Source organism: Amycolatopsis sp. NPDC089917 (genome assembly GCF_040684635.1).
Classification (GTDB): Bacteria; Actinomycetota; Actinomycetes; order Mycobacteriales; family Pseudonocardiaceae; genus Amycolatopsis.
In genome coordinates, this window is record NZ_JBFBGL010000031.1 from 1 (window position 1) to 56,019 (window position 56,019).

Below are 56,019 nucleotides of genomic sequence, written 5' to 3' on the forward strand. Positions count from 1 at the left end.
CCCATCCGCGGGGCGCATACCGGGGGCGCTGAGGGCTGTTTGGGTTAGAACGACACTCACCACTCACGAGGACGAGGTGGGCGCGGCCAGGAGGCCCCGGTCGTAGGCGATCGCGACCGCCTCGGCCCGGCGGCTCGCACCGAGTTTCGCCATCACGCGCGAAAGATGGACGCTCACCGTCTTCTCGCTGATATACAGCTCTTCGCCGACCTGCCGGTTGGTCCGGCCCAGCGCGACGCGCTCCAGCACGTCCCGTTCGCGGTCGGTGAGCGGGTCGACGACGTCACGGCGCGGCGCCGCGGGCTCCCCGGGAAGCTCTACGCGCGCCCGGTGACCGAGTTCCCGGACGGCCTCGCGCAACGGGCACGCGTTCAGCCGATCGGCCACCGCGTGCGCGGCCAGCAGTTCCGACGCGGCCAGCTCCGTGTCGCCATCGGAAGCCAGCAGAGCCTTCGCGTGCTGCAAGCGGCACATGGCCTGCTCGTACACCGCGCCGTACCCGAACGCCTCGACCGCCTTGGCCCACAACGCCGGATCGCCCGCGCCGTGCAGGCAGCTGCCGAGCGCCTCCAGCCGGGCGAGCCACGCCACCGCCTCCGGCCCCAGCGACACCGAACGCGGGATGCCGTGTTCGGCGCAATGGCGTCCGTGGGCGAGCAGCTTCTCGCCCGACGCCACGGCGGCCTCGACGGTCGCCAGATCCCCGCGAACCCGGGCCGCGGCGGCCTGCGCGACGGCGGCCGCGAGTCCGAGCACGCTGATCCGGATGCCGCCGAGCACCGCGGGTTCGATTTCTTCGAGCCAGTCGATCAGCTCGATCGCCTGGCGCACCGCGCCCGCGTGGTCCCCTCGCCACGAGGCGAGCTGGATGGCGGCGTCCGCCGACGCGAGCGCGATCGAGTAGTCGGCCTTCCAATGCTGACGCAGGCTGGGCAGGATCTTGTCCGCGTCCGCGAACCGGCCCCAGCCGACGACGAACTGCGCCCAGATCCCCAGGAACCGCCCGGCCACGACGCTGGAGACACCACGGGCCGCCCGGCCCGCGTCGTCGTCTTCCGGCCAGTCCCCGCTGACGTACCGCAGCATGAGGTGCTTGGTCCGCAGCTCGATCCCGAACGAACTCCAGGTCAGCCCGGTCTCCTTGGCCCGGCTGATGCCCTTGGCGTAGTACTTCAGCGCGGAGTGGATCTCGGCCCTGTCGTCGTAGCTCAGCCCGAGGAAGTGCAACGCCCGCAGCTCACCGTTGAGGGCGCCGGAATCCCTGGCCTTCCGCTCGGCCTGGCGCAGCCTCTCCCGCGCCTCCTCGACGTCGCCCGCCGAATCGGCCAGCGTCCCGAGCGAGACCAGCGCGGCCGCTTCCGCCCCGCCCGCGCCGACGGCCCTGGCGTCGGCGACCGCGGCCAGCGCGCACTGCAGCGCCTCTTCGTGCCTGTCGATCAGGCGCAGGATCCCCGCCCGGGTGGCCAGCACCCAGGCCCGCGCGGAACTCGCCTCGGTGTGTTCGACCAGCTCCCAGGCCTTGTCGATCGCCTCGACGACCTCGTCCAGCGTGCCATCGACCGAAAGCAGTGCCTCCGCGTGCCGCCGCCAGACCTTGGCGGACCGCTCGTTGCCCGTGTCCTGGCCGAGGGCCTCGGTCGCGGATCGCGAATAGGCGACCGCCCGCTCCGGCTCCCCCGACGTGCTCGCGAAGTACGAAGCCTCGTGCAGCAGCCGGAGTTCGTCGACGTCCGACGGCCGGTCGGCCGCGGGTACGGCGTCCCAGATGGACAGTGCCTGCTCGACGTGCCGCAGCGCGGCGCCGGGCGCGCCCAGCTTCTCCGCCTCGTCCATCGCGCGCAGCAACGCGGCCAGCGCGGTGACGAAGTCCTTGCTCTCCAGGCTGTGGTGCGCGAGCCGCGCGTCCTGGCCCCGGCCCTGCGTCCGGGTGCGGATCCGCGTCGCGTAGGCGGCGTGCATGCGCACGCGCTCCCCCGGCAGCAGATCCCCGTAGACCGCTTCCTGCAGCAGCGCGTGGCGGAAGGTGTAGAAACCGTTCTCGATCACCAGGACGTGATGCTGCACCGCCTCGCGCAGCGCCTCGTCGAGTTCGAGCTCGTCCAGCCCGGAGATCTCGGCGAGCGCGGCGTGCGCGACCGAGTCCTTGGCGACCGAGACCACGCGCAGGATCCGGCGGGTGATCGGCGAAAGCTGCTCGACGCGGGCGAGAAGCACCTCGGCCAGCCCGGCGGGAAGCTCGCGGCAGTCCTTCGCGGACGCGAGCAGCTCCTCGACGAAGAACGGATTGCCCTCGGACCGGGCGACGATGTCGGCGATCATGTCCTGGCCGATCGGTTCGTCGGCCAAGGCCTCGACGAACGCGCGCGCGTCCTCGGCGCCGAACGGCTTGACCTCGACGCGTTCGACCGCGCCCAGCCGCACCACCTCGGACAGCAGCGCCCGCAGCGGATGCCGCCGGTGGACGTCCTCCTCGCGATAGCTCGCCACCACCAGCAGCCGCTGGGTGCGCAGCCTCGTCAGCAGGAAGGACAGCAGGTTCCGGGTGGAGCCGTCGGCCCAGTGCAGGTCCTCCAGCAGGATGACCACCGGCCGGCGCTGAGCGATGACGGTCAGCACCCCCAGTACCGCGTCGAACAGCTGGAGCTGGCCGAGGTCCTGTTCGGGCCCGAGCCGTTGCGTCGACACCTGTTCGCTCGCGGTGAGCTGACCGTCTTCGATGGCGGGGTATTCCTCCGCCTGCTGCATCTGCGGGAGCAGCCTGCCCAGCGCCGGCCGGGCCCGGACCGCGGCGGCGACCACGGGATCTGACGTCGTCGCCAGCGGCGCGAGGGCCTCGGCGAACGGAAGATAAGGAAGACCGCCCTCATGGACGTCGATACAGCGCCCTGTCAGCACCAGGGCGCCCGCGCCGGCGGTGATCTCGCCGAGCGCGGTCAGGAGGCGGGTCTTGCCGACCCCGGCGTCGCCGGAGAGCAGCACCGCGCCGGCCTCGGCCCGTTCTGCACGGGCGAAGGCGGCGCGGAGCTGCCGCATCTCCTGAGTGCGGGCGACGATCGGGATACCGGAGCCAAGACGGGGCACGAGGTGCATTCTTGCCTACCGGACCGACAACTTCGCCTGGGTTTTCGCCGAGAGCTTCATCGCACTCGACCTCTACCGGGTGATCTCGCCGCTGCGGGCGGGCACCTGTCCGGCCTCGCGGCGCTGCTGGGCGGGCACCTGGACGGCGGTGCGCTGGGCGCGGATCCGCCTGCCCGCGCGGCGGGCCTTGTCGACCCAGACGCTGCGTCCGGCTCGCTGCAGCTCCTCGCGGCGGTACTCGACCTCGGCCAGTACACCGGTGAGCAGAGCGTCGTTCGTGTTCATCATTTCCCCTTAGGAACTCACTGCCTTGTTTGGTAGTGATCAGATTCGTCCTGAGGGGTGCCCAGAGGCATCGGGTGATCGCCTACACCCGGACGTGATTCGACCCCTTACGCCGGCCCATCCCCTGCTCGGGAGGCGTAAGGGGTCGAGTTTCAGGGTCCTTAGTCGTGAGCCGGGCCACTCGGGCGCACCGCACCGAGCAGCCCGCGCCAAGCCTGCGGCGACAGGCGGAAGGCACCTCCCTCAGGGTCCTTCGAGTCCCTCAGGGCAGCTCCGGAACCGGTGAAGGCGGCCTCGACGCAGTCGTTGCCGCCGCCGCTGTGGCTGCTCTTGAACCACCGGGCCTGGGAAAGATCATCGTTGGGCGTCATGCTCCCCACTCCTTACTAGTTTCCGGGGACTTTCTCCGGCAGGGCCGCCTGTTCGGCGAACCTGCCGGCGGCCTCGGCGATCACCTCGACCGAGTCGTCCGGTTTCAACGCGGCGGCACGGAGATGGTCGAACATCAACGCGTATCGCCGGACGTCCGGGGGTTCCTCCAGGTAGAGACCGCTGGAGGTGCTGTCGACGTAGACCACGTCGGTGTCGGCCAGTTCGGGGAAGCCCATGATGAGGAACGGACCCTCCATCCCGGGATGGGCACCCGCGCCGAACGGCACGATCTGGATGGTCACGTTCGCCCTCGCGGCCATCGTGACCATCCGGTACAGCTGTTCCGCCATCACCTCGGCGCCGTCGACCGTGCGATGCAGGACCGCCTCGTCCATGACGGCCCAGTACTCGGGCGGCGAAGGGTCGGTCAGCAGTTCCTGCCGCGCCATCCGCGCCGCGACCCGGCGCCGGACCTCGGCTTCCTCGGCGTCGGGCCGCATCGCCCTGATCACGGCCCTGGCGTAACGCTCGGTCTGCAGGAGACCCGGCACCAGCAGCGCCTGGAAGGCCCGCAGCGAACTCGCGTCCGCCTCCAGGCCGACGAACGTGCCGGTGAACACCTCGTTATACGCGTGCCACCAGCCGCGTTTGCGGGCTTCCCTGGCCAGCTGGACGAGCGCTTCCTGCTCGTCGCCCGCGATGCCGTACAGCTCCAGCATGTCGCGCGCGTCGCGCGGCGTGACCCCCACGTGCCCGGTCTCGATGCGGCTGACCTTCGACGCCGAGCATTCGAGTTTCTCGCTCACCTCGTCGATGGTGAGGTCGGCCGCCTCGCGCAACCGCCTCAGCTCGCTCGCCAGCCGTCGGCGGCGCACGGTGGGTCCTTGACCCCTCGTCATCACGGCACCTCCACAAGCTGTCCGAGCAACACCGATCACGACGCGGCGAGGAGAACAGTGTTCAGTAACCCGCCGAAGCACATCTAACCAGCCCGGGACACATTCGGTGAGATGGTCACACGACCATTTTCCGACACGTCCGATTTTCATCCTGCAATTTGCAGATTGCCGTTGTAGGTTGAGCATTGTGCAACGCGGTACGCCCGCCTTCATCGGCGGTGGCGGATCCGCTCGCGGCACGGGCGCGGGGCCGCGAGCTGCACCGATGGGCTTCCGAGAGGATACCCGTCGAGCCGGATTCACCCCCGGTGCAGGGCCGGAGCCGTCCCCCGATCGGTTCCGGCCCTCCCTTTATTCCCGATCATTCCACAATGCTCTGATCCCAGATGTTATTGCATTTTGCCATTCCCTCTAAAGGGTGGACGAGACGGTTCTCGGATGCGGAACGTCACCGTTCACACCACTCGGAGAAGGCCTTCCTGCACGACGGTGGCGATGTGCGTTCCGTCCGCGGCGAAGAACCGCCCGGTGGCCAGCCCGCGGGCGCCCGACGCCGTCGGCGATCCGCTGTCGTAGAGGAACCATTCGTCGGCCCGGAACGGGCGGTGGAACCAGAGCGCGTGGTCGAGGCTCGCGCCGATCACCTTGTCGAGGTCCCAGTAGACGCCGTGGCGCGCGAGGACCGAGTCCAGGAGCGTCATGTCGGAGGCGTAGGTCAGGACGCAGACGTGCAGCAGCTGCTGGTCCGGGAGTTTGCCGTCGGCCCGCATCCAGACCTGGTTGCGGGCGGGGAGGTCGCCGGACTTCCGGGTCACCCACGGCGGGTCGTTGACGTAGCGCAGGTCGATCGGGCGCGGCCGGTCGTGATGGCCGATGAAGTAGCCCTCGGCCCGCTCCTGCAGCGTGGGAAGCGACTCGGGGTCGGGGACGTCCGGCCTGCCCTCGGAGTGCTCGATGCCGCCCTCGTCCTTCTGGAACGACGCGGACAGCGAGAAGATCGCCTTGCCGTGCTGGATGCCGACGACGCGGCGGGTGGTGAACGAGCGGCCGTCGCGGATGCGGTCGACCTCGTAGACGATCGGGACGCTGGGGTCGCCGCCGCGGATGAAGTACGCGTGCAGCGAGTGGACCTTCCGCTCCTCGGGGACGGTGCGTCCGGCGGCGACCAGCGCCTGCCCCGCGACCTGCCCGCCGAACACCCGCACCGGCGAATGCGCCGGTGAGACACCGCGGAAGATGTTCTCCTCGATCTTCTCCAAGTCCAGCAGCGCGACCAGCTTGTCGAGCACCGGCTGACCGCCGACGCCGCCGGTATTGTCGAACCCGGCCGCGGCTTCCCTGGCCATCTCAGTCATGACCTGAACTTTAGGCCGTCAGGGTGTCTCGGGCCTCCGCGAGGCGGGACGTTTGTCGCGAAGGCCACCTTCGGGACACGTCGGTCGCCATGAACGGCCCCTTCACCCCTGGACACGGCGTCAGCGACCGGTGCGACGCCAGCAGACGTTCCCGAAGTCCGTGAAGGCCTCCTTGAGGGACTCTGGGTCCCTCAAGGAGGCCTTCACGGACTTGCGCTCAAAGACCAGGGTCAGGCGTGGTCGTCCTCGCCGAGGCGGTGCACCCGGATGAGGTTGGTCGACCCCACGGTCCCGGGCGGGGAGCCGGCGACGATGACCACCAGGTCACCCTTGGCGTACTTGCCCATTTCGAGCATCGCGTGGTCGACCTGCTGGATCATCTGGTCGGTGGAGCCCACCTTCGGCACGATCCGCGTCGTGGTGCCCCAGGTCATCGCGAGCTGGCTGCGGACGCTCTCCTCCGGGGTGAACGCCAGCAGCGGCAGCCGCGTGTGCAGCCGCGCGAGCCGCCGGACGGTGTCACCGGACTGGGTGAAGGCGACCAGGGCCTTGGCGTTCAGCCGCTCACCGATGTCGCGGGCCGCGTAGGAGATGACGCCGCGCTTGGTGCGCGGGACGTGCGACAGCGGCGGCACGACCGGCGAATCGGTCTCGACGGCCTCGATGATCCGGCCCATGGTCTTGACCACGTCGATGGCGTAGCGGCCGACGCTGGTCTCGCCCGAAAGCATGAGGGCGTCCGCGCCGTCGAGCACCGCGTTGGCGACGTCCGAGGCCTCCGCGCGGGTCGGGCGGGAGCTGTTGATCATCGACTCGAGCATCTGCGTCGCGACGATGACCGGCTTCGCGTTCTCGCGGGCGATCTGGATGGTGCGCTTCTGCACCAGCGGGACCTGCTCCAGCGGGAGCTCGACGCCCAGGTCGCCGCGGGCGATCATCACCGCGTCGAAGGCCAGCACGATCGCTTCGAGGTTGTAGACCGCTTCGGGCTTCTCGATCTTCGCGACGACCGGGAGGCGGCCCTTGCCGACGCGGTCCATCACCTGGTGGACCAGGTCGATGTCGGCGGGCGAGCGGACGAACGACAGCGCGATGAAGTCCACGCCGAGTTCGAGCGCGAACTCGAGGTCTTCGATGTCCTTTTCGGACAGCGCCGGCACGGAGACGTCCATGCCCGGCAGGGAGACGCCCTTGTTGTTGCTGACGGGGCCGCCTTCGGTGACCTCGCAGACGACGTCCGGGCCCTCGACCTGCTTGACGACGAGGCCGACCTTGCCGTCGTCCACCAGGAGACGGTCGCCGGGCTTCGCGTCGTCGGCGAGTCCCTTGTAGGTGGTCGAGACGCGGTCGTGCGTGCCCGCGACGTCCTCGACGGTGATGCGCACGATGTCGCCGTTGTGCCACTCGACCGGTCCGCCCGCGAAGGTGCCGAGACGGATCTTCGGGCCCTGGAGGTCGGCGAGGATGCCCACCGCGCGGCCGGATTCGGCGGCGGCGGTGCGGATGAGGTCGTAGACCTGCTTGTGGTCGCTGTGCGTCCCGTGGCTGAAGTTCATCCTCGCGACGTCCATCCCGGCGTCGACGAGTTGCCGCATCTTCTCCGGCGTAGCGGTCGCGGGGCCCAGGGTACAAACGATCTTCGCGCGTCGGCTCACGTTCGCACAGCGTAGTCCCTCTTCGGTGCTACGTCTTTACCGATACCGAAAGTTCAAGAAAAGTGTCAGTTGACCTGGGAGATGGACAACCGGCGAACTCGTTTCGGCGGTTATCGGCGCGGCTTCTCGCTCGCCCCGACGCGGTCCCGCGCCCATTCGTTGAACGTCCGGACCTGCCGCCACGCCTTCCGCACCCGGTCGAGCGAGCCGCGTTCGTGCAGGACGTCGTCGGGCTCCCAAGCCCGGACGGCGTACACGGAGCGATACTTCAACAGGTCGATGCGCGGGTGGTCCTCCGCGAACCCGCGCGGCTTGGACTTGAGCCGATCGCCGTTGATCTCCCAGCCGGACTTCTGAAGCTTCGCGAGGATCTTGCCCAGCTCGGCGCCGTGCACCTCGGTGTCGATGGCGCGGCGGAACCGGGCGAGTTGATCGGACTCGAAGTGGAAACAGCCGCCGCCGACGCGCAGCCCGGCCGGGCCGACCTCGACGTAGTACGCGCCGCCGCCCCGGCCTTGCTCGATCACCGCGCCACAGTGGGTCTTGTACGGCGTCTTGTCCTTGGCGAACCGGACGTCGCGGTACGGGCGGAAGACCTTCCCCTCGCCGAAGCCGTCGCCGAACTCCGGGACCAGCTCCGCGAGCAGCGCCTCCATCGGCGCGCGGACGTCGGCCTTGTAGGTGGCGAGGTTCGCGTCCCAGTAGGACTTGGAGTTGTCGGCCTCCAGACCGTCGTAGAAGTCGATGGCGTACTCGCCGAAACCCTCGAAACCCATGCGGTGACGTTAATCCTCACCGCCGACAAGTACATGAAGGCCCCCTTCCTGTACCTAGGCGCAAGGAAGGGGACCTTCATGTACTTCGGTGTTACTTGGCCAGAGCGGTGATCAGCTCACCGTCGGCCGTGTCACCGGACAGCTCCCAGAAGAAGGCGCCGCCGAGACCCTGATTCTTGGCGTAGGCGACCTTCCCGCCGATGGTCGCCGGGGTGTCGTAGCTCCACCAGTCGTTGCCGCACTTGGCGTAGGCGGTGCCCGCAACGGTGCCGGTGGCCGGGCAGGTGGTCTTCAGGACCTTGTAGTCCTGGATGCCCGGCTCGGTGCCCACCGCCGGACCGGTCGCGGTGCCGCCCGGGGCCTCCTGGGTGACGCCGGTCCAGCCGCGGCCGTAGAAGCCGATGCCCAGCAGCAGCTTGTTCGTCGGGACGCCCTTGCTCTTGAGCTTCTGGATCGCCGCGTCGGAGTGGAAACCGGCGGTCGGGATGCCCGCGTAGTCGTTCAGCGGCGAGTGCGGGGCCGTCGGGCCCTGCGCGGCCCAGGCGCCGAAGTAGTCGTAGGTCATGACGTTGTACCAGTCGAAGTACTGCGCCGCGGCGCCGTAGTCCGCGGCGTCGATCTTGCCGCCGTCGGTGCCGTCCGCGGTGATCGCGGCGGTGACCAGCTTCGAGCCGAACTTCTCCCGCAGGGCCTGCGCGAGGTTCTTGATCGCGGCCGCGCCGCTGGTGTCGCAGGAGAGACCGCAGGCGTTCGGGTACTCCCAGTCGATGTCGATGCCGTCGAAGACACCGGCCCAGCGCGGGTCGTTGACCAGGTTGTAGCAGGACTCGGCGAACTTGGCGGGGTTCTTCGCCGCCTCTCCGAAGCCGCCGGACCAGGTCCAGCCGCCGAAGGACCACAGCACCTTGAGGTTCGGGTGCTTGGCCTTGAGCTTCTTCAGCTGGTTGAAGTTCCCGCGCAGCGCGCCGTCGTCCCAGGTGTCGGCGACACCGTCGACACTGCCGGCCGCGTCGTAGAACTTGCTGGTCGCCGCTTCGGCATCACCGAGTGCGCAACCGCCGTTGGTCACGTTGCCGAAGGAGTAGTTGATATGGGTCAGCTTGTTCGCCGAACCCGACGTGTCGATGTTCTTCACATGGTAGTTCCGCTGGTAGACGCCCCATTCGGCGAAGTACCCGAGGACCTTGCCGACCGAAGCGTCCTGCGCTTCCGGTGCGGCGGTCGCCTGCTGCGCCGGCGCGGCGACGGCCAGCGCGCCGAGCGCGACGGCCGCGGCGCCCACGATCGCGGTGAGCCTGCTCAAACGGGACATGCGTTCTCCCTTCACGGTCACCGGCGGTGACGAGAGGACTGCGGCGGGACACGCACAAGCTAAGTGGACTAGACCACTCCGTCAATGGTTCAGACCAAGACTTTCGGATGGACATTTTCGAACATTCCTTGACGGAAATATGCCGTACGGGGCACATTTCCCGGATGATGCAGACTTTCGAGATCCTCGCCGAACCGCGGCGGAGGACCATCCTCGACCTCCTGCGGGACGGCGAACGGTCGGTCAACGAGCTGGTCGAGGTCCTCGAATTGAGCCAACCGGCCGTATCGAAACACCTGCGCGTCCTACGCGAGGCCGGTCTGGTCACCGTTCGCGTCGCGGCCCAGCGCCGCTGCTACCGGCTCCGCCCGGAACCGCTCGCGGAGGTCGACGCCTGGCTCGCGCCGTACCGCCGGTTCTGGGAAGGCCGGATCGACGCGCTCGAACGGCACCTGGACGACGACAGTCAGTGAATAGGTAACGACCAGCCGCCACCCGGCGGGACGGTGGTGCCGCCTTGCCCGACCGGCAACCGGCCGCCCTGGCAGCCGCCCGCGGACTGAGGCGTCATAGTGGGGCGGTCGTGAAAGGAGGCCGCCGTGATCCGGGTGGACGGCCGGACCCTGCGCTGCGCGGACGTCGTGACCGCCGCGAACACCGAGGGACCGCTGGGCATTGACGTTTCGATCGCCGCGCTGCGTGGCGCGGAAAGCGCGTGGAAACTCGCGGAGGAACTGAGCACGCGCCGGATCGTCTACGGCCGCACCACCGGCGTCGGCGCCAACAAGGAGGACCCGGTCGGCGAGGGCGAGTCGCCGGATCACGGGCTGCGGCTGCTGCGCAGTCACGCCGGCGGCAGCGGCGACGTCCTGTCCCCCGGCCAGACCAGGGCGATGATGCTGATCCGGCTCAACCAGCTGCTGGCCGGGCGCGCCGGGCTCAGTCCCGAGCTGATCGGAGCGCTGGCCACCGCGGTGAAGACCGGAGCGCTGCCGCTGGTGCACCGGCTCGGCGCGATCGGCACCGGCGACCTGGCGCCGCTCGCCGAGACCGCGCTCGCCCTCACCGGCGAACGGCCGTGGCTCTCGGGCAGTGTGCCGCCGGTGCCGGTGCGGGCGGGTGACGCGCTCGCGTTCATGAGCAGCAACGCCGCGACGCTGGCCGAGGCGACCCTCGCGGCGATGCGGCTCGACACCCTCACGCGGGCGAGTCACGTCGTCGCGGCGCTGACGTACATCGCGCTCGACGGGAACCCGGAGGCGTACGCGACCCCGGTGCACGAAGCGCGTCCGCACGCCGGGCAGGTCGCGTGCGCGGCGGAGATGCGGCGGCTGCTCGGGATGGAGGGCACGCCCAAACCGGGCAGGCGCATCCAGGACCCGTTCGGGCTCCGCGCGTTCCCGCAGGTGCAGGGTCCCGCGCTGGACGCGATCCACTACCTGCGCGACGTCCTCGCGGTGGAGATCAACGCCAGCACCGAAAATCCGATGATCTCGACGGTCCACCAGGACGCCTACCACCACGCGCACTTCCACACCGCGTACGTCTCGACCGCGCTCGACCAGGTGCGCGCGACCGTCCACCAGGTCGCCGAACTGTCGGTGGCGCGGCTGGGTGACCTGGTGGAACCGGAGTTCACCGGGTTGCGGCCGTTCCTCGCGGCCGGGCCGTCGGGCAGTTCGGGCGTGATGATCCTGGAGTACGTCGCCCACGACGCGCTCACCGAACTGCGGCAGGCCGCGCTCCCGGCGACGCTCGGCACCGCCGTCGTCTCACGCGGGATCGAGGACCACGCGAGCTTCTCCACGCAGGCCGCGCGGGCGGCGACCGCGGCCGGGGCCGCGTATCAGCAGGTGCTGGCGTGCGAACTGGTCGCGGCCGTCCGGGCGCTGCGGATGCGGAAGGCCGAGCTCGTCGCCCTGCCCGCGCGGGACGCGTACGAAACCGCCGCGGCCGTGCTCGACCCGAGCGTCGAGGACCGGCCGCTCACCGAGGACATCGCGCGGGCCGTGTCGCTCTTGGACACCCTCGCGCTCGTCTGACCCCTCGCGTTTCGCGAGAGGATGTCGAGAAAGACGAAGCGGCGACGTCCCCGAGCCGGAACCACCACAGCGAGGGAGACCACAGCATGAGCATCCAGCGGATGGACCACGTCGGCGTCATCGTCAGCGACCTCACGGCCGCCATCGCGTTCTTCGTCGAACTCGGCTTCGAATCTGAAGGCCGGATGACGATGGAGAACGAGCTGGCGGACCGCATCACCGCGGTCGACGAGGCCAAATCGGAGCTGGCGATGGTGAGCGTCCCCGGCGGTGGCGGGCGGCTCGAACTCATCCAGTACCTCACCCCCGAGGCCCACCCCGGCGACCCGCACGCACCGGCCAACACGCGCGGCCTGCGCCACCTCGCCTTCGAGGTCGACGACCTCCATGGCACCCTCGACCGCGTGCGCCCGCACGGCGCGACGCTCGTGGGCGAGGTCGTGGACTTCGAGGGCAGCTACCTGCTCTGCTACCTCCGCGGCCCCGACGGGATCATCATCGAGCTGGCCGAAAAGCTCGGCTAGCAGCAACAACCCCGGCGGGCGAGGGACCGCGCCCGGGCGCTCGCCGGTGGCGCGGGCCGGTTCGCGGCGGTCTCGACGGCGTCGAGCATCCGGCGCCGCGCCGTCTTGTCGAGGACGCGGCCGCGGGTGATCACCAGGTCGATCTTCGCCACGTTGCGGATGTCGGCGGCCGGGTTCGCGTCCAGCAGCACGAGGTCGGCCTCCTTCCCCGCCGCGATCGTGCCCGACGTCGCCTCCCTGCCGAGGAACTTCGCCGCGTCGCCGGTGACGGTCTTGAGCGCGTGCACCGGCGAGAGCCCGGCCTCGACCAGGAGCGCGAGTTCCTCGTGCAGCCCGCTGCCGGGGAAGGTGTACGGGTTGAGGCAGTCGGTGCCGCCGATGATCCCGACGCCCGCTTCGTGCGCGAGGCCGACCAGCCGCAGCGTCTCCTGGTAATACCGTTCCTGCACGACGACTTCCGCCGGTGTCTTCGGCGCGAACTGCTCGATGCCCACGACCCAGCTCTGCCGGATGTCGGCGGGCAGGTACTTCAGCCGCGGGTCGTGCTTGTGGGTCTCGGCGGGCTGGGTGACGACCCGGTTGATCGTGAGCGTCGGCGAGTGCCAGGTGCCGTTGCGCCGCAGCCTGCCGAAGTAGCTCCAGGCGGCGCCGGGGCTGTACGTGGAGACCGACTCGAACTCCAGTTGCCGCGCCAGGTTGAAGAAGGCACGCGGCGCCGCCGGGTCGTAGGGCGTCGCCTTCAACCTGGCGAGGATCTCGTCGCGCCGGGACGAGCAATGGATCGAGACGCCGAAGAAGTGCTCGAAGCTGTGCTGGCCCAGGTCGCTCGTTTCGAGGTGGGACAGCCTGTACGGCCAGTGCCCCGAGAACCGCAGGCCCTGCCCGCGGACCTCGTCCGCGATCGCGCGCACGGCGTCCGGACCGAGGTAGGAGTAGACCTTGACGAACTCGGCGCCCGCGGCCGCCTCCGCGCGGACGGCCGCGCGGGCCTCGGCCGCGTTCGACACCTGGAGCACCGGCGGGCCCAGGAGCGTGACCGGCCCGTCGACGATCCCGCTTCCCATCACGATGCGCGGGCCGAGCAGCTCACCGCGTTCGATCCTGTCCCGGGTCACGCGGTTCTCCGCGTAGCCCCACATCTCCCGGGCGCCGGTGACGCCGTGGGCGAGGTGCAGCGGCGGGATGATCTCTTCGAGGTCCGCGCCGTGGGTGTGCATGTCCCACAGCCCCGGGATGAGGTACTTGCCGCGGCCGTCGATCACCCGCGCGCCACCGGTTTCCGGGACCTGGCCGGAGTTGCCGACCCAGGCGATCCGGTCACCGACGAGCACGACCGAGACGTCGCGCCGCGGCGCCGAGCCCGTGCCGTCGATCAGCGTGACGTGGGAGATCACGAGGATCTCGCCCGTGGCCGCCGCGGCCGTGCCGGGCAGCAGCCCGGCGAGCGCCACCCCGGTGCCGCTCGCGGCCAGCCATCTCAGGAACTCACGCCTGCTGGATCCCGTTCCCGCCATGAGAACCCCGCCCTTCCACCCAAGATCCCCCGGGTGGCCGATTCAACTCGCCGCGAGGGCGCGGCCGCAAGGAACGGGAAGGCCCCTTACCCGAGCTCAGCACAAAGTAAGGGGCCTTCTCCTGAAACACCGCTCAGCCGAAGAAGACTTCGGCCTCTTCGTAGCGCTCGGCCGGGACCGTCTTCAGTTCGGCGGTCGCCTCGGAGAGCTTGACGCGGACGATGTCCGTGCCGCGCAGCGCGACCATCACGCCGAAGTCGCCGTCGGCGACGGCGTCGACGGCGTTGAGGCCGAACCGGGTGGCGAGCACGCGGTCGTACGCGGTCGGCGTGCCACCGCGCTGGACGTGCCCGAGCACGACCGCACGGGACTCCTTGCCGGTGCGGGCGGCGATCTCGTCGGCCAGCCAGGTGCCGATGCCGCCGAGCCGGACGTGCCCGAAGGCGTCCTTCTCCCCGGTCAGCAGCTTCTCCTCGCCGCCCTCGGGCAGCGCGCCCTCGGCGACCACGATGATCGGCGCGAACTCCTTCTCGAAGCGGCGCTCGACCCACGAAACGACCTGGTCGACGTTGAAGTGCCGCTCCGGCACCAGGATCACGCTCGCGCCGCCCGCGAGACCGGAGTGCAGCGCGATCCAGCCCGCGTGCCGTCCCATGACCTCGACGACCAGGGCGCGGTGGTGCGACTCGGCCGTGGTGTGCAGCCGGTCGATGGCCTCGGTGGCGATCGAGACGGCCGTGTCGAAACCGAAGGTGTAGTCGGTGGCGCCGAGGTCGTTGTCGATCGTCTTGGGCACCCCGACGACGCCGACGCCGTCGTCCGTGAGCCGCTTCGCGACGCCCAGGGTGTCTTCGCCGCCGATCGCGATCAGCGCGTCGACCTGCTGCTCGGCGAGCACGGCCTTGATCTTGTCGACGCCGCCGTCGACCTTGTACGGGTTGGTCCGCGACGACCGCAGGATCGTGCCACCGCGGGTCAGGATGTCCTCGACGTCGTTCAGGCCGAGCGGGCGGCTGTCCCCGGTGAGGGGACCGTTCCAGCCGTTGCGGAACCCGACGATGTCCCAGCCGTGCACCTCGATGCCCTTGCGCACCACACCGCGGATCACCGCGTTGAGCCCCGGGCAGTCCCCACCGCCGGTCAGCACACCGACACGCATCAGAAGCCTCCGTCTTGTGTTCCGTAGAGATGACAGTCACATGTCCCGCCGCCAGCGTAGCGGGAGTTCTCTGGATCGGTGCAGGGCGGACCACCTCGGGAATCGGTACACGTGAGGCGATGTGCTAGCTTGGCGTCGTGCAGCGCTATTTCTGGTTTACGAAGCCGGCCCCGGGTGGGCACGGCGGCGTGAACCTGCGCTGACCAACCACCCCGAGCCGGAATCACACCGGCTCGGCGAGTTCCCGCGGGTCGGTATCCCTTTCGAAAGGAACCAGACCCGCGATGTCTCCCTCCGCTGACACCCTCATCGCCCTCGACGGGCACCGCACGGCGGCCATCGACCCGCTGCTGTCGCCCGCGATGCTGCGGCACGAACATCCGATGACGGCGGAAATCGCCGATACCGTCCTAGCCGGGCGGGCCTCGGCCGTCGACATCCTCGACGGCCGGGACGACCGGCTCCTCGTCGTCGTCGGGCCCTGCTCGGTGCACGACACGGACGCCGCGCTCGACTACGCCCGCCGCCTCGCCGCCAAGGCCGAAGAACACCGCCGCGACCTGCACATCGTCATGCGGGTCTACTTCGAGAAGCCGCGGACCACGCTCGGCTGGAAGGGCCTGATCAACGACCCGGGCCTCGACGGCACCTACGAGGTCAACCACGGCCTCCGGATGGCGCGGAAACTGCTGCTCGACATCTCCGCGCTCGGCCTGCCGGTCGGCTGCGAATTCCTCGACCCGATCACCCCGCAGTTCATCTCCGACACCGTGACCTGGGGTTCCATCGGCGCGCGGACCGCGGCGAGCCAGGTGCACCGGCAGCTGTGCAGCGCGCTGTCGATGCCGGTGGGCATCAAGAACTCGACCGAGGGCGACGTCCAGGTCGCCGTCGACGCCACCCGCGCGGCCGGCGCGAGCCACGTGTTCGCCGGCATCAACCCCGACGGGCTCGCCGCGCTGATCACCACCGCCGGGAACGAGGACTGCCACGTGATCCTGCGGGGCAGTTCCGCAGGCCCGAACTACGACCCCGCGACGGTGGCCGACACGCTGGCGCGGCTGGCGAAGTCGGGGCTGCCGGAGCGCGTGATCATCGACGCGAGCCACGGCAACAGCGCGAAGGACCACGTGCGCCAGGCCGCGGTGGTGCGGGAGCTGGCCGGGCGGATCGGTGCCGGTGAGCGGGGAATCGCGGGGCTGATGCTGGAGAGTTTCCTGGTGGCGGGGCGTCAGGACCTGACGCTGGGCTCGGCCGCTTCGCTGGCCTACGGGCAGTCGATCACGGACGCCTGCCTGGACTGGGACACGACGGCCGAGCTGCTGGACACCCTCGCCGAGGCTGTCGACTCACGCCGCTGAGCTGGCCTCCGCGCGCGGCGTGCGTGTCATGAAAGGGTCGTTCAGGACGAAAAACGTCTTGAACGACCCTTTCATGACATCCGGACCGAGCGGCCTACCGGTGCCAGTAGGACTCGATGATCTGCCAACGCTGGTAGTTGTGCCGCGCGTCGGCCAGAGCGTCGTGCTGGTCGTCCGGGGCCGACGGCAGCTTCGGCTTGCCCGCGTCCTCCCACCGTTGCCGCAGGTCACGGGTGAAGCGCGGCAGCTGGCGCGGCAGCGCGGGCATCGGCCCCCACAGCTGCGCCAGCGCGACGTGGTCGTAGGCGGCGAACCAGGCCCACAGCTCGATCCCGCCGGGCGGCTTGCCGAAGAACTCGAGCAGATCCGTGCGGATCTTCTCGCGGCTGCGCCACGCCGGGTCGGCGGGCGACGGGAGTTTCGGGAGCACGTTGTCGCGGACCCAGGGGCCGGCCTTGCCGGGATCGAAATCGGTCGAGACCGCGTAGAACTCGCGGCCTCTTTCGTCCACGACACCGATCGACACCAGATCGATGGTCACGCCGTCCTCAATGAATTCGGTGTCGTAGAAAAAGCGCACCGGAGAACCCTAGTGGGGCGTCAGCCGACCTTCGTGTCCGGGATACGGGCGACGTCCTGGGCGGAGGGCTGCGCGGGCACCTTCGGGCGGAGCCCCGCCTCGTCGGCGGCGAGCAGCTCCTTCGCCTTGGCGGCGTAGATGTCGACGTACTCCTGGCCGGAGAGCTCCATGAGCGCGTACATGATCTCGTCGGTGATGGACCGCTCGATGAAGCGGTCGCCGGCGAGGCCCTCGTAGCGCGAGAAGTCGAGCGGCTTGCCGAAGCGGATCTCGAGGCGGCGCGGCCACCACATCTTCGAGCCGATGGGGTTGACCTTGTCGGTGCCGATCATGGCGACCGGGACCACGAGGCCGCCGGATTCGAGCGCGATCCGCGCGACGCCGGTCTTGCCCTTGTACAGGCGGCCGTCCGGGGAGCGGGTGCCCTCGGGGTAGATGCCGAGGAGGTGGCCTTCGCGGACCAGCCGGGTCGCCGTGTCGAGCGCGGCCTGCGCCGCGTTGCCGCCGGAGCGGTCGATCGGGATCTGGCCGACGCCGGTGAAGAACCACTTCTTCAGCCGGCCCTTGAGGCCCTTTTCGGTGAAGTACTCCGATTTGGCCGGGAAGGTCACCTTGCGCTTGACCCGCAACGGCATGAAGAAGGAGTCCGCCACAGCCAGGTGGTTGCCCGCGAGGATCACACCGCCTTCGGCGGGGATGTTCTCCGCGCCGACGACTTTGGTGGGCCACAGCGCCTTGAGCAGTGGCCCGATAAACACGTGTTTCATGAGCCAGTACAGCACTGCGAAAACTCCTCCTAGCAGCTCAACCCCTGTGCCCGATGGTCAAGACTACGAACCGCGCACCCCCGGCACAACGAAGTCCACCCGGTTACCCGCACCCAGCGACGGATCTCACACCCGATCCGGCCCGATTCGGGCAGTGGCCGGGGGGCCACAAGCCGCTCCGGTCGTGCGAACATAGTAGACCTACCCAGCTCTCACGGAAGGCGATCGCATGGCCGTCCTCGCCGGCGCGGAACCGTTCGCTCACACCGGTTCGACCGAAGCAGGGTTCCTGCTGTGCCACGGATTCACCGGCACCCCCGCGAGTATGCGGCCCTGGGGCGACCACCTGGCCGAGGCCGGTTACACCGTCCGCTGCCCGCTGCTCCCCGGGCACGGGACCCGGTGGCAGGAAATGAACCGGACAGGCTGGGAGGACTGGTACGGCGCGGTCCGCGAGGAGCTTCTGGCGCTCTTCTCGACCTGCGACTCGGTGTTCGTCGCCGGGATGTCGATGGGCGGGACGCTGACGCTGCGGCTCGCCGAGGAGTTCGGCGACCGGATCGCCGGGATCGTGCTGGTGAACCCGTCGGTCCTGACACTCCGCCGGGACGCCAAACTGCTGCCCGTGCTGTCGCGGATCCTGCCTTCGGTGCCGGGCGTGGCCAACGACATCGCGAAGCCGGGCGTGACGGAGCTGGCCTACTCGCGGACGCCCGTGCGCGCGGCGGCGAGCCTGGCGAAGCTGTGGAAGCTCACCCGCGCGGATCTGGCCAAGGTGACCCAGCCCGTGCTCCTGCTGCACTCGGCCGTCGACCACATCGTGGAACCGGTCAACTCGCAGGTGATCCTCGACGGGATCGGCAGCGAGGACGTCACCGAGGTGGTGCTGGAGAACAGTTTCCACGTCGCCACCCAAGACCACGACGCAGGCCTGATCTTCACGCGTACGGTGGACTTCGCCCGGTCCGTGCGCCGGGCGGGACAGGTGGACGCCGGATGAACAGAGGCAAGGACGGGCCGGAGGACGTCGACGCGACGTTCGCCGAGATCGTGGCCGACCTCCGTGCGGAGGGCGTCGGTCTGTTCCCCGATGAAGACCTGGAGAAACCGGCCGGGAAGACCGCGGAAAAACCTGTGGAAAAGGCACCCGGCCCCGAGGCGCCGGAAGCCGAGACCGATCCGGGCTGGCGAGGCGGCGGCACCAGCTGGGACAAGACGCTCTTCGAGGACGACCCGGCGTCGGGCGAAGACGAGGGCCACTTCGTGCCGCCCGAGCCTCCTCCCCTGCCGCGTCCGCGCAAGGGCGCGTTCGTCGTCCTGCTGTTCTTCCTGCTCGGCCTGCTGCTCCTGATCGCGCCCACCCTGATCGGGATGGGCACGCGGCTCGGCACGCCGCTCGGCATCCTCGCCCTCGCGACCGCGATAGCGCTGCTCCTGCTGCGGGTGCGCCAGGGGCCGCCGCCCGGCGCGGATCCGCACAACGGCGCCCAGGTCTGAACTGCCGGACAATTCCGACCATGAAGATCGACTTCACTCCCTCGCGCCGGTCGACGGTCGGCGCGGAATGGGAACTCGCCCTCGTCGACCGGCGGACCGGTGAGCTCTCGTCCGTCGCGGAGAAGGTGCTCGACGCCGTCCGCCCCGACGGCGAGGAGGAGCACCCGAAGATCAAGCAGGAGCTGCTGCTCAACACCATCGAGGTGATCAGCGGGATCTGCGACACGATCGCCGAGGTCAAGGCCGATCTGAACACCTCGCTCGACACCGTGCACTCGGTGCTCGACCCGCTGGGCGTGGAGCTGTTCTCGGCCGGGTCGCACCCGTTTTCGACGTGGTACCAGCAGAAGGTCACCGACAAGGAGCGCTACGCCAAGCTCATCGACCGGACCCAGTGGTGGGGACGGCAGATGCTGATCTACGGCGTCCACGTGCACGTCGGTCTCGATCACCGCGACAAGGCTCTGCCGATCCTGGACGCGCTGCTCAACTACGCGCCGCATCTGCAAGCGCTTTCGGCGTCTTCGCCGTACTGGGGCGCGGAGGACACCGGGTACGCGTCGAACCGCGCGCTGATGTTCCAGCAGCTGCCGACGGCCGGGCTGCCGTTCCAGTTCGGGAAGTGGGAGGAGCTGGAGAGCTACGTCGACGACATGTTCACCACGGGCGTGATCGACCACTTCTCCGAGATCCGCTGGGACGTCCGGCCCGCCCCGCATTTCGGGACGATCGAGATGCGCGTGTGCGACGGGCTGCCGACGCTGGAGGAGGTCGGCGCGATCTCCGCGCTGACCCAATGCCTGGTCGACGACTTCAGCGGCCGCCTCGACGACGGCGAGATCCTGCCGACGCTGCCGCCGTGGCACGTCCAGGAGAACAAGTGGCGCGCGGCGCGCTACGGCGTCGACGCGATCGTCATCCTCGACGCGGCGGGCAACGAACGGCTCGTCACCGACGACACCTACGACCTGCTGAACCGGCTCGAACCGGTGGCCCGGCGCCTGGACTGCGCCGACGAGCTGCGCTCGGTCGAGACGATCCTGCGGTACGGGCCCAGCTACCTGCGTCAGCGCGCGGTGGCGAAGGCGTACAACGGCAGTTTGCGCGCCGTCGTCGCTTCGCTCATCGCGGAGATGCGGGAAGGGACGATCCCGCGCGCCTAGCCGAGGTGCTCCAGGAGGGTGCCGGGGCCGAAGGCGGAAGCGCCCACGGCCTCGACGCGGGACCGCAGTTCGCGATCGGCCGTCACCACGACGACGTGGTCGTCCGGCCCTTCGGCACGGGCTTCCCGTGCGACGGCGACGATCTTGTCGTCGCCTTCACCGTCCGCCTCGACGACGTCGACGCCGGGCACCGTCTCGACTCCCCGCGCCTTGCCCTCCACGACCAGCACGATCTTCGGCCACCACGACCACCCGTCGCCGCCGGGGAGCGCCGGATCGGTGAACCCGGTCTCGGCCAGGGCCGCGAGCTTGTCCCGCAGCCGTTCCGCGGCGCCGCGCCGGTCCCGCCACCAGCCGTCCGGGCGCGATCCGACGACGTTCGCGCCGTCGACCACCAGTACCAGCCTGCGATCCAAGTGTTCCCTCAATCCCGGCCACGCCACCGCGAAATCCCGGTGCAACCGGAAATCCGCGACCTGTCCCGCGTGGACCCAGCGCAGTTCGGCGCTCTCCGCGTTCTTCACCCTGGCCGCGAGCGTGCCGATCGGCGCGGCCAGGATCGTGGTGTAGCGCCAGTTCCCGTGGTCGACGTGCGACGCCGACAGCGGGCGGACCCGGGCCGGCGGGATGTCGGCCTCTTCGTGCGCCTCGCGGGTGGCGGCCTCGCGCGCGCTCTCCCCAGCCTCGACGGCTCCCCCGGGCAGCGCCCAGGTGCGTCCATGATGGACCCACCACGCCCGGCGTTGCAGCAGGACACCGCGCGCGGGATCGGACAGCAGCAACCCGGCGGCGCCGTTCAAGCCCCAGTGAAGATGCCCGTGGTCGCACCTCACGAAGCCGTTGCCGTCTTCCCGGGTCACGCCCTCAGCCTGTCACACCGACCTCGGCCCCGGGAGCCTTCGCCGCGTCGACGGCGAGCGCCGCGGCGCCCACGATGGCCGAATCGTCGCCGTGGTGCGCGGCCCGGATCCGGGCCAGCGGACGGTGCCCGGCGCCGGTGATCTTGTCCGCGTAGCGTTCGCGCGCCTCGTCGAGGAACAGCGGCGCCGATTCGGAAACGCCGCCGCCGATCACGATGATCTCGGGGTCGAAGACGTCGGCGACCAGCGCCAGGCCTTCGGCCAGCCACTTCGCGAGTTCGGTCATCGCGCGCTGGGCGATCGGGTCGCCGTCGCGGGCCGCGCCCGCCACCCGGCGTCCGGTCACCGAGCCCGGGTCTCCCCTGGTCTCGCGCGCCAGCACGGTCGAGCGGCCGGGATGCCGCGCGAGCAGTTCCACCGCCGTCGCGGACAACGCCGTCCCGCTGCAGTACCGCTCCCAGCAGCCGTACTTCCCGCACGGGCAGGGCCGCCCGCCGGGGACGACGGTCAGATGCCCGAGTTCCGGCGCGACACCGTGCGCGCCCCGATAGATCCGGCCGTCGAGCAGCAGGCCCGCCCCGATCCCGGTGCCGAGCGCGATCAGCGCGGCGACATGGGCGCCGCGAGCGGCTCCGAAGCGGTACTCGCCGACGGCGGCGGCGTTCACGTCGTGCTCCAGGGTCACCGGCAGGCCGACGCGCTTCTCGATCCGATCGGCGACCGGCGCGGCACGCCAGGACAGATGCGGCGCGAACATCACCGTCCGGCGGTCCTTGGCGACGAAACCGGCGACAGCCAGCCCGACACCGGAGACGTCGTGCCGGTTGCGGAGGTCTTCGACGACCCCGGCGATGGCGTCTTCGAGCGCGTCCTCCTCGCCGGGGGTCCCGACCCTGGCGGTGTCCATCAGCGAGCCGTGCTCGTCCACGACGCCGGCGCGCACACTCGTGCCCCCGACGTCCACCCCTATCGTCAGCAACTCAGTTCTCCCGGTCCGGCTGCCAAGCGTCGCGCCTGGTCACCGTGATGTGCTGGACCCGCGAAGCTCCCACCGGCGCATCTTCCCGCGCGGGCTCCTTCCGCGCAGGCTGGAACCCCGGCATGTGCACCCCGCCCTCGGGCTCCCAGCGATCGGCCAGCACCGCCCGCAGCAGCGCGACGAGCTGCGCGGCCTGCTCCATCAGCCGGGCCACGAACTCGGGCCGTTCGCCGCGGAAGACCCCGACGATCGCGCAGAGCGGGCACCAGCCACCGTCCGTGTCATGGTCGGAGCAACCATGACCGGCGGAGATCAGGTCCTCCAGCCACGGCGCGGCGTGCTCGACGACCAGTTCGACCAGCAGCCGGATCTCTTCGGCCAGTTTCAGGCCGTCGGACGGCGTGTGTTCGCTGTTCTCGCTCACCCGGGTCCCCGGTTCCCGGCCAGGCCCACGACCAGGCCGTGCGCGTCGGATTCCGCACCGGTGATCCGGCACGGGCGCAACATCTCCGGCAGCGCGATCAGCCGCCGGAAACCGTCCACGGTGACGGCGAGATCATCGTCCACTCTGGCCAGGTCCACTTCGGAATCACGGTGCAACGGCACGGCGATCCGCAGCTGGTAACCACCGTCCGATTCGGACACCCGCAGCAGCGGGGTGACGCCTTTTTCGTTTCCTGCCAAGGGATCCAGCCCCTGGTAGAGCTCGTACGCGATTTCCTGCAAAGCCGCCAGGCCCACGGGCTCGACGGCGCGATGCTCGACGGGCTTCACCTGGCCGGGCCCGAATCCCGCGTCGCCGAGTTCGGCGAGGACGGCGTTCTGCTGCGTGCGCCGGGTCCGCATCCACGAAGCCGCGGCGCCGCGCCAGAACCCGGGCGCGGGCATCAGCCGGTTGACGATCAGGCCGTCGACCAGGATCCCGCGCAGGGCCAGGGAACTGAGCGTGCGACGGGCTTCCGCGACGACGACGCGTTCCGGCGTCAGCACGAGCCGCACGGTGGTGGTCGCCGGATCGGTCAGCAGGGCGCGCAGCGACTCCAGATGCGCGCCGAGCCGCCGCACGGCGGCCGCCGTCCGCCGGGCGCCCGGTTTGAAGACCCTCGAAAGGTAGCCGGAGACGGCTTCGGGCAAAGCCAGCAGGCGCAGGGTTTCCGCGGTCGGCCCGCAGTCGACGACGACCGTCTCCCAGGGACCGTGCTCGGCGAGGCGCTGGACCTCGGTGAGGGCGAGGAGTTCGTCGACGCCGGGCACCACGGTGAGTTCTTCGGCGTCGAGGGAGTCGAGGCCCGCGCCCGCGAGCGCGGACTGCAGTTCCTGCCGGAGTTCGCGCCAGGTGCTGTCGACGAGGCCGCGGGTGTCGATCTGGACCGCGTGCAGGAGGGTGTCCACTTCGGACGGCTCGGCGCCGAGGGCGCGGCCGAAGGCGTCACCGAGGGAATGCGCCGGGTCGGTCGAGACGACCAGGGTCTTCCTGCCCCGCCCGGCGAGGGCCGCGGCCGTCGCCGCGGCCAGCGTGGTCTTGCCGACACCCCCCTTGCCGGTGAAAAGCAGGATCCGCATGCCTACCCTTCGACTCAGGATGCTTCAGCGCGCTTCTTGAGCTCCTTGAGCGCGGTGTCCATGACCATCTTCTCGGCCTTGCGGCGCAGCAGCCCGATCATCGGCAGCGCCAGCTCGACGGACAGCGTATACGTGACCTTGGTGCGGCCGGCGCCCAGCGCTTCGAGGGCATAACGGCCGTTCTGGGCCTTCTGCATCTGCCCCTTGACCAGGTGCCAGCTGACTCCCCGGCCGTCGGTGTCCCAGTCGTACTCGAGGGTGTAGACGTCCTTGATCGGTCCGGCGTCGAGGGTGAGTTTCACCTGCTTGGCGCGGCCGTCACCGTCCTCGCCGAGCACTTCGGTCTCCCGGACGGCCTTGGCCCATTCCGGGTACGCGGGAAAGTCGGCGATGACGGCCATGACCCGCTCGGGCTCGGCGTCGACCTCGATGGATTGCGTGGACTGCTCGGCCATGAACGCAGCCTAGCCGGGCCCGGCCGTCACCAGCGAAGCACGTACGGCTGTGCCGTCTCTTTGAAGTGACCGACGTTACGGCATTCGGTCCTGCCGACCCTCGTCCGCGCGGACAGCGGCTGGTGGACGTGCCCGAACACCGACCAGCGCGGCCGCTGTGCGCGGATGAGGTCCACCAGCGCCGCCGACCCGATCTCGGACCGCCGCGCGACCACGTCGTAGGTCAGTTCCGGGATGGCGGGCGGGATGTGGGTGCACAGGACGTCGATGTCCTCCAGGCTGGCGACCGCGGCGTCGTACTCCTCGCGGGTGCGCAGATACGGCCGCCAGAAGCCGTTGCGGCGCGGGACCACGTTCGGCGGGAGCAGCGCGCCGCCGATGAACCCGAAGCGCAGCCCGCCGAACTCGGCCACACCGCCGTCGAGGACCTGGATGCCTTCGCCCGCGAACTCGGACCACAGCGAGGGGTCGTCGACGTTGCCGGGAGTCGCGAACGTCGGCGCGGTGAGGGAGCCGAACAGGACGGAGTACTGGTCCTGGATGGCCTCGCCGACGGCGGCGGCCGGATCGGCCAGCGTGGCCCACAACGATCGCGAGAAGGCAACGGTCTCATCACGAGTGCCTTCACGCCGCAGCCGCGCGAACTCGCCGACCTTCTCGGCGCCGAACAGCGCGCCCATGATGCCCTTGTCGTGCTCGCGGTAGTCGACGAAGTCCAGCAGGTCGCCCAGCACGATCAGCGCGTCGGCACCGTCGCCCGCGCGTTTGAGCGCGTCGGCGTTTCCGTGCACGTCCGACACCACGTGAACCCGCATGCTCACCCCTACTCGGCCCGGGGGCCGACCCCGGGCTCGCGCCCGTCCTCGAGAACCTCTTTGAGCCCGAGCGCGATAGCCTTGGCGGCACGGGCGCGGCGGTCGAACTCCCGCCGCAGGTCCCGGGGCTCCAGTACGCGCGGCTCCCCGTCCGGACCGGCGGGAGTGGCACGCAGGAAGTAATGCAGCAGAGTGCCGTCGAGCACCGGCTCGAGCCAGACCTCCATGGTACCGATCAAGGCACCGCGCACGGTCCAGCGCAATCCTTCGTCGCCGCGGTCGGTGTAGACCTCGAGAACGAGGTCCGGCCAATAACGTGACCAAGATCGCGGATCGGCGAAGGCGGCGGCCACGGTGGAGGGCGGGACCACGAGGAAGGTCTCGTCGACGATGTCGAGAGCTGGCGGCGCCTGGTTCACAAGCGGCAGAATGTCATGCCCTCGGTATGGCCGATTCGTCAGCATGGTCTTAAGGTGCACGGCACGCTAAGTTGACTGGCGGGTAACACCGGTCACACCACTTTGCACGCGAACACGGAGGTTCCTCGTGCGCGAATACAGCGCCCCCGCCGCCAATCCGGTGACCGACGACGAGAACCTCGCGGACGTCGTCTGGGCGAACGCCGAGCGGTTCTCCGATGTCGTGAGTTTCCGCCGCCAGGTCGACGGAACCTGGCTGGACGTCACCGCCAAGGATTTCGCCGCCCAGGTACTGGCCGTGGCCAAGGGAATGGCCCAGGCGGGCATCGCACCGGGTGACCGGATCGGGCTCATGTCCAAGACCCGCTACGAATGGACCCTGATCGACTTCGCGATCTGGGCCGCCGGCGCGGTCACCGTCCCGATCTACGACACCTCCTCGGCCGAGCAGGTCCACTGGATCCTTTCGGACTCGGCGGCGAAGGCCGTGTTCGTCGAAACCGACGACCACCTCGCGACGCTGGAGACCGTCAAGGGACGCCTCGACTCACTTGAGCACACCTGGCAGATCGAGGCCGCCGGCGCGCCCGCCGTCGACCACCTCACCGCGCAGGGCGCCGAGCTGGGCGACGACGATCTGCACGAGCGCCGCCGCTCGGTGAAGGCGGGCGACCTCGCCACGATCGTGTACACCTCGGGCACCACCGGCCGCCCCAAAGGCGTCGAGCTGACCCACCGGAACCTCCTCTCCGAGATCCGCGCCGACATCGCCGCGTTCCCGCAGCTGATGGAGCAGGGCAACTCGCTGCTGGTGTTCCTGCCGCTCGCGCACGTCCTCGCCCGCGCCATCGCGGTGACCGCGCTCAGCGCGCGGGTGACCCTCGGGCACACCTCGGACGTCAAGAACCTCGTCGCCGACCTCGGCACCTTCCGGCCGACGTTCGTCGTCGCCGTGCCGCGCGTGTTCGAGAAGGTCTACAACAGCGCGAAGCAGAAGGCGCACGGGGACGGCAAGGGCAAGATCTTCGACGCCGCCGAAGCCACCGCCGTCGCCTACAGCCAGGCCCAGGACACCGGCGGCGCCGGGCTGGGCCTCAAGGTCAAGCACGCGCTGTTCGACAAGCTCGTGTTCAGCAAGCTGCGCGCGGCCCTCGGCGGCCGGTGCGTCGCCGCGGTGTCCGGCGGCGCCCCGCTCGGCGTGCGGCTGGCGCACTTCTTCCGCGGCATCGGCGTCCCGGTGTTCGAGGGCTACGGCCTGACCGAGACCTCCGCGGCGGCCTGCGTCGGCACCCAGGACGGGTTCCGCGTCGGCACCGTGGGACGGCCGGTCGCCGGCACCTCGGTCCGGATCGCCGACGACGGCGAGATCCTGCTCAAGGGCGACGTCGTGTTCGGCGGCTACTTCAACAACGCCGAGGCGACCGCCGAAGCGCTGGAGGACGGCTGGTTCCACACCGGCGACCTCGGCGAGCTCGACCGCGACGGGTTCCTCAAGATCACCGGGCGCAAGAAGGAGATCATCGTCACCGCGGGCGGCAAGAACGTCGCGCCGTCCGGCCTCGAAGACACCATCAAGGCCAGCCCGCTGGTCAGCCAGGCGATGGTCGTCGGCGACCAGCGGCCGTTCATCGGCGCGCTGATCACCATCGACGAGGAGTACTTCCCGTCGTGGAAGTCCCAGCACGGCAAGCCTTCCGGCGCCTCCGTGTCCGATCTGGCCGACGACGCCGAACTGCGCGCCGAAATCCAGGAGGCCGTCAACCAGGCCAACAGCGCGGTGTCGCAGGCCGAGGCGATCAAGAAGTTCACGATCCTGTCGAAGGACTTCACCGAGGCGGGCGGAGAGATCACGCCGAGCCTGAAGCTGAAGCGCAACATCGTGAACAAGAACTACGCGAACGACATCGAAGCCCTGTACAAGAAGTAGCCCGCTGGTACATGAAGGCCCCCTTCCTTGCTCCTAGGTACAGGAAGGGGGCCTTCATGCAAGTGGCTAAATGCGGGGGATCTCGGCGTCCCACTCGATGTGGTGCCGATACAGCCAGTTCCGGTCCCGGTCGGGCGTCGTCCCCGAAGACACCGCCGCGCTGCTCGCCACCAGCTTCTCGACCCGAGCCCGCCGCAACCGCTCGTAGGCCGCGAAAGCCGTTGGCGCGTCAGGAAGATCCCTCAGGCACTGGGCCAGCACGACACTGTCCTCCAGCGCCATCGACGCGCCCTGCCCGGCAGCGGGCGAAGCCGCGTGCGCCGCGTCGCCCACGAGCACCATCGACTCGGTGAACCACACCGGCGTCGAAGGGACGTCGTAGGCGTGGCCACCGAAGACGTCGTCCCCCGTCGACGCGATGATTTCCGCGGCGGGCAACGGTTCCCCGTCGAACGTGACGAAAGCCGCCGTGCGCCATTCCTCCGGGGTCAGGCCAGTCCGGACCCCTTCGGCCGTGGGCAGCCGCGCGAACCAGTACGTCGAGCCGTCGGGGGCGCTCGTGTAGCCGAAGAAGGCGTGCAGACTCTGGATCATCCGGTAGAGCGACGGCGCCTGCGGGACGCTCGTGTCGGTCGTGTAGCCGTAGACGACGTCGAGCCCCGTCGAGCGCGGAGGCGGGCACGACGGGTCGATGATGGTCCGGAGGACCGATCGCAGGCCGTCGGCGCCGATCAGGATGTCGCCCTCGGCGACCGTCCCGTCCTCGAAACGGGCGACACCCGGCGACGCGGACACCAGCCGTTTCCCGCGCTCGAAGGTGATCCCGCGCGAGATCGCTTCCTCTTGCAGCGCAAGGTAAAGCGACGAGCGCTTCAAGGTTCGCGGCCCGTGAGTGCCGTCAGTGCCGAACGACCGCTGTTCGACGGTCTTCCCGTCCGGCGTGACGAGTTCCAGCCCGACGGCGGCGAAGGAGTTCTCGATCACCGGCCCCTCGGCGCCGATCGCGCGCAGGGCGTCCATGCCGTTGTGCATGATCGTCAGGAACGCGCCCGCGTCCTCGCCACCGGACTCGTACGCCTCGTGGACGCTCGCTTCGATCCCGGCCCGCCGCAACGCCATCGCGGTCACCGTCCCGGCGATGCCGCCGCCGATGATCACTGCCTTCACCGCGAACCCCCTGTCGTGTCACCGGCCCCTGACGGTACCCGGGAACCGGCGACACGACAGAGGGGGAATCACGCGCCGCCGCTGGCGACGATGTCGCCGTTGACGCCCTTGGGGAAGAACCCGCCTTCCTTCACCGGACCCGGGTTCAGGTAGACGACGTTGAGCACCCGGTCCGCGCCGCGGCCGAAGCAGACGCCGTTGTTGTCGGTGGGCACGATGTTCGCCTGGTTGCCGAGCACGATGCCCTGATCGTCGTCGCCGGGGCCGTCGAGGGCGTCGCGGGCGTTGGAGATCTTGGCCGCCGCGTCGCCGAGGTCCCGGTCGAACAGCGACGTCCGGATGGTGGCGGCGTGGTAGGCCTCGGCGGCCAGGATCCCGGCGGCCGCGTCCAGGAACGTCTTGTTGGTGATCAGCGGGGCGGCGCCCTTGTACGCCGTCACACCGACGTCCTCGAACAGGAACGCCGCGAGCAGGAAGTTCTTCTCGTTGGCGAACGGGTCGAACTGCTGGTACCCGCTGATCAGCCCGGCCGCCTTCGCGGCCGCGGTGAAGCTGTCCTTGAGGTCGATCTGAGGCCGTGACACCGCGGCCTCGCCGAGCGCGCCGCGCAGGAACTTGACGTGCGCGACCTCGTCGCCCGCGATCTCCTTCGCGAACTGGTGCAGCGCCTTGTCGTGGAACATCACTTTCTTGCCGCCGGCCACCCCGCCCTGGGTGCCGACGCCGCCGGTGAGGTCGTCCGGCAGCCCGTGGCCGTAGACGGCGAAGGAGTAGAACTCGGCTTCGAGGTACTCCAGGTTGAGCGCGAAATTGAGCACGGCCGCGTCACTGGGCGCGGCGGCCGCCTCGCTCGTCGCCGAAGCGGACGACGTGGCCTGCACGCCGAGGTACGTCGCGCCGACGACACCGAGGCCCGCCGCGCCTGCGGCCTTCAGGAACCGGCGGCGGTCCGTGCGGTTCTCGGCACTGCGTGAGATCAGGGTGCGGACAAAGGGCTTTCCGAACACGAGTGGTTCCTCTCGTCTTTGCGGTGCACACCCACCCACTCGGACGTTCGGAACCACTCGTGGCCCGGATTGGAAAAGTTCTCGAACTAGTTGCGGGACAGGACAGAGGTGTCACGGACGATGTCGCGTGACCGGATGGCCGACACGTGTGATCAGACGGACGACACGCGTGTCCAGGCGGACGGCTCAGCGCGCGACCCGGCCGTGCGCGTGTCGTCCGGCCAGTCACGCGTGTCGTCCGTCTGATCACACGTGCCGTCTCCTCGATCACGCGCACCCGCCGGAGCGGTACCTCGGCGGGTCACGTCGCGAAAGCCACTTTCGGGGCACCTGACGTCGCGAAAGTGGCTTTCGCGACAAGTGTCCTGCCCCGGGAGCCCGTCAAGGCCACATCGGTCGCGTCCGTGAAGGCCTCCTTGAGGGACTCTGGGTCCCTCAAGGAGGCCTTCACGGACCTCACAGCCGGACTAGCGCAAGCCGGTGACTCAGCTTCGCCCGCTTGCTTACTTCTTCGTCGCCGCCGCGAGGCGAACGCAGACCACCAGACCGCGGATGGCCTCTTCGACCTCGGCCAGCTCGGGGTACGTCGGGGCGATGCGGATGACGGCGTCCTCGGGGTCGTCGCCGTAGGGATGCGTCGCACCGGCCGGGGTCAGGGCGATGCCCGCCTCCTTGGCCAGCCGCACGACCTCCTTGGCGGTCCCGGACGGCACGGTCAGCGAGATGAAGTACCCGCCGGTCGGCTTGGTCCAGGACACGAGGCCCGATTCGCCCAGTTCCTTGGTCAGGATCTCGTCGACGGCCGCGAACTTCGGCCCGATGAGCTCGGCGTGCTTGCGCATGTGCTCGCGGACGCCGTCCTCGTCGCGCAGGAACTGCGCGTGCCGGAGCTGGTTGACCTTGTCCGGGCCGATGGTCCGCTTGCCGATGAGGCCGGTCCACCAGGCCAGGTTGGCCTCGGAAGCGCCGAAGAAGCCGACGCCACCACCGGCGTAGGTCACCTTCGAGGTGGAGCCGAAGACGAACACGCGGTCGGCGTTGCCCGCCTCGGTGGCCAGCGCGAACAGGTCGGCCAGCGGTGCCTCGGCGTCGGTGAGGTGGTGCACGGCGTAGGCGTTGTCCCAGAAGATCCGGAAGTCCGGGGCCGCCGTGGTCATCGTGGCCAGGCGGCGCACGGTGTCCTCGCTGTAGGTGACGCCAGTCGGGTTGCTGTACTTCGGCACACACCAGATGCCCTTGACCGCGGCGTCCTCGGCGACGAGACGCTCGACGGCGTCCATGTCCGGGCCGGTCTCGGTGAGGGGGACCTGGACCAGCTCGATGCCGAAGCGCTCGGCCAGCGCGAAGTGGCGGTCGTAGCCCGGCACCGGGCACAGGAACTTGACGCTCGCCTCGTCGGCCCAGCGGCGCTCGGCGCCGGGGAGCTTGCTGAGGAAGGCCTGCACGATCGAGTCGTGCATGAGCTCCAGGCTGGAGTTGCCCGCGGCCAGCAGCTGCTCGGCCGGGACCTGCAGCGGCCCGGCGAAGATGCGGCGGAGCTCGGGCAGGCCCTTGAGGCCGCCGTAGTTGCGGACGTCCGTGCCGTCCTCGGCCTTGCGCACGTCTCCGGGGAGGGCGAGCAGCCCGTCTGCGAGGTCCAGCTGGCGGGGGGACGGCTTGCCGCGGGTGATGTCCAGGGAGAGGCCACGGTCGACGAGGGCCGCGTAGTCGCGGCGGGCGCTCTCGACATCGACAGGTGCAGTGGTCATGCCTAACGCTAAACCCGCGGCGGATCGGCGTGGGACGAGGGTGGCCCTACGCCCGCGCGCACAAGATCGGATAACGGTTCCGGCGCGTTTTTCATCATTCGTAACGAGACCTAATCCCCTAGTGACGGCGCCGCGCATTCCCGCATTCTCGGTATCACGAGGAAAAGGGGAAAGAAATGGAAGCGAAGAAGTGGGCGGCGGTGACACTCATGGTCGCCGGCGCGGTGGCCGCGTGCGCGGTGCCGAATCAGGGAACGGCGGCTCCGGCCGTCGCGGTGGCCGCCCCGCCGACCACGATCGTGATCCAGCCACCGGTGGCCGCGCCCCCGCCGCAGACGGTTTATGTCGCACCGCCCGCGACGCGGACGGTCTATCCCGCACCGGCGGTTCCGGTGGCGCAAACGGTGATCGCCTTCTACGACGCGATCAACCGGCGTGATTTCCTGACCGCGTGGAATCTCGGAGGTCAGCGATTGGCGAAAGGAGGCACTTATGCCTCCTGGAGCAACGGATACGCGACGACTTCATGGGCGGCGCTCACCGTGCGGAGTACGAGCGGGAACACCGTGTACGTCGATCTCTCGGCACGGCAGACCGATGGTTCGATGCGCGTTTTCACCGGTTCCTACACCGTTTCCGGCGGCGCGATCACCGCGGCGACCATGAAACGCGTGTCCTGATCAGAGCGCGGTGAGCGCGGAGATCTTCCACCGGCCGTCGACGCGCCGCGCGGTGACCGAAAGCTGGGAGACCGTCGACTGCGGCGCGCCTCCCCCGGCGGCGATCGTCTGCTGGTCGAGGAACAACAGCACTTCGGCCTGGTCGCCGCGCAGGGACCGGACGCCCAGGGAGCGGACCGTCGTCGTGCGCACCAGCTTCTGCTCTTCGGCCCGTTTCCGCGCCGAGGCGAACTGGTCGCGGTACTGCCCGGTCGCCTCGCCGGTCAGCACGTCGGCCGCGGCCCGCTCGGTCCGCGCGAGGTTGCTGTAGTCGTAGGAGAAGACGGCCTTCACCCCGGCGCCGACCTGGTCGGCGACCTCGGCCGTGGCGGCCTGGTCGACCAGCGCCGCGTTGCCGTCCGAGCCCAGGGAGGACGCCTGGAGGCCGAACCACACCGCGCAGCCGGTGGCGAGCACGATGATCGCGATCAGGAGCCGCGGGGTGCGCCCGGTCACGAGCCCGCCGCCTGTACCGCGCTGACCTTCCAGCCGTCCTCGACGCGCTGGTAGTCCACGGTCAGCCTGCTCACCTTGGGCGCGGCCGAGCCGCCGCCGGTGCTGACGCGCACGTCCAGCACGGCCATGAGCCTCGCCGTGCCGGCGGTGGCGTCGAGTTCGGTGACGGCGGCCTGTTTGAGCTTGGCCGTGGCGACGGTCTTGCTCGTGTTCGCGCGGTCGATCTGGATCTGCCGGTCGCCGGTGAGGTCCTTGCCGAGCCGTCCGGTGGTGACGCCGAGCCAGCGGTCGACGTCCTGGGCCCCGCTGCGGTAGTCGATCGTGTTGAGCACTTCGAGCTGGCCGGACGCGGCGGCGAGGACGGCTTCCCGCTCGCGGCCCCTGGCCAGGCCGTCGTCCCCGGCGGCGCTCCACCACGACCAGCCGAACCAGGCGGCCGCGAGGACCGCCAGCGCGGCGGCGACGGTGAGGGCGCGGTTGAGCACTACTTACCGCCCAGCAACGCGCCCAGTCCGCTCGGCGCGGATCCGGTGAGCAGGTTCAGCACACCCGGCAGCTGGGCGGATTCCGCCGCCTGAGGGGTCTGCTTCGGCTTCTCCGGGACCGCGGGCGGCTTCCCGGCGTACGGGGCGTTCTGCGACCCGCGCACGCCCGTGGGGCTTCCCGGCGGCTCGGCGCAGTACGCCTGCGTGTTCACCGGCGCCTCGGTGGTGTCGTTGGCGGGACGCTGTTTCGTGCCCTCGTAGCCCTTCGTGCACGAGACCGGGTCGAAGAAGTTGAACACGACGCCGAGGTGGCCCGTGCCGTCCGGCGACGTCGACCGCGAGAACGCCGAGATGATCGGATACGCGACGAGGAGTTCCTCGATCGCGTCGGTGCGGGCGGAGGTGATCTGGGCGGTGGTGAGCGCGTTCGCGAACAGCACCCCGAGGTCGGTCCCCGAGACCGCGAGCACGTCGCTGATCTGGCGGCTCAGCTTGGGCGCCTCGTCGATCACGCGCCGCAGATCCGGGTCGGACGACTTCAGCTGCGCGGCGATCGTCTTGAGCCCGCTGGAGAACTGCGTGATGTTGTCCGCCTGACGGCGCTGGGTGTCCAGCACCGTCCGCGAGTTCGACAGCAGGCCCTGGGTGTCGGGCAGGTACTGGGTCGCGGTCGCGGTGAGCGAACCGGTGCTGTCCAGCAGCTGCCGCAGGTCCGGGCCTGCGTCGGCGAACGCCTCGTAGGTCTCGTCGACGACGGTCTTCAGCGAGTCCGGCTTCACGCTCGACACCAGTTTGTCCAAATTGGACAGTACGGTGTCCGGCGCGAGCGGGATCGACGTCTTGTCCCGCTTGATGACGGAACCCTGCGCCAGGTACGGCCCGTTTTCGTGCATGGGCAGCAGATCGACGTACTGCTCCCCCACCGCCGACCGGTTCGCGACCGCGGCCTTGGTGTCCGCGGGGATCTTCGGCGCGCCCGAATCGATGTCGAGCCCGAGGTCGACGCCCTGCTCGGTGAGCGTCATCGACGAGACCTTGCCGACCGCGACGCCGCGGTAGGAGACCTCGGCGTTGACGAAGATCCCGCCGGAGTCCGCGAGCTGCGCGGTGACGAGGTAGCCGCGGGTGCCGAAGAGCCGGTCCAGCCCGGCGTACTTGCCGCCCGCGTAGACGACCGAAACGACCGCGATGACGAGGAACACCGCCATCTGGATCCTGGTCTTGCGCGTGATCACCGGCCACCTCCCAGGATCGGCCCGAGGATCCCGCCGAGCACACCGCCCAGGACGTCCCCTTGGGGCGTCTGGGCCTGCGGCGCCTGCGGGAGGTCCCCGGCGGGCAGCGGGAGCAGCGGCGGCGCGGCGCCGTTGTTGAACGGGATCGCCCCGGCCGCCCCGGTGCCCTGGGTCCCCGGCAGCTGGATGATCGGCTGCGAGGAGTTGTTCATGTTCTCCAGGAAGGTGTCCAGGTTCAGGTCGATCTTGGCGTCCACGTTCGCGTAGTCGCCCTTGATCACGTTACCCGCGTAGTCCGGGAACGGGTAGGTGAGCAGGATCCGCAGCGCGGTCGGCAGGTCCTGACCGGCCTCGCTCAGCTTCTTGAGCGTCGGCTGCAGCGCGCGGAGGTTCGCCACCAGCGAGTCCTTGCTGGCGTTGATCGTTTCGGTCGCGACCCCGGACAGCGTGTTCAGCGACTGGAGCATGCCGACGAGCTGATCGCGTTGCTCGGTCACGACCTTGAGCCCCGGCGACAGGTTGTCGAGCGCGTTCGTGATGTTCTGCGTCTGGCCGACCAGCGTCTTGGACAACTTGTCGACACCGTCGATGGCGCGCAGGATCTCGCCCTTGTGCCCGTCGAGTTCGGTCGCCAGTTCGTCCACTTGGGACAGCAGCCCGCGGACCTCGGCCTCGTTGCCGGTGAGCGCTTCGTTCAGTTCGTGGCTGATCTTCTGGATCTGCTCGACCCCGCCGCCGTTGAGCAGCAGGGAAAGCGCGCCGAGGACCTCTTCGACCTCGGGGTTGCGGTTCGTGCGGTCCAGCGGGATCTTCGCGCCCTCGGCGAGCGTTCCCTCGGGTTTGACGTCCCGCGCCTCGTGCAGGTCGACGAACTTCTCCCCCAGCAGGCTCGACTGCCGCAGTTCGGCCCGCGCGTTCGCGGGCAGCGCGATGTCGCCGTTGACGACCATGCTCACCCACGCCGAGCGGGTGTCCGGCGCGAGGTCGATCTTCTCGACCCGGCCGACCGAGACGTCGTTGACCTTCACGGTCGCCTGCGGCACGAGGTCGAGGACGTCGGAGAACTGCGCGGAGACCCGGTACGGATGGTCGCCGAGATCCGCGCCACCCGGCAAGGGAGTGTTGTACAGCCCCGAGAAACCGCCGTCGCCGCAGCCGGCGAGCACCAGGACGCCCGCCATCACCCCCGCGATCTTCTGCCGTTGCCGCCTCATTTCGGGAGCCCCTTGGCCATGACGTCGATCAGCGGGAGCGGAAGCGGCGGCAGTTCACCGCTCTGCAGCGAGGCCAGCACCTGCGGGATCGACGGGAGTTTCAGCGTGCCGTCGAGGACCGGCGCCAGCTGCTTGCAGATGTTTCCGAGCGCGTCCGGGATCGGCTTCGGCGTGCTCGCGCTGATCAGGCGGCACACGGTCAGGATCGGCGGATGTGTGAGCTCGTTCAGGTTGTCCCGCACCGCGATCGTGCCGGACGCCGCGTCGTAGGAGTTGATGAAGTTGGTCGCCCCGGTCGGCGCGATGTCGATCACCTCGGCGAGCGAGGCCCGCTGGTCCACGAGCACCTTGGTCAGCCCGGCCAGTTTGTCCACATTGGACGAGAGCAGGTCCTTGTTCTCCGCCACGAACTTCTCGACGTCGCCCATCGCCGTCGCCAGGGAGTTCAGCGCGCCGCCCACGTCGGCGGAGTCCGCGGCGAGGAACCCGCTCACGTCCGCAGCCCGGCGGTAGAACTCGTTGAGCTGCTTGTCGCTTTCGGCCAGCGCGCCGGCGAAGGAGTTCAGGTTCTGCACCGTGGTGAACAGGTCGCCTTTGGAGCTGTCCAGGGTCTTGGCCAGTTCGGACAGCCGGGTCACCGTGGTGTTGAGGTTCTTCCCGTTGCCGCCGAGGTTCGCCGCCGCCGTGTCGAGCACGTCGGACAGCGCGCCGTTCTTGTTGGCGCCGTTGGGACCCAGGCTGGTCGAGAGCTTGTCGAGGCTCGTGTAGAGGTCGTCGAGTTCGGCCGGGGTCGCCGTCTTCTCCTTGGCGATCACCGTGTCCGTGGCCATTTCGGGGCCGCTCTCGTACGCCGGGGTCAGCTGGACGTACCGGTCGCTCACCAGGCTCGGCGCGACGACCACGGCGCCCGCGTCGGCCGGGATCGGGGTGTCGTCGTCGATCCGCATGTCGACCCGGACCGCCTCGCCCTGCGGCGTGACCCCGGTGATCTCGCCGACCTTCACCCCGAGCACCCGGACCGACGAACCCGCGTAGAGCCCGACGGTCTTCCCGAAGTAGGCGCTGATCCGCGTCCCGCCGGGTTCTTTGAACACCAGCCACAGACCCGCGGTCGCGATCAGCACGAGGACGCAGGCGAACGCGACCCACGTGTACAGCGTGCGGGGTTGCTTGCTCATCGTCCGCCCGCCCCCTGGTTCGGCGCGGCGATCGGCGGGGTGCAGCCCTCCGGGTTGACCTGGAACGCGCCCGCGATGATCGTCGGCGGCAGCAGACCGCACAGGTAGCCCTCGAACCAGCGGCCGTTCCCGGTGGCGTTGGCGCCGACGCGGGCGAACGGGGCCATCAGCGCGAGGCTGCGGTTGAGATTGTCCTGGTTGCGCTGCAGGATGTCGGTGACCTTGCCGAGTTTCTCCAGCGTCGGCTTCATCTGCTGCCGGTTGTCGGCGACGAGCCCGGACAGCTGCGCGGAGACCTGTTGCGTGCCCTTGAGCAACGTGCTGATCGCGTCCTTCCGGTTCTGCAGTTCGGCGAGCAGGAGATTGCCGTCGTCGAGGATCCGCTTCAACTGGGCGTTGCGATCGGACAGCGTCTTGGACACCTTGCTCGTGTTGGCCAGCAACGTCTTCAGGTCACCGTCGCGGGAGGAGACCGTCTTGGACAAGGAAGAGAGCCCGCCCAGCGCGTCCTTCAGGTACTGGGGGCTGTCCTTGAGCGCGTCGGAGAGGACGGTGAAACTCGACGCGAGCTGCGCGGTGTCGATCTCGCCGACCGTGCCCGACAGCTGCTGGAACGCGTCCTGCAGTTCGAACGGCGTCCGCGTGCGGTCGAGTCCGATCGTGGTGTTCGGATCCTGGCTCCCCTTGCCTTTCGGGGTCAGCGCGAGGAACTTCTCGCCGAGCAGCGTTTTGATCTCGATCGACGCGGCGGTGGCGTCGCCGACCCGGACGCCGGAGACCCGGAACTTCACCAGCACCTTCCTGCCCGCCAGTTCCACCGAGCTGACCTGGCCGACCTTGACCCCGGCGACCTGCACCTCGTTGTCCGGCGACAGCCCGGCCGATTCGCCGAAGTACGCGGAGTACGTCGTCCCGCTGCCGAACAGCGGGATCCGGTCGGAGAAGTAGGTCGTCGCCGTGATCAGCACGATCAGGATGAGCGCCACTCCGCCCACCACGGCCTGGTTGCGTTCCTTGAGCGGCTTCACGGCCCGCACCTCTCCGGTCGCTGCGTGCCGGGCAGCGGCGTGATCGGCAGTTCGATGTTGAGCGACTTGATGCCGATGCTGCCGGAGATCCCGCACAGGTAGTAGTTGAACCAGCTGCCGTAGCTCAGCGTCCTGGTGAACTTCTGCAGGTTGCCCGGCAGCACCTGCAGCAGATGATCGATCAGCTGCTCCGAATCGCCGAGATTCTGCGACAGCGCGCCGAGCTGCGCGACGTCGTCCTTGATGGCCGGGCGCGCGTCGGCCAGCAGGCCCGTCGTGGTGACGGTGAGGTCGCCGAGCGCCTTGACCGCGTCCCCGATCGGCTTGCGCTGCTCGGAAAGCCCGGTGACCAGCCGCTGTGTCTGGTCGATCAGCTCGCCCAGTTGCGGTGAGCGCCGCTCGACCGTGCCGAGCACGGTGTTGAGGTTCGCGATGACGTCGCCGATGATCTTGTCCTTGCCCGCGATGGCCGACGTGACCGACGCGGTGTGCGCGAGCAGGCTGGTGATCGTGCCGCCCTCGCCTTGGAAGACCTGGATGATCTCGTAGGAGAGCTTGTTGACGTCCTCGGGGTTCAGCGCGCGGAAGAGCGGTTTGAACCCGTTGAAGAGGACCGTCAGGTTCAGGGCCGGCTTGGTGCGTTCGGGCGGGATGATCCCGCCGCGCGGCAACGACTTCTCGTCGCCGATGTCCGTGCCGAGCGCGAGATACCGCTGGCCGACCAGGTTGCGGTACTTGATGGTCGCGGTCACCGAGGCGGGCAGCCGGTGCGTGGTCTGGACGTCGAAGTGGACCTGGGCGAAGTTCTTCTCGCCCTCCTCGACCTCGATCTCGCCGACCTGCCCGACCTTCACGCCGACGATGCGGACGTCGTCGCCCTCCTTGAGCCCGGACGCGTCGGTGAACTTGGCCGTGTAACAGGAGGTCTCGCCGAAGTTGGTGTTCGCGATGGTGGCGCCGAGGACCGCGGTGAGGAGCACGGTGACCACGGCGAAGACGAGGATCTTGACCAGATCCGGGACGAAGGACCTCATCGGACCGCCCTCCGGCCTCGCGTGGCCCGGGGGCTGAAGGACGCTTTCCCCGCATCAGACGGGGTGAAAGCTCCCTTCGCCGCGTCGCATGCGGTGAAGGGCCCCTTCAGACCGGCCCCATGGCCAGCGCGAGCGGGTTGCGAAAGCCACTTTCGCAACGTTGAAGGTTGCGAAAGTGGCTTTCGCGATGTCGGCTGGGTCGTGAGTGGCAAGTCGGGTTCTGACCCGAATCGCCACTCACGACCCGCTCGACCCGCCACGAGCGTGTCCCGAAAGCCACTTTCGGGACACGTGACGTCCCGAAAGTGGCTTTCGCGACGTGGTCGAGACGCAGCGCCTCGTGAGTGGTTGCTGAAGGACGCTTTCCCCTCATCAGACGCGGTGAAAGCTCCCTTCGCCGCGTCGCATGCCGTGAAGGGCCCCTTCAGCCCGGCTCGGGCGGCTGACGTGACAATCATCGGAGCTCCACCTCCGCCCCGCGGTACAGCGGCCCCACCAGCAGGCTGCCCCAGTTCGGCACCTGGTCCGGCGTCGTGCCCATCGCCGGCGACACGAGCAGGTCGATCAGCCGCTGCTCGTCCGGCGTGTTCACCACCGAACCACCGGTGCTCCCGCCCGCGGGCAGGGCCCCGTTCGAGGGCAGGGTGCCGTCCGGGTCACGCGGCGGCGCGGGCTTCGAGGACCCGTCGTCGATCGCGCCGTCCGGCGGATACTGCGGCCAGCGGCCCGGCGGCGGCACCTCCGGGTAACAGCGCGGCCCGCGTTTGTCGTTGTACTTCGGCTCGTCGACGCCGGGCAGGTACTTGCCCCGGCTCGGTGTGAACTCGATGGTCACCCGGCTGACCTCGGGATGCGCGGTGCCCTTGCCGAACGCGAGTTCCGCGCGCGGCACCGATCCGGCCAGCTGCTTGAGCAGGCACGGGTACTCCGGCGCGTATTTCGCGAGGACGTCCAGCGTGGGCTGGAGGCTGGTGGTGAGGCGGATCAGGTTGTCCTGGTTCACTTTCAGGAAGCTCGTCAGGTCGATCGAAGCGGCCGTCACGGTCGAGTAGACGTCGGCGAGGCCGCGCTGGCTCTCCACCAGCGTCTTGCTCGTGGTGGTCAGATCCGACAGCGCGGCCAGCAGATCGGGCGCGGCCTTGTCATAGATCTTCGCGGCGTCGGCCAGCCCGGAGATGTCGGCCTTGAGGTCGGGCAGCGACGGGTTCACTTTCCCGAGATACCGCGAAAGTCCCGCCATCGTCGCGCCGAGCTGCTTGCCCTGACCGTCCAAAGCGGACGCGACGGCGTTCAGCGTGCTGGCCATCTTCTCCGGCTGGACGGCCTGCAGCAACGGCATCACGTTGCCGAGCACGGTTTCCAGCTCGATCGCGCTGCTGCTGCGGTCCTGCGGGATGACGTCGCCCTCGCCGATGTGCCGCTCGGGCTTCTCCGGGATCTGCAGGGCCACGTACCGCTCGCCGAACAGTGTCTTCGGCAGCAGCCGTGCGGAGACGTTCGACGGGATGACCCTGGTCTTGTCCGGTTGCAGCGCCAGGTCCATCGTCGCGTGGTCGCCGTGGGCCCGGATCGACCGCACCTCGCCGACGACCATCCCGCGCACCTTGACGTCCGCGCCCTCGCGCATCTGGTTGCCGATGCGGTCGGTCTCCAGTTTCACCAGGGTCACCGTGGTGAAGGCCTTCTGGTAGAAGGCGATGGTGGTGACGAAGAACAGCACGACCACCACGAGGAAGATCAGGCCCAGCACCTGGTGCCGGAGCCGCTGCAGCAGAATCCCCCTGTTCACCCGGAAATCCTCACCGTCGTCGTGGCGCCCCAGATCGCGAGGCTCAGGAAGAAGTCGAGTACCGAGATCAGCACGATCGACGTCCGCACCGCGCGGCCGACGGCGATCCCCACCCCGGCGGGCCCACCGCTGGCGGTGTAGCCGTAATAGCAATGGGAAAGGATGACGAGCACGCTGAAGATGATCACCTTGAGGAACGACCAGAGCACGTCCTCGGGCGGCAGGAACAGCGTGAAGTAGTGGTCGTAGGTGCCCGCGGACTGGCCGTAGAGCCAGATGGTGATCTGCCGCGAGGCGAGGTACGACGAGAGCAGGCCGACGGCGTAGAGCGGGATGACCGCGCTGACGCCGGCGATCACCCGGGTCGTCACGAGGTAGGGCAGGCTCGGCACGCCCATCACTTCGAGCGCGTCGATCTCCTCGGAGATCTTCATCGCGCCGAGCTGCGCGGTGAACCCGCAGCCGACGGTGGCCGAGAGCGCGAGCCCGGCCGAAAGCGGCGCGACCTCGCGGGTGTTGAAGTAGGCCGAGATGAACCCGGTCAGCGCGGCCGTGCCGAGCTGGTTCAGCGCCGAGTAGCCCTGCATGCCGACGATGAGCCCGGTGAACAGCGTCATCCCGATCATCACGCCGAGCGTCCCGCCGATCACCGCGAGCGCGCCGGTGCCGAAGCTGACTTCGGTCAGCAGGCGGAAGATCTCGCGGCCGTAGCGCCGGATCGTGCGCGGGGTCCAGGCCAGCGCCCGGAAGTAGAACGACAGCTGGCCGCCGAAGCCTTCCAGCATCGCTCCGGGACGCGCGATGATCTCGAGCGTCCGGTCCGAAACCGCGGGTTCGCCTGCCATGTCACATCGCCTTCGGCGGGACGATCCGCAAGTAGATCGCCGTCAGCACGACGTTGATCAGGAACAGCAGCAGGAACGTGATGACCACGGCCTGGTTCACCGCGTCGCCGACGCCCTTCGGCCCGCCCGCCGGGTTCAGCCCGCGGAAGGCCGCGACCACCCCGGCGACGAAGCCGTAGAGGAGCGCCTTGATCTCGCTGATCCACAGGTCCGGCACCTGCGCGAGCGCGTTGAAGCTGGCGAGGTACGCGCCCGGGGTGCCGCCCTGCATGACGACGTTGAAGAAGTAGCCGCCGAGCACGCCGACGACGCTGACCAAACCGTTCAGCAGCACCGAAACCACGATCGCCGCCAGCACGCGCGGCACGATCAGGCGCTGGATCGGGTTGACCCCGAGGACCTCCATCGCGTCGATCTCTTCGCGGATCTTGCGGGCGCCGATGTCGGCGCAGACCGCGCTGCCGCCCGCTCCCGCCACCAGCAACGCGGTGATCAGCGGGCTCGCCTGCTGCACGATCGCGAGCGCGCTCGCCGCGCCGGTGAACGACTGCGCGCCGATCTGCTGGGTCAGCGAGCCGAGTTGCAACGCGATCACCGCGCCGAACGGGATCGCCACCAGCGCCGTCGGCAGGATGGTGACGCTCGCGAAGAACCAGCACTGCTGGATCCACTCGCGGAACTGGAACGGTCGTTTGAAGATCGCGCGCAGGACTTCCCACGACAGGGTCGCGAGCCTGCCGACCTGTGTGAGCGCACCCGTACCGGGGAAGGACACCGTCGCTCCCACAGAACCTCCCAGTCGCCTGCCCCGAGTCTTACCCCACCTGCCGTCGCCCCGTTGCGCCGGCGGTGTTCACCTTGCTCTCGGCACCTCCGCCTTAAATCTTGAGGGCGTGCGTCGCGGTCGCGCCGCCGTCGGCGACGAATTCCGAGCCGGTGCTGTACGCACTGTCGTCACTGGCCAGGAACAACACGAGTTTCGCGATGTCCTCCGGCTGCCCGACCCGGCCGAGGGCGACCTTCTTGCCGACCCAGGACATGTCGATCTTCTGCCCGCCCGCCGCCGCGGCGACCATCGGCGTGTCGATCGCGCCGGGATGGACCGAATTGACCCGGATGTTCTTCGCGCCGAGTTCGAGCGCGGCGACCTTGGTCATCCCGCGGATCGCGAACTTGCTCGCGGTGTAGGCGACGAGATACGGCATCCCGGCGAGCCCTTCCACAGAGGACACGTTGACGATGGAGCCGCCTCCGGCCCCGGTCATCGGTTCAACGACCGAACGCATGCCGAGAAACGCCCCGATCTGGTTGACCCGCATGACGCGTTCGTAGTCGGCGAGCGTGGTCTTCCCGAGTTCCGAGAAATGCAGGATGCCCGCGTTGTTGACCAGCACCGTCGGCGGCCCGAACTCGGACCGCGTCCGCTGGATCGCGGCGTCCCATTCCGCCTCGTCGCCGACGTCGAGATGCTGGTAGACGGCGGATTCGCCGAGTTCGGCGGCAAGTTTCTTGCCGTCGAGGTCGTTGATGTCGGCGATCACCACGCGCGCGCCCTCGGCGACGAACAGCCGCGCGGCCGCCTCGCCTTGCCCGCGGGCGCCGCCGGTGATCAGGGCCACCTTGCCGTCGAGCCTGCCCATCGTCATCTCCTCACGGCAGCGACATGATTTCGGATGCGGAGAACATGCGTTCCGGGTCGCGGTCGGCGAAGTAGCCGCCCACGTTCGTGGCGAGCTCGTCGGCGGTCCAGGTCCCGTTGACGGTGTCGAACCGCTGCTCGACCGACGGCGGCCGCATGAGCGCGACCATCCCGCCGTAGACGAGGAAGACCTGACCGTTGACCCGGTCGGACCCGGGCGAGCACAGGAACGACACGAACGGCGCGACGTGGTCGACCGAAAGCGGGTCGATCCCTTCCGGCGCGTCGGCGCCGAAGACGGCTTCGGTCATCGCGGTGCGGGCGCGCGGGCAGATCGCGTTGGCGCGGACGCCATAGCGGGAAAGGCCGCGCGCGGTGGAGACGGTGAGCGCGGCGATGCCCGCCTTGGCCGCGCCGTAGTTCGGCTGGCCGGGAGCGCCGAGCAGGAACGACTCCGACGCGGTGTTGACCACGCGGCCGTACACCGGCGCTCCGTCCACTTTGGACTTGTCGCGCCAGTACGCCCCGGCGTTGCGGGAAAGCAGGAAGTGCCCGCGGAGGTGGACCCGGAGCACCGTGTCCCATTCCTCGTCGGACATCGAGAACAGCATCCGGTCGCGCAGCACACCCGCGTTGTTGACCAGGACGTGGAGTCCGCCGAAGTGGTCGACGGCGGCGGTGAGCAGCGCGTCCGCGGTCGAGGACTCCGACACGTCGCCGGTGACCGCGACGGCCTTGCCGCCTCCGGCCTCGATCTCGTCGGCCACCACCTGCGCGGCGGCCGACACGTCGTTGACCACCACCGACGCACCCGCCGCGGCCAGCGCCAGCGCCTCGGCCCGGCCGAGTCCCGCGCCGGCCCCGGTCACGATGGCGGTCTTGCCGTCCAAACTCACTCCGGGCCTCCTCACGTCTCCGCACACACTAGAATCTGTTCTTGCTGTATGCAAGGTCTAAATAAACGGTGCTAACCACGTATGAGCAGGGCATTTTTCGGACAGCTCGCAACAGCTTGAGTAACACGTTCTACTTGATTCTGTGAAACTTCGGCCGATTCGAGGACCAGCTCCTCGTCCTCGTCGAGATCGAAGACCTCGGGCGCGAAGCCGACACAGACCGCGTTCGCCTCGCAGAGCGAGCGATCGACGTCGATCTCCATATTCCCTCCTCGCCGCCACACCTGGTACAACTAGAACAGGTTCTACCCTACCGCCGCGAGCGGCCATGGCACCAGTAACGAGCACCGACGGCAGAGGTGACGGATGCGGATCGACTACACGCCGGAGCAGCGGGCACTGGCCGGGGAACTCCGGGAGTACTTCGCCGGGCTGATGACCCCCGAGCGCCGGGATGCCCTGGCGAGCGACGGCGGCGAGTACGGCGACGGCCTGGTGTACAAGGAAATCGTCCGGGACCTCGGCAGCTCGGGCTGGCTCGCGCTCGGCTGGCCCCGCGAGTACGGCGGACAGGACCGGCCGATGCTCGATCAGCTCATCTTCACCGACGAGGCGGCCGCGGCGGGGGTGCCCGTCCCGTTCCTCACGGTGAACACCGTCGGGCCGACGATCATGCGCTACGGCACCGAAGAACAGAAGGCGTTCTACCTGCCGAAGATCGCCGCCGGCGAGCTGCATTTCGCGATCGGCTACTCCGAGCCGGGCGCGGGGACCGACCTGGCGTCCCTGCGCACCCGCGCGGTCCGCGACGGCGACGACTACGTCATCAACGGCCAGAAGATGTGGACGAGCCTGATCGAGTACGCCGACTACATCTGGCTGGCCGCCCGCACCGACCCCGAGGCCCGCAAGCACAAGGGCCTGAGCATGCTGATCGTGCCGACGTCGGCGCCGGGGTTCTCCTGGACGAAGGTGCGCACGGTCGCCGGGCCGGGCACGAGCGCGACCTACTACGACGACGTGCGCGTGCCGGTGACCTCCCGGGTCGCCGGGGAGAACGAGGGCTGGCCGCTCATCACGAACCAGCTCAACCACGAACGGGTCGCGCTGACCTCGGCCGCGCCGATCCAGACGTCGTTGCGCGACGTGCGGACCTGGGCGCAGACGACCAAACTGCCCGACGGCTCCCGCGTCATCGACCAGCCGTGGGTCCGGCTGCACCTGGCGCGCGTCCACACGCACGCCGAGTACCTGAAGCTGCGGAACTGGCGGATCGCCTGGGCGGCCGCGAGCAGCGACCTCGGCCCGGCCGAGGCTTCGGCGACCAAGGTGTTCGGCACGGAGTTCGCGACCGAGGCGTACCGGCTGATGATGGAGATCCTCGGCGCGGGCGCCGTGGTCCGCGAGGGCTCCCCCGGCGCCCTGCTGCGCGGCCGGATCGAACGGCTGCACCGTTCGTCCCTGATCCTCACCTTCGGCGGCGGCACCAACGAGATCCAGCGGGACATGATCGCCGCGACCGCCCTCGGCCTGCCCGTCACGCGCTAGGAGACACCTCATGGACTTCACGCTCACCGAAGCGCAGCAGGATCTCGCGTCGCTCACCCGCCGGATCCTGACGGACAAGGTCACACCCGACGTGCTGGGGCCGCACGGTTCCGGCGGCTTCGACGCTCCACTGTGGACGGCGCTCGCACAGGCGGGCGTGCTCGACGCCGCCTTGCCGCAGTCGGTCGGCGGCGGTGGGTTCGGGCTGCTGGAGCAGTGTTCGGTCCTGGCCGAGATCGGCCGTGCGGTCGCTCCCGTGCCGTACCTGACGTCGGTCGTCCTGGGCGCGGCCGCGGTGGCCGAGTTCGGGGACGGACGGCTGGCCGAGCGCTGGGTCGTGCCGGTGCTGCGCGGCGACCACGTCCTCGCGGTGGCGCTGCCGGACTACGGCGTGCCGTGCGGGTTCACCGCCGAGGCCGACGGTGACGGCTGGCGGCTGACCGGCGCGCAGACCGCGGTCGCTTCGGGCGCGTTCGCGCACGGTTTCCTCGTGGAAGCCGCCATCGACGGCGGACGGCAGGTGTTCCTGCTCGACCGGGACGCGGTGGCCGTCTCGGCGCAGCGGACCGTCGACCACGCCGACGCGGCGCTCGTCGAACTGACCGGCGCGAAGGCGGCCGTCTCGCTGGGCGACATCGGTGAGTGGCTGCGGCTGCGCGGCACGATCGGCGCCTGCGCGCAGCAGCTCGGCGTCGTCGAACGGGCGCTGGAACTGACCGCGGCGTACGCGCGGGAACGCAAGCAGTTCGACCACCTCATCGGGAGTTTCCAGGCGGTGCGGCAGCGGCTCGCCGACGGCTACGTCGACGTCGAAGCCGTCCGGCTGACGCTGTGGCAGGCCGTCTGGCGGCTGAGCGAAGGCCTGCCGGCGGCCGAAGAGGTCGCGACGGCGAAGTTCTGGGCGGCGGAGGCGGGTCACCGCGTCGCGCACACCGCCGTGCACATCCACGGCGGGGTCGGCATCGATGTCGACCACACGCTGCACCGCTACTTCGTCGCGGCGAAACGGCTCGAATTCACCTTGGGCGGCGCCACCGCGCAGCTGCGAGGGCTCGGTGATCTCCTGGCCGCGGACCCAGCATGACCGCCACGGTCACGGAGCTCCTGCTCGCGAGGGCGGAGGACCACTCGACCGGACTGCTGTTCGAGGACCGGTGCTGGTCGTGGGCCGAACACGTCCGGGCCTGCACCGGATACGCGGCCGCGCTGACCGGGATCCTGCGTCGCGGCGGGCATTTCGGGCTGCTGGCCGACAACGTCCCCGAATTCTCGTTCCTGCTCGGCGGTGCCGCGCTCTCGGGGCACGTCCTGGTCGGCCTCAACCCGACGCGCCGGGGCGCGGCGCTGGCCCGCGACGTCGCGCTGGCCGACTGCGAGCTCGTGTTCGCCGAGGAGAAGTACCTTCCCCTGCTCTCTGAGGCAGGCGTCCCGGTGCGGCCACTGAGCGGACTCGAACCGTCGCGCGAGACGGTCGTTCCCGTGGCCGCGAAGCCCGAAGACCTGCTCATGCTGATCTTCACCTCCGGCACCAGCGGCGACCCGAAGGCCGTCCGGTGCACGCACGACAAGGTCGCCTACCCCGGCGCGATGCTGGCCGCCCGCTTCGATCTGTCCACACAGGACACCGTGTACGTGTCGATGCCGATGTTCCACTCGAACGCCGTCATGGCGGGCTGGTCTGTCGGGCTCGCCTCCGGCGCGGGGATCGCGCTGCGACGCCGGTTCTCCGCCTCCGGTTTCCTGCCGGACGTCCGGAAGTTCGGGGCGACCTACGCCAACTACGTCGGCAAGCCCCTGTCCTACGTGCTCACCACTCCCGAGCGGGACGACGACGCCGGCAACCCACTGAAACTGGTCTACGGCAACGAAGGCGCGGAAGCCGATCTCACCGTGTTCGGCAGGCGATTCGGCTGCCACGTGGTCGACGCGTTCGGCTCGACCGAGGGCGGCGTGAACTTCGGCCGCGATGCCACCACCCCGGCCGGCTCGCTCGGCAGGCTGCTCGACGGCGTCGCCGTCCTCGATCCGGTGACCGGAAAACCCTGTCCCCCGGCGGAGTTCGACGCGGGCGGGAAGCTGCTCAACGCCGCCGAAGCGGTCGGCGAACTGGTCAACACCGGCGGGCCGGGCTTCTTCGCCGGGTACTACGGCGATCCGGCCGCCGAGGCCGAGCGGATGCGCGACGGGATGTACCACACCGGCGACCTGGCGTACCTCGACGCGGACGGCTACTGCTACTTCGCGGGACGGCTCGGCGACTGGCTCCGTGTCGACGGCGAGAACCTCGGCACCGCCCCGATCGAACGCGCGCTCCTGCGGCATCCCGCCGTCCGCGAAGCCGCCGTGTACGGGGTGCCGGATCCACGCGTGGGCGATCAGGTGATGGCCGCGCTCGTCTGCCGGTCGCCGATCGACGCGGGCGAGTTCGCCGCTTTCGTCGCCGCGCAAAGCGATCTCGGTCCGAAGCAGCGGCCCCGGTTCGTGCGGGTGATCGACGCGCTGCCGAGGACGGCGACGCACAAGGTGCTCAAGCGCGAGCTGGCCGCGGACGGCGCCGGAGAAGCCTGGGAGCTGCGCTACCCCCGCGGGTGATCCCAGGGTCGGCACGGGTGATCTTCCCGATGCCCCGGCACTCGATCGCTCCCTACGTTCGGTGCCATGACACGAATTCCGCACAGGATCGGCGTACTGGCGACGACTCTGGCCTTGCCCGCCGTTCTCCTCGCGCCGACCGCGTCGGCGGCGCCCGTCCGCCTCGGCCTGCCCGCGCCGACGGGCCCGTACCCGGTCGGCAGCACCGATCTCCACCTGATCGATCACTCCCGCCAGGACCCGTGGGTTCCCGGCGGCACGCGGGAACTCATGGTCACCGTGCGCTACCCGGCTCTGCCGAGCGCGAAGCCGAAGGCTCCATACATGGCACCGGGTGTCGCGAAAGCGGTGGCCGAAAGCGACGCTCCCAAGCTGGGGATGAAGCCGGCGCAGCTCGACTACCGCTTCCCCACCCACTCCCGGATCGGCGCGCCCGCGCTCGGCGGCGACCGGCCGGTCGTGCTGTATTCGCCGGGCGGCACCTTGTCCCGTTCCCACGGCACCATCCATCAGGAACAGCTCGCGAGCGAGGGCTACGTCGTCGTGGCCATCGACCACACCCACGAAGCGGAAGCGGTCGAGTTCCCGGATGGCCGCGTCGCGAAGAAGGCCTTGCCACCATCGAGTATCGAGGTGTCGAAGCGCATGATCGACACGCGCGTCCGGGACACGCGATTCGTCCTCGACAAGCTCGGCCTGTCCCGGGCAGGGATGTTCGGGCACTCCGCCGGCGGGTTCACCGCGGGCGAGACGATGGTGACCGACCGGCGCGTCGTCGCCGGGGCGAATCTCGACGGCAGCATGGCCCACTCGCAGTCGCAGCGGATCTTCGGCCGCGTCGCCGACGAAGGCCTCGACCGGCCGTTCCTGCTGATGAGCGCGGGTGACCACAGCGCGGCGTCGGACCCGTCCTGGCAGGAATTCCAGCGCAACCAGCGCGGCTGGACCCGCGAGGTGCGGCTGCCCGACGGCGAGCACTTCAGCTTCACCGACTACCAGACCTTGTTGCCGCAGCTCGGCAACGCCCCTGCCGCGTTCATCGGCACCGTCGATCCGGCGCGGAGCGTCGCGATGCAGCGGGCCCGGCTCTCAGCTTTCTTCGACAAGAACCTGCGTCACCGAAGCAGCGAAGCGACCAGCGTGTCCTTGAGCCACGCCTCGTAGTCGTCATGGCTCCACCCGGCCTCGGCGACGAGGCCGGTGTGGACGCCGGCGCTCATCAGCGCGACGGCGATGTCCGTGGCCCGGGGCACGACAGGGCGATCGCCGTCCCGGACCCGGTCGATGACCATCTCGACGCCGAGCCGGTTGCGGCGGGCGCCTTCCGCCTGGGTCGCGGCGATGTCCGGATCGACGGCGGCGCCGGAACCCAGCATCGTGACGATGTCGCCACAGCGTTCCCGGACCTGGCGCGCGAGGGTGGCCAGCAGGCCGAGCAACGCGACCTGATCCTCCGTGCGCGACGCCTCGGCGACGAGGCCGGGGATCCCGGCCTCGTCGTCGAGGAGGTCGACGAGCCCGCCCAGGACACCGGCCTTCGAGCCGAAGTGGGCGTAGATGGTCTGCGGCGACACGCCGGCTTCCTGGGCGATGAGGCGGATCGGGGTCCGCGCGTAGCCGCGCTCGGCGAACAGCCCGCGGGCCGCGGTGAGGATCGTGCGCAGCGTCAGCGCCTCACGGCGGTCGCGCAACCGGACGATGCCGGGCAGGTCCGCTGACATGTATGCTCCTTGAAAGTTGGAACATTGTTCTAAACAATGGATCGATGGTACAGGAGGAGGGCGATGAGCACCGAGGAGATCATCACCGCGCTGGAACGCGCCTGGAACGCGGGCGACGGCGAGGCGTGGGCCGCGAACTTCGCCGAGGATGTGGACTTCGTGGACGTCGTCGGCCGGATCCAGCGCGGCCGGGCGACCATCGCGCGGGAGAGCCAGAAGATCTTCGACACCATCTACCGCGGCAGCAGGCTGGAACTCCGCCAGGTGTCGAGCCGCCCGCTCGGCGGCGGGTTCGACCTCGTGCACACCGAGACAGTGCTGTCCATCCCGGCGGGTCCCCTCGCCGGGGAGCAACGCGCGGTGCAGACGATGCTCGTCCACGACGGGCGGGTCGCCGCCTTCCACAACACCATCCGGGGTGACATCGCGGCGTTCACCGGCCACGACGCGGACTTCGCCGCCCGCTCGCCCCAGGATTGGGATTCCTGACCGGCGCCGTTCCCGGCGGACTGATCGCGTGACTCGCCTGCGAAAGCACTGACTCTGGCCGCTCGTGATCAGCGTGCTCACCCTCGGCCTGATCGCGGCGGCGCCCGCGGTGCTGGGATTGCGGCTCGATCACACCGGCCTGCGCCGGATCTCGCGAGTGCTCGCCGCCGACCGTGAGCGTGCCGTCCGTGGTGCTGCCCGGACTCAAGCAGGAGCGTTGATCGGCCTCAGCCGTCGCGGTCCCGTGTCGGGCCGGGACGGTGGCGGGCCCAGCACGATCCGGGCGTTGGCGACGAACGCGCCGTCCGGCGAGGCAAGGATCGGGTCGAGCGTCATCGAGCGGACCTCGGGGTTGTCCTCGGCGAGCGCCGCGACGCGCAGCACGATGTCCTGGAGCGCGGCCAGATCCGCCGGTTCGTCGCCGCGGTATCCGGTGAGCAGCGGTGACGTCCGCGGTTCGCGCAGCAGGGTGGCGGCGTCGACGTCGGTGAGCGGGACGGCTCGGTACGCCCGGTCCCCCAGCAGCGTGCTGACCAGGCCGGAGAGCCCGAACGACACGAGCGAGCCGAACGACGGGTCGTCCTGCAGCCCGATCACGCACGACAGGCCCTTCGGCGCCATCCGCTGGACGTAGACCTCGTCGTCGCCCGAGATCTCCCGCAGATCGAGGTACGCCCGGCGCACTCCGTCCGAAGAGGACAGATCGAGCCGCACCCCGGCGAGGTCCGGCCTGCCGCGCAACCGCTCGTCGACGGCCTTGAGAGTGACCGGGAACCCGAGATCCTCGGCGGCCTTCACCGCCTCTTCCGCGGAGGTCACGACCTGGAACGGGACGACGTCGATGCCGTAGCAGCCCAGGAGCCGGACCACGTCGTCGTCCGTCAGCAGGGTCGTCTTGCCGTCCTCGCCGGACAGCAGTTCGCCGACGATGACCTGCGCCTGTTCGGCGTGCAGACCGGCGGGCCGCACCAGATTGCCCTGCGGCCGCTGCCGCCAGGCGGCGTAGCGCACGACCCGCGCGAGCGCGTTCACCGCGCGTTCGGGGCTGGGGTACGACGGGACCGAACCGCGCGTCGGCACGCCGTCCTCGGACAGCACCGCCAATTCGTCCGGCACACCCTCGACGGCCAGGAAGGTCGACACGATCGGCTTGTTCTTGTCCATCTCGACGACGGCTTCCCGCAGCGCGCGGGCGTAGGCGGTGCCCGGGATCGCGAGCGGGGGCACGAAGACCACGACGAGCGCGTCGGTCTCCGGGGAGTTGAGGGCTTCGCGCACGGCGGCGGCGAATTCCTCCGGGCTCGCCTGCGGTCCGACATCCACCGGGTCCGCGGTCAGGCGGAGACCGTGCGCTCGCGCGGTGTCGGCGGCGAGCAGCCCGATGGCGCTGGAGTTGCCGACGATGGCGATCCGCGGCCCGGCGGGCAGCGGCTGATGGGCGAAGACCAGCGCGGTGTCGAAGAGTTGCGCGAGCGTGTCGACGCGGACGACGCCCGCCTGTTCGAACAGGGCCTGGACGCTGGACTCGTCGACCTCCGCCGACGTCGCGGCGAGCTGCGGGCGGACGGCGTGCCTGCCGGATTTCACCGCCACCACCGGCTTCGTCCGCGCCAGCCGCCTGGCGAGCCGGGCGAACTTGCGCGGGTTGCCGAACGATTCGAGGTACAGCAGGACGAGGTCGGTCGCCGGATCGGTCTCCCAGTACTGGAGCAGGTCGTTGCCGGAGACGTCGGCCCGGTTGCCCGCCGAGACGAACGTCGACAGCCCGAGACCGCGTGCTTCGGCGTCGGCGAGGATCGCGGTGCCCAGCGCGCCGGACTGGCAGAAGAAGCCGGTGCGGCCGCGCGCGGGCAGGCGTGGCGCGAGGGTGGCGTTGAGCCGGACCGAGGCGTCGGTGTTGAGCACGCCCAGCGCGTTCGGGCCGACCACCCGCATGCCGTGCGCCCTGGCCTCCCCGACCAGCCTCAGTTCGGCGTGCAACCCGTGCGGGCCCGCTTCGGCGAACCCGCCCGAGACGATCAGGAGGGTCTTGACCCCCTTGGCCAGCGCACCGTCCAAAACGGACTCGACGGCTTCGGCGGGCACGGCGACCACCGCGAGGTCGACGACGTCGGGAATGTCCACGACGGACGGATACGCGCGGACGCCGCGCACGGACTTGTGCTCCGGGTTGACCGGGTAGACGGTGCCGGCGAAGTCGGCGCTGAGCAGATTCGTGAGGGCGACGTAGCCGATCTTCGTCGGATCGGTGGACGCGCCGATCACCGCGACCGACTTCGGATGCAGCAGGTTGTGCACGCTGCGCGCCTCGGCGGCCTGTTCCCGGGACCGGGCGACCGCGAGGGACTCCTCGGTCGGGTCGATGTCGAACTCCAGGTGCAGCACGCCCTCTTCGATCTCACGGCTGACCTGGTAACCCGCGTCGCGGAACACGCGGACCATCGCCGCGTTCTCGGCGAGCACTTCGGCGACGAAGCGGCGCAGCCCGGATTCCGAAGCGGCGGCGGCCAGGTGCTCCAGCAGGATCGACCCGAGCCCGCGGCCCTGGTGGGCGTCGTCGACGACGAACGCGACCTCGGCCGACGGCCCGTGTTCGAGCCGTTCGTAACGGCCGACCGCGACGATGTCGTCGCCCAGCAGCGCGACGAAGGCGACCCTGTCGTGGTGGTCGACGGTGGAGAACCGTTCGAGGTCCCGCTGCGGGATCCGCGGATAGGCGCCGAAGTACCGGAAGTACCGGGTGCGTTCGGACAGCCTGCCGTGGAAGGCGACGAGGCCGTCGGCGTCACTGGGGATCACCGGACGCAGGTGCACGGTGCCGCCGTCGGAGAGCAGGACGTCGGCCTCCCACTCGCGCGGGAAGTCGTAGGGGTCGCGCCTGGTGTCCGCGGTGTTTCCAGTGGCCATGTCAGTCCCTCGGATCGTCCGGATCGAGGCCGTGCAGCGGGAAGATCGCGCGGCGGGTGTCGCGGATGGCGATGTCGACCGGCTCGTCGGCCCCGTCTCCCCACGGGACGAAGGCGGTGTCGCGGCCGTCGGACATGCCGGGCGGGATCTCGGCCTTCGGCGCGGCCCTGGAGATCGACGCGACCCAGTTCGGCGGCAGGGCCGTCGCCGGGTCGACGTCCCGGTCGAGCACGGTGGCGAGCAGATGCGTCCAGGACCGCGGCACCACCCGGATCAGCTGGTAGCCACCGCCGCCCACGGCGATCCAGCGGCCACCGGCGTGCGCTTCGGACAGTTCCCGCAGCCGCCGGTAGATGGCGCGATGGCCGTCCACCGAGAGCGAGAGATCCGCCAGCGGGTCTTCCTCGTGCGAGTCGACGCCGCACTGGGTGACGAGGATCTGTGGCCGGAACTGCTCCAGCAGCGACGGCACCACCGCCTCGAACGCCCGCAGCCAGCCCCCGTCCCGGGTGCCGGGCGGAAGCGGGATGTTGACCGCGGTGCCCTCGGCCCCGCCCTTGCCGATCTCCGCCGAGTAGCCCGTGCCCGGCCACAACGTGAAGGGGTGCTGATGCAGGGAAACGGTCAGCACCCGAGGGTCGTCGTAGAACGCCGTCTGCACGCCGTCGCCGTGATGAACGTCGGTGTCGACGTAGGCGATGCGGTCGAAACCGTGGTCCAGCAACCACGAGATCGCCACCGAACAGTCGTTGTAGACGCAGAAGCCCGACGCCTTGCCGGGCATCGCGTGGTGCAGCCCGCCGGCGATGTTCACCGCGCGGGTCGCCTCGCCGCCGGCGATCTTCCGCGCGGCCAGCAGCGTCGAGCCGACGACCAGCGCGGAAGCCTCGTGCATGCCGGTGAACACCGGGTTGTCCTCGGTGCCGAGCCCGTGCGCGAAATCGGCGCCGGTCATCGGCGCCTGCCGCACGGCCTCGATGTACTCGTCCAGGTGGACGCGGCGCAGCTCGTCTTCGCCCGCTTGATCGGGGACGAGCAGTTCGACACCGTCGAGCACGCCGAGTTCGGTGGCGAGCCGGATGGTCAGTTCGAGCCGCACCGGATTGAACGGATGCTCGCCGCCGAGGTCGTAACCCAGCAGCGAGGAGTCCCATACGACGGCCGGTGCTCGCATGGTGCGAACTCTAGTGCCCGGAAGCGGCTCGTGCGCCGTCCCGGACGCCCGCGGGTCAGCCGGGCAGGTCCCCCGTGGCCACCGGGCGCTCCGGATCGCGGGACCAGTGCGACCACGACCCCGCGTACAGCGCGACGGGCGCCGGGTGACCGGAGACCTCGAGCGCGAGCACGACGGATGAGGCGGTCACGCCCGATCCACAGTAGACACCGACCGGCGTCTCCGGTGTCACGCCGAAACCTTCGAACCGCTCGGCCAGTTCCGAGGCGTCGCGCCAGCGGCCGTCCTCCGCGAGATGCCCGGAGAAGGGCGCGTTGACCGCACCGGGGATGTGCCCGGCGCGCGGGTCGATCGGCTCGGTCTCCCCCGCGTACCTCGGCTTCGCCCGCGCATCGAAGAGCAACCCGTCCCTGGCGAGCGTCGCCGCCCCGGCCGCGTCCAGCACCGGCATGCCGCCGGGCTCGACGACGATGTCCCCCTCCGCGGGCGCGGGGACCTCCGTGGTGAGCGGGCGCTCTTCCTCCGCCCAGGCCGCGAAGCCGCCGTCCAGCACGGCGACCTCGGCGTGCCCGGCCCAGCGCAGCAGCCACCACGCGCGGGCCGCGACAGACCCGTCGGAGTCGTCGTAGACCACGACCGGGTGCCCGGCACGGACCCCGGCCGCCCTCAGGTGCCGCTGCAGGATCTCCGGTTCGGGCAGCGGGTGACGGCCGCCGTCCCCCGGCTCCCCGGCGAGCGCCGTGTCGAGGTCGAGGTACACCGCGCCCGGGAGATGCGCCTCACGGTAGGAATCGGCGCCGGGCGGCCCGGCGAGCCGCCAGCGGACATCGAGGACTACGGAGCGTGCCGATTCCGGGCCGGAGAGCTGCGCGGCGAGTTCGCTGGTGGTGATCATGGGGCGCATGCGGCCATCTTCCCGCGCCCGGCGGCTCCGTGCCCAGCTTGGGGGACTTTTCCCGCGACCGCGCTTGTTGTCCCCACGCCTGCGTCGCTGTCGGTGCCAGCGACTACGATGAGCAACGCGGACGAAGGGGACAGCGTGAACGATCTCATCGACACCACAGAGATGTACTTGCGTACGATCTACGAGCTCGAAGAAGAAGGTGTCGTCCCGCTGCGGGCCCGGATCGCGGAGCGGCTGCAGCAGAGCGGCCCGACCGTGAGCCAGACCGTCGCCAGGATGGAACGGGACGGGCTGGTCGTCGTCGCGGACGACAGGCACCTGCAGCTGACCGAGCACGGTCGCGAACTCGCCATCGCGGTCATGCGCAAACACCGCCTGGCCGAGCGCCTCCTGGTCGATGTCATCGGCCTGGAGTGGGAGCACGTCCATAACGAGGCCTGCCGCTGGGAACACGTGATGAGCGAGGCCGTCGAGCGCAAGCTGGTCAAGCTGCTCGACCACCCCACCACCTCGCCCTACGGCAACCCGATCCCGGGACTGGACAAGCTCGGCGACGGCGATCCCGCCCCGCCGGCCGAGGCCGACCTCGTGCGGCTCGACGAATTCGCCCGGATGGGTGGCGGCGAGGTCGAGATCCGCCGCATCGCCGAACACGTACAGCTGGACGAGACGCTGATGACCGAGCTCAAGTCGGTCGGCATCGTGCCCGGCAGCCGGGTCAAGGTCGGCAAGGCGGCGCCCGGCGGGACCATCGAGGTCACCGGGGGCAGCAACACCGCCCAGGTGGCCACTTCGGCCCTGCACGCCGTGCTGGCGCAAGCCAGGTGAGCGCCGCGTCCGACGCCGCGGCGACCTTCCGGACCCTCCACGGCCGCGCTCCGGCC

The 56,019-nt window shown here is 69.7% G+C and carries 55 protein-coding genes (1 of these 55 only partly in view); 16 read left to right on the top strand and 39 right to left on the bottom strand.

The features are described 5' to 3' along the window. Positions 1-63: 63 nt before the first annotated feature. The 8 genes from AB0N89_RS22635 to AB0N89_RS22670 form a co-directional block, all read right to left on the bottom strand. Complete coding sequence (locus AB0N89_RS22635; RefSeq protein ID WP_364207437.1) at positions 64-3,090, bottom strand: AAA family ATPase; 3,027 nt, start codon at positions 3,088-3,090, stop codon at positions 64-66. Between the two features lie 63 nt (positions 3,091-3,153). Further along, the gene (locus tag AB0N89_RS22640; RefSeq protein WP_364207439.1) at positions 3,154-3,366 is read right to left on the bottom strand and encodes a hypothetical protein; all 213 of its coding nucleotides are present in this window, start codon (positions 3,364-3,366) and stop codon (positions 3,154-3,156) included. 161 nt (positions 3,367-3,527) lie between these two features. After that, on the bottom strand, positions 3,528-3,737 hold the full coding sequence (locus AB0N89_RS22645; RefSeq protein ID WP_364207441.1) for a DUF397 domain-containing protein: 210 nt from the start codon (positions 3,735-3,737) through the stop codon (positions 3,528-3,530). Positions 3,738-3,752: 15 nt separating this feature from the next. Next, positions 3,753-4,637, bottom strand: coding sequence for a helix-turn-helix transcriptional regulator (locus AB0N89_RS22650; RefSeq protein WP_364207443.1), 885 nt, complete (start codon positions 4,635-4,637; stop codon positions 3,753-3,755). 455 nt (positions 4,638-5,092) lie between these two features. Next, positions 5,093-5,992, bottom strand: coding sequence for an acyl-CoA thioesterase II (locus AB0N89_RS22655; protein ID WP_364207445.1), 900 nt, complete (start codon positions 5,990-5,992; stop codon positions 5,093-5,095). Between the two features lie 230 nt (positions 5,993-6,222). Continuing rightward, on the bottom strand, positions 6,223-7,647 hold the full coding sequence (pyk, locus tag AB0N89_RS22660) for a pyruvate kinase (protein ID WP_007033718.1): 1,425 nt from the start codon (positions 7,645-7,647) through the stop codon (positions 6,223-6,225). A 110-nt stretch (positions 7,648-7,757) separates the two neighbouring features. Beyond that, the gene (locus AB0N89_RS22665) at positions 7,758-8,423 is read right to left on the bottom strand and encodes a DUF2461 domain-containing protein (protein ID WP_364207447.1); all 666 of its coding nucleotides are present in this window, start codon (positions 8,421-8,423) and stop codon (positions 7,758-7,760) included. Positions 8,424-8,514: 91 nt separating this feature from the next. Then, the gene (locus AB0N89_RS22670) at positions 8,515-9,735 is read right to left on the bottom strand and encodes a glycoside hydrolase family 18 protein (RefSeq protein WP_364207449.1); all 1,221 of its coding nucleotides are present in this window, start codon (positions 9,733-9,735) and stop codon (positions 8,515-8,517) included. 164 nt (positions 9,736-9,899) lie between these two features. Here AB0N89_RS22670 and AB0N89_RS22675 point away from each other — a divergent pair, with 164 nt between their 5' ends. The 3 genes from AB0N89_RS22675 to AB0N89_RS22685 all read left to right on the top strand — a co-directional run bounded on the left by AB0N89_RS22675 (position 9,900) and on the right by AB0N89_RS22685 (position 12,301). Then, positions 9,900-10,208, top strand: a complete 309-nt coding sequence (locus AB0N89_RS22675) for a metalloregulator ArsR/SmtB family transcription factor (protein ID WP_005164545.1) — start codon at positions 9,900-9,902, stop codon at positions 10,206-10,208. Positions 10,209-10,334: 126 nt separating this feature from the next. Then, positions 10,335-11,777, top strand: coding sequence for an aromatic amino acid ammonia-lyase (locus AB0N89_RS22680; RefSeq protein WP_364207451.1), 1,443 nt, complete (start codon positions 10,335-10,337; stop codon positions 11,775-11,777). Positions 11,778-11,863: 86 nt separating this feature from the next. Then, the gene (locus tag AB0N89_RS22685) at positions 11,864-12,301 is read left to right on the top strand and encodes a VOC family protein (protein WP_364207453.1); all 438 of its coding nucleotides are present in this window, start codon (positions 11,864-11,866) and stop codon (positions 12,299-12,301) included. Here AB0N89_RS22685 and AB0N89_RS22690 read toward each other — a convergent pair. Beyond that, positions 12,298-13,815 carry an amidohydrolase family protein gene (locus tag AB0N89_RS22690; RefSeq protein ID WP_364207455.1) on the bottom strand — a complete coding sequence of 506 codons (1,518 nt, stop codon included), beginning with the start codon at positions 13,813-13,815 and terminating at the stop codon, positions 12,298-12,300. The two genes, AB0N89_RS22685 and AB0N89_RS22690, sit on opposite strands and share 4 nt — an antisense overlap. A 133-nt stretch (positions 13,816-13,948) precedes the next feature. Beyond that, the gene (locus tag AB0N89_RS22695; RefSeq protein ID WP_005164556.1) at positions 13,949-14,974 is read right to left on the bottom strand and encodes a 6-phosphofructokinase; all 1,026 of its coding nucleotides are present in this window, start codon (positions 14,972-14,974) and stop codon (positions 13,949-13,951) included. 284 nt (positions 14,975-15,258) lie between these two features. Here AB0N89_RS22695 and AB0N89_RS22700 point away from each other — a divergent pair, with 284 nt between their 5' ends. Beyond that, positions 15,259-16,335, top strand: a complete 1,077-nt coding sequence (locus AB0N89_RS22700) for a 3-deoxy-7-phosphoheptulonate synthase (RefSeq protein ID WP_364207458.1) — start codon at positions 15,259-15,261, stop codon at positions 16,333-16,335. A 94-nt stretch (positions 16,336-16,429) separates the two neighbouring features. Here the strand turns inward: AB0N89_RS22700 and AB0N89_RS22705 are convergent, their stop codons facing one another. Both AB0N89_RS22705 and AB0N89_RS22710 read right to left on the bottom strand, forming a co-directional pair. Then, entirely contained in the window at positions 16,430-16,915 is a 486-nt protein-coding gene (locus AB0N89_RS22705) for a polyadenylate-specific 3'-exoribonuclease AS (RefSeq protein WP_016332795.1), read from the bottom strand. 20 nt (positions 16,916-16,935) lie between these two features. Continuing rightward, on the bottom strand, positions 16,936-17,697 hold the full coding sequence (locus AB0N89_RS22710) for a lysophospholipid acyltransferase family protein (protein WP_364207460.1): 762 nt from the start codon (positions 17,695-17,697) through the stop codon (positions 16,936-16,938). 214 nt (positions 17,698-17,911) lie between these two features. Between AB0N89_RS22710 and AB0N89_RS22715 the strand changes: the two genes are divergently transcribed. The 3 genes from AB0N89_RS22715 to AB0N89_RS22725 are packed head-to-tail and all read left to right on the top strand — an operon-like array spanning position 17,912 to position 20,342. After that, entirely contained in the window at positions 17,912-18,682 is a 771-nt protein-coding gene (locus AB0N89_RS22715; RefSeq protein WP_364207462.1) for an alpha/beta fold hydrolase, read from the top strand. After that, a complete protein-coding gene (locus tag AB0N89_RS22720; RefSeq protein WP_364207464.1) occupies positions 18,679-19,179 on the top strand; it encodes a hypothetical protein in 501 nt (166 codons plus the stop codon). Before AB0N89_RS22715 ends, AB0N89_RS22720 begins: the two co-directional genes overlap by 4 nt. A gap of 20 nt (positions 19,180-19,199) precedes the next feature. Next, complete coding sequence (locus tag AB0N89_RS22725) at positions 19,200-20,342, top strand: glutamate--cysteine ligase (protein ID WP_364207466.1); 1,143 nt, start codon at positions 19,200-19,202, stop codon at positions 20,340-20,342. Here the strand turns inward: AB0N89_RS22725 and AB0N89_RS22730 are convergent. From AB0N89_RS22730 to AB0N89_RS22760, 7 genes are read right to left on the bottom strand one after another with little or no spacing between them, the layout of a single operon-like run. Next, positions 20,339-21,202, bottom strand: coding sequence for an NUDIX domain-containing protein (locus tag AB0N89_RS22730; protein WP_364207468.1), 864 nt, complete (start codon positions 21,200-21,202; stop codon positions 20,339-20,341). The two genes, AB0N89_RS22725 and AB0N89_RS22730, sit on opposite strands and share 4 nt — an antisense overlap. 4 nt (positions 21,203-21,206) lie before the next feature. Then, the gene (locus AB0N89_RS22735; protein ID WP_364207612.1) at positions 21,207-22,166 is read right to left on the bottom strand and encodes an ROK family protein; all 960 of its coding nucleotides are present in this window, start codon (positions 22,164-22,166) and stop codon (positions 21,207-21,209) included. 16 nt (positions 22,167-22,182) lie between these two features. Then, on the bottom strand, positions 22,183-22,605 hold the full coding sequence (locus AB0N89_RS22740) for a hypothetical protein (RefSeq protein ID WP_364207470.1): 423 nt from the start codon (positions 22,603-22,605) through the stop codon (positions 22,183-22,185). Further along, a complete protein-coding gene (locus AB0N89_RS22745) occupies positions 22,602-23,744 on the bottom strand; it encodes an ArsA family ATPase (RefSeq protein WP_364207471.1) in 1,143 nt (380 codons plus the stop codon). Before AB0N89_RS22745 ends, AB0N89_RS22740 begins: the two co-directional genes overlap by 4 nt. Before the next feature lie 14 nt (positions 23,745-23,758). Then, positions 23,759-24,199 (bottom strand): SRPBCC family protein, encoded by a 441-nt coding sequence (locus tag AB0N89_RS22750; protein ID WP_364207473.1) that lies wholly within the window; start codon positions 24,197-24,199, stop codon positions 23,759-23,761. Positions 24,200-24,225: 26 nt separating this feature from the next. Beyond that, positions 24,226-25,014, bottom strand: a complete 789-nt coding sequence (locus tag AB0N89_RS22755; protein WP_364207475.1) for a metallophosphoesterase — start codon at positions 25,012-25,014, stop codon at positions 24,226-24,228. Positions 25,015-25,022: 8 nt separating this feature from the next. Beyond that, a complete protein-coding gene (locus AB0N89_RS22760) occupies positions 25,023-25,478 on the bottom strand; it encodes a polyketide cyclase / dehydrase and lipid transport (RefSeq protein WP_364207477.1) in 456 nt (151 codons plus the stop codon). 82 nt (positions 25,479-25,560) lie between these two features. Here AB0N89_RS22760 and AB0N89_RS22765 point away from each other — a divergent pair, with 82 nt between their 5' ends. Beyond that, on the top strand, positions 25,561-27,360 hold the full coding sequence (locus tag AB0N89_RS22765; RefSeq protein ID WP_364207479.1) for a long-chain fatty acid--CoA ligase: 1,800 nt from the start codon (positions 25,561-25,563) through the stop codon (positions 27,358-27,360). 66 nt (positions 27,361-27,426) lie between these two features. Here the strand turns inward: AB0N89_RS22765 and AB0N89_RS22770 are convergent, their stop codons facing one another. From AB0N89_RS22770 to AB0N89_RS22780, 3 genes are all read right to left on the bottom strand, one after another. Beyond that, positions 27,427-28,527: an NAD(P)/FAD-dependent oxidoreductase gene (locus tag AB0N89_RS22770; protein WP_364207481.1), complete on the bottom strand. Its 1,101-nt coding sequence runs from the start codon at positions 28,525-28,527 to the stop codon at positions 27,427-27,429. Positions 28,528-28,595: 68 nt separating this feature from the next. Beyond that, the gene (locus AB0N89_RS22775; RefSeq protein ID WP_364207483.1) at positions 28,596-29,534 is read right to left on the bottom strand and encodes a ferritin-like domain-containing protein; all 939 of its coding nucleotides are present in this window, start codon (positions 29,532-29,534) and stop codon (positions 28,596-28,598) included. Positions 29,535-30,037: 503 nt separating this feature from the next. Further along, positions 30,038-31,282, bottom strand: a complete 1,245-nt coding sequence (locus AB0N89_RS22780) for an aminotransferase class I/II-fold pyridoxal phosphate-dependent enzyme (protein WP_364207485.1) — start codon at positions 31,280-31,282, stop codon at positions 30,038-30,040. 176 nt (positions 31,283-31,458) lie between these two features. On the opposite strand from AB0N89_RS22780, the gene AB0N89_RS22785 reads away from it, so the two are divergent. Continuing rightward, positions 31,459-31,962 carry a hypothetical protein gene (locus AB0N89_RS22785; RefSeq protein WP_364207487.1) on the top strand — a complete coding sequence of 168 codons (504 nt, stop codon included), beginning with the start codon at positions 31,459-31,461 and terminating at the stop codon, positions 31,960-31,962. Here AB0N89_RS22785 and AB0N89_RS22790 read toward each other — a convergent pair whose 3' ends face one another. From AB0N89_RS22790 to AB0N89_RS22850, 13 genes are all read right to left on the bottom strand, one after another. Beyond that, entirely contained in the window at positions 31,963-32,457 is a 495-nt protein-coding gene (locus AB0N89_RS22790; protein WP_364207489.1) for a hypothetical protein, read from the bottom strand. Beyond that, the gene (locus AB0N89_RS22795; RefSeq protein WP_364207491.1) at positions 32,454-32,942 is read right to left on the bottom strand and encodes a hypothetical protein; all 489 of its coding nucleotides are present in this window, start codon (positions 32,940-32,942) and stop codon (positions 32,454-32,456) included. The genes AB0N89_RS22790 and AB0N89_RS22795 overlap by 4 nt, the downstream gene beginning before the upstream one ends. Next, entirely contained in the window at positions 32,942-34,177 is a 1,236-nt protein-coding gene (locus AB0N89_RS22800; protein WP_364207493.1) for an MCE family protein, read from the bottom strand. Before AB0N89_RS22800 ends, AB0N89_RS22795 begins: the two co-directional genes overlap by 1 nt. Beyond that, positions 34,174-35,391 (bottom strand): MCE family protein, encoded by a 1,218-nt coding sequence (locus AB0N89_RS22805; protein ID WP_364207495.1) that lies wholly within the window; start codon positions 35,389-35,391, stop codon positions 34,174-34,176. The genes AB0N89_RS22800 and AB0N89_RS22805 overlap by 4 nt, the downstream gene beginning before the upstream one ends. After that, on the bottom strand, positions 35,388-36,569 hold the full coding sequence (locus AB0N89_RS22810; RefSeq protein ID WP_364207497.1) for an MCE family protein: 1,182 nt from the start codon (positions 36,567-36,569) through the stop codon (positions 35,388-35,390). The genes AB0N89_RS22805 and AB0N89_RS22810 overlap by 4 nt, the downstream gene beginning before the upstream one ends. After that, complete coding sequence (locus tag AB0N89_RS22815) at positions 36,566-37,597, bottom strand: MCE family protein (RefSeq protein WP_364207499.1); 1,032 nt, start codon at positions 37,595-37,597, stop codon at positions 36,566-36,568. The genes AB0N89_RS22810 and AB0N89_RS22815 overlap by 4 nt, the downstream gene beginning before the upstream one ends. Next, positions 37,594-38,631: an MCE family protein gene (locus AB0N89_RS22820; protein ID WP_364207501.1), complete on the bottom strand. Its 1,038-nt coding sequence runs from the start codon at positions 38,629-38,631 to the stop codon at positions 37,594-37,596. Before AB0N89_RS22820 ends, AB0N89_RS22815 begins: the two co-directional genes overlap by 4 nt. Before the next feature lie 454 nt (positions 38,632-39,085). Next, positions 39,086-40,420 carry an MCE family protein gene (locus AB0N89_RS22825; RefSeq protein ID WP_364207503.1) on the bottom strand — a complete coding sequence of 445 codons (1,335 nt, stop codon included), beginning with the start codon at positions 40,418-40,420 and terminating at the stop codon, positions 39,086-39,088. Further along, on the bottom strand, positions 40,417-41,265 hold the full coding sequence (locus AB0N89_RS22830) for an ABC transporter permease (RefSeq protein ID WP_364207505.1): 849 nt from the start codon (positions 41,263-41,265) through the stop codon (positions 40,417-40,419). Before AB0N89_RS22830 ends, AB0N89_RS22825 begins: the two co-directional genes overlap by 4 nt. 1 nt (position 41,266) lies before the next feature. After that, entirely contained in the window at positions 41,267-42,052 is a 786-nt protein-coding gene (locus AB0N89_RS22835; RefSeq protein WP_005164606.1) for an ABC transporter permease, read from the bottom strand. 91 nt (positions 42,053-42,143) lie between these two features. Further along, positions 42,144-42,905 (bottom strand): glucose 1-dehydrogenase, encoded by a 762-nt coding sequence (locus AB0N89_RS22840; protein WP_364207507.1) that lies wholly within the window; start codon positions 42,903-42,905, stop codon positions 42,144-42,146. Between the two features lie 10 nt (positions 42,906-42,915). Next, positions 42,916-43,800, bottom strand: a complete 885-nt coding sequence (locus tag AB0N89_RS22845; protein ID WP_364207509.1) for a 3-oxoacyl-ACP reductase — start codon at positions 43,798-43,800, stop codon at positions 42,916-42,918. Positions 43,801-43,871: 71 nt separating this feature from the next. Further along, positions 43,872-44,063 carry a ferredoxin gene (locus AB0N89_RS22850; RefSeq protein WP_364207511.1) on the bottom strand — a complete coding sequence of 64 codons (192 nt, stop codon included), beginning with the start codon at positions 44,061-44,063 and terminating at the stop codon, positions 43,872-43,874. A 103-nt stretch (positions 44,064-44,166) separates the two neighbouring features. Here AB0N89_RS22850 and AB0N89_RS22855 point away from each other — a divergent pair, with 103 nt between their 5' ends. The 4 genes from AB0N89_RS22855 to AB0N89_RS22870 all read left to right on the top strand — a co-directional run bounded on the left by AB0N89_RS22855 (position 44,167) and on the right by AB0N89_RS22870 (position 49,104). After that, positions 44,167-45,348, top strand: coding sequence for an acyl-CoA dehydrogenase family protein (locus AB0N89_RS22855; protein ID WP_364207513.1), 1,182 nt, complete (start codon positions 44,167-44,169; stop codon positions 45,346-45,348). Positions 45,349-45,358: 10 nt separating this feature from the next. Then, the gene (locus AB0N89_RS22860) at positions 45,359-46,432 is read left to right on the top strand and encodes an acyl-CoA dehydrogenase family protein (protein WP_364207515.1); all 1,074 of its coding nucleotides are present in this window, start codon (positions 45,359-45,361) and stop codon (positions 46,430-46,432) included. After that, positions 46,429-47,940: a long-chain-fatty-acid--CoA ligase gene (locus AB0N89_RS22865; RefSeq protein ID WP_364207517.1), complete on the top strand. Its 1,512-nt coding sequence runs from the start codon at positions 46,429-46,431 to the stop codon at positions 47,938-47,940. Before AB0N89_RS22860 ends, AB0N89_RS22865 begins: the two co-directional genes overlap by 4 nt. A 66-nt stretch (positions 47,941-48,006) precedes the next feature. Then, positions 48,007-49,104 (top strand): alpha/beta hydrolase, encoded by a 1,098-nt coding sequence (locus tag AB0N89_RS22870; RefSeq protein WP_364207519.1) that lies wholly within the window; start codon positions 48,007-48,009, stop codon positions 49,102-49,104. Here the strand turns inward: AB0N89_RS22870 and AB0N89_RS22875 are convergent. Beyond that, the gene (locus tag AB0N89_RS22875) at positions 49,056-49,661 is read right to left on the bottom strand and encodes a helix-turn-helix domain-containing protein (RefSeq protein WP_364207521.1); all 606 of its coding nucleotides are present in this window, start codon (positions 49,659-49,661) and stop codon (positions 49,056-49,058) included. The genes AB0N89_RS22870 and AB0N89_RS22875 overlap by 49 nt on opposite strands. 63 nt (positions 49,662-49,724) lie before the next feature. Between AB0N89_RS22875 and AB0N89_RS22880 the strand changes: the two genes are divergently transcribed. After that, complete coding sequence (locus tag AB0N89_RS22880) at positions 49,725-50,150, top strand: SgcJ/EcaC family oxidoreductase (RefSeq protein ID WP_364207523.1); 426 nt, start codon at positions 49,725-49,727, stop codon at positions 50,148-50,150. Between the two features lie 204 nt (positions 50,151-50,354). Here the strand turns inward: AB0N89_RS22880 and AB0N89_RS22885 are convergent, their stop codons facing one another. Genes AB0N89_RS22885 through AB0N89_RS22895 form a run of 3 tightly spaced genes read right to left on the bottom strand, consistent with a single transcriptional unit; the run spans position 50,355 to position 55,135 of the window. Then, the gene (locus tag AB0N89_RS22885) at positions 50,355-53,057 is read right to left on the bottom strand and encodes a GNAT family N-acetyltransferase (RefSeq protein WP_364207525.1); all 2,703 of its coding nucleotides are present in this window, start codon (positions 53,055-53,057) and stop codon (positions 50,355-50,357) included. A 1-nt stretch (position 53,058) separates the two neighbouring features. Next, complete coding sequence (locus AB0N89_RS22890) at positions 53,059-54,231, bottom strand: acetoin utilization protein AcuC (protein WP_364207527.1); 1,173 nt, start codon at positions 54,229-54,231, stop codon at positions 53,059-53,061. Between the two features lie 55 nt (positions 54,232-54,286). After that, on the bottom strand, positions 54,287-55,135 hold the full coding sequence (locus AB0N89_RS22895) for a sulfurtransferase (protein ID WP_364207529.1): 849 nt from the start codon (positions 55,133-55,135) through the stop codon (positions 54,287-54,289). A 108-nt stretch (positions 55,136-55,243) separates the two neighbouring features. Between AB0N89_RS22895 and AB0N89_RS22900 the strand changes: the two genes are divergently transcribed. Both AB0N89_RS22900 and galK read left to right on the top strand, forming a co-directional pair. Beyond that, complete coding sequence (locus AB0N89_RS22900) at positions 55,244-55,963, top strand: metal-dependent transcriptional regulator (protein ID WP_077241287.1); 720 nt, start codon at positions 55,244-55,246, stop codon at positions 55,961-55,963. Further along, positions 55,960-56,019 carry the 5' end (the start) of a galactokinase gene (galK, locus tag AB0N89_RS22905; protein ID WP_364207531.1) on the top strand. Its footprint extends 1,122 nt past the window's final position, so 60 of the gene's 1,182 nt are visible here — the first part of the coding sequence; it begins with the start codon at positions 55,960-55,962; its stop codon lies beyond the right edge, outside the window. Before AB0N89_RS22900 ends, galK begins: the two co-directional genes overlap by 4 nt.

What these genes read in the sequence shown, in the direction of transcription:
- AB0N89_RS22655 (WP_364207445.1), bottom strand. Translation starts at nt 5,992, where the DNA reads ATGACTGAGATGGCCAGGGAAGCCGCGGCCGGGTTCGACAATACCGGC.
- AB0N89_RS22885 (WP_364207525.1), bottom strand. Translation starts at nt 53,057, where the DNA reads ATGGCCACTGGAAACACCGCGGACACCAGGCGCGACCCCTACGACTTC.
- AB0N89_RS22900 (WP_077241287.1), top strand. Translation starts at nt 55,244, where the DNA reads ATGAGCAACGCGGACGAAGGGGACAGCGTGAACGATCTCATCGACACC.
- AB0N89_RS22805 (WP_364207495.1), bottom strand. Translation starts at nt 35,391, where the DNA reads ATGAGGCGGCAACGGCAGAAGATCGCGGGGGTGATGGCGGGCGTCCTG.
- AB0N89_RS22760 (WP_364207477.1), bottom strand. Translation starts at nt 25,478, where the DNA reads ATGCTGACGAATCGGCCATACCGAGGGCATGACATTCTGCCGCTTGTG.
- AB0N89_RS22855 (WP_364207513.1), top strand. Translation starts at nt 44,167, where the DNA reads ATGCGGATCGACTACACGCCGGAGCAGCGGGCACTGGCCGGGGAACTC.
- AB0N89_RS22780 (WP_364207485.1), bottom strand. Translation starts at nt 31,282, where the DNA reads ATGACCACTGCACCTGTCGATGTCGAGAGCGCCCGCCGCGACTACGCG.
- AB0N89_RS22750 (WP_364207473.1), bottom strand. Translation starts at nt 24,199, where the DNA reads ATGGCCGAGCAGTCCACGCAATCCATCGAGGTCGACGCCGAGCCCGAG.
- AB0N89_RS22840 (WP_364207507.1), bottom strand. Translation starts at nt 42,905, where the DNA reads ATGGGCAGGCTCGACGGCAAGGTGGCCCTGATCACCGGCGGCGCCCGC.
- AB0N89_RS22670 (WP_364207449.1), bottom strand. Translation starts at nt 9,735, where the DNA reads ATGTCCCGTTTGAGCAGGCTCACCGCGATCGTGGGCGCCGCGGCCGTC.
- AB0N89_RS22745 (WP_364207471.1), bottom strand. Translation starts at nt 23,744, where the DNA reads ATGCGGATCCTGCTTTTCACCGGCAAGGGGGGTGTCGGCAAGACCACG.
- AB0N89_RS22785 (WP_364207487.1), top strand. Translation starts at nt 31,459, where the DNA reads ATGGAAGCGAAGAAGTGGGCGGCGGTGACACTCATGGTCGCCGGCGCG.
- AB0N89_RS22675 (WP_005164545.1), top strand. Translation starts at nt 9,900, where the DNA reads ATGATGCAGACTTTCGAGATCCTCGCCGAACCGCGGCGGAGGACCATC.
- AB0N89_RS22635 (WP_364207437.1), bottom strand. Translation starts at nt 3,090, where the DNA reads ATGCACCTCGTGCCCCGTCTTGGCTCCGGTATCCCGATCGTCGCCCGC.
- AB0N89_RS22640 (WP_364207439.1), bottom strand. Translation starts at nt 3,366, where the DNA reads ATGAACACGAACGACGCTCTGCTCACCGGTGTACTGGCCGAGGTCGAG.
- AB0N89_RS22695 (WP_005164556.1), bottom strand. Translation starts at nt 14,974, where the DNA reads ATGCGTGTCGGTGTGCTGACCGGCGGTGGGGACTGCCCGGGGCTCAAC.
- AB0N89_RS22860 (WP_364207515.1), top strand. Translation starts at nt 45,359, where the DNA reads ATGGACTTCACGCTCACCGAAGCGCAGCAGGATCTCGCGTCGCTCACC.
- AB0N89_RS22700 (WP_364207458.1), top strand. Translation starts at nt 15,259, where the DNA reads ATGTCTCCCTCCGCTGACACCCTCATCGCCCTCGACGGGCACCGCACG.
- AB0N89_RS22830 (WP_364207505.1), bottom strand. Translation starts at nt 41,265, where the DNA reads ATGGCAGGCGAACCCGCGGTTTCGGACCGGACGCTCGAGATCATCGCG.
- AB0N89_RS22810 (WP_364207497.1), bottom strand. Translation starts at nt 36,569, where the DNA reads ATGAGCAAGCAACCCCGCACGCTGTACACGTGGGTCGCGTTCGCCTGC.
- AB0N89_RS22870 (WP_364207519.1), top strand. Translation starts at nt 48,007, where the DNA reads ATGACACGAATTCCGCACAGGATCGGCGTACTGGCGACGACTCTGGCC.
- AB0N89_RS22725 (WP_364207466.1), top strand. Translation starts at nt 19,200, where the DNA reads ATGAAGATCGACTTCACTCCCTCGCGCCGGTCGACGGTCGGCGCGGAA.
- AB0N89_RS22755 (WP_364207475.1), bottom strand. Translation starts at nt 25,014, where the DNA reads ATGCGGGTTCACGTGGTGTCGGACGTGCACGGAAACGCCGACGCGCTC.
- AB0N89_RS22690 (WP_364207455.1), bottom strand. Translation starts at nt 13,815, where the DNA reads ATGGCGGGAACGGGATCCAGCAGGCGTGAGTTCCTGAGATGGCTGGCC.
- AB0N89_RS22890 (WP_364207527.1), bottom strand. Translation starts at nt 54,231, where the DNA reads ATGCGAGCACCGGCCGTCGTATGGGACTCCTCGCTGCTGGGTTACGAC.
- AB0N89_RS22820 (WP_364207501.1), bottom strand. Translation starts at nt 38,631, where the DNA reads ATGAGGTCCTTCGTCCCGGATCTGGTCAAGATCCTCGTCTTCGCCGTG.
- AB0N89_RS22880 (WP_364207523.1), top strand. Translation starts at nt 49,725, where the DNA reads ATGAGCACCGAGGAGATCATCACCGCGCTGGAACGCGCCTGGAACGCG.
- AB0N89_RS22685 (WP_364207453.1), top strand. Translation starts at nt 11,864, where the DNA reads ATGAGCATCCAGCGGATGGACCACGTCGGCGTCATCGTCAGCGACCTC.
- AB0N89_RS22645 (WP_364207441.1), bottom strand. Translation starts at nt 3,737, where the DNA reads ATGACGCCCAACGATGATCTTTCCCAGGCCCGGTGGTTCAAGAGCAGC.
- AB0N89_RS22665 (WP_364207447.1), bottom strand. Translation starts at nt 8,423, where the DNA reads ATGGGTTTCGAGGGTTTCGGCGAGTACGCCATCGACTTCTACGACGGT.
- AB0N89_RS22720 (WP_364207464.1), top strand. Translation starts at nt 18,679, where the DNA reads ATGAACAGAGGCAAGGACGGGCCGGAGGACGTCGACGCGACGTTCGCC.
- AB0N89_RS22650 (WP_364207443.1), bottom strand. Translation starts at nt 4,637, where the DNA reads ATGACGAGGGGTCAAGGACCCACCGTGCGCCGCCGACGGCTGGCGAGC.
- AB0N89_RS22865 (WP_364207517.1), top strand. Translation starts at nt 46,429, where the DNA reads ATGACCGCCACGGTCACGGAGCTCCTGCTCGCGAGGGCGGAGGACCAC.
- AB0N89_RS22895 (WP_364207529.1), bottom strand. Translation starts at nt 55,135, where the DNA reads ATGCGCCCCATGATCACCACCAGCGAACTCGCCGCGCAGCTCTCCGGC.
- AB0N89_RS22850 (WP_364207511.1), bottom strand. Translation starts at nt 44,063, where the DNA reads ATGGAGATCGACGTCGATCGCTCGCTCTGCGAGGCGAACGCGGTCTGT.
- AB0N89_RS22715 (WP_364207462.1), top strand. Translation starts at nt 17,912, where the DNA reads ATGGCCGTCCTCGCCGGCGCGGAACCGTTCGCTCACACCGGTTCGACC.
- AB0N89_RS22875 (WP_364207521.1), bottom strand. Translation starts at nt 49,661, where the DNA reads ATGTCAGCGGACCTGCCCGGCATCGTCCGGTTGCGCGACCGCCGTGAG.